We start from the raw sequence: 57,671 nt of genomic DNA, 5'->3' as shown, positions 1-57,671 counted from the left end.
CCGAAGTCACCGAATATCAAGGATTGATCGCTGCGCTTGAACGCTCCATGGCCGTGGTCGAATTCGATCTCAATGGCAAGGTGTTGCGCGCCAATGACAACTTTATGAAAACCCTGGGTTACAGCAGCGCTCAATTGGCCGGCAAGACCCACCGTGATTTTTGCCCGTCGGCGCTGACCAGCAGCCCTGCCTATGCCGAGTTCTGGCAGGAACTCAGGGCCGGCAAGTTCGTCTCGGGCACATTCAAACGCGTGGACGCCCACGGCAAGATCATCTGGCTGGAGGCCAGCTACAACCCGGTGCTGGATGAGCGTGGCCAGGTCGTGAAAGTGGTCAAGTACGCCCTCGACGTCACGCGCAAAGTGGAGCAGGAGGCGGCGACCCGCAGCAAGCTGGCTGCGCTGGACCGGGCGATGGCCGTGATCGAGTTCGACTTGAACGGGCAAGTGCTCGATGCCAACGAGAATTTCCTCGCGGTCATGGGGTATTCACTGACGGAACTCAAAGGCAAACATCACCGTATGTTTTGCGAACCGACCCAGGTCAACAGCCCTGAGTACGCCGACTTCTGGCGGCGCTTGAACAATGGTGAATTCTTCACCGGGCAATTCAAGCGTATCGGCAAGCACGGCCGCGTGGTGTGGCTGGAAGCGAGTTACAACCCGGTGTATGACGGCGACGGCAAGCTGATCAAAATCGTCAAGTTCGCCAGCGACATCAGCGAGCGCGTCGAGAAGTTCGAGGAGGACTCACGCGGTGCTTCCCGCGCTTACCATATCTCCTCGGAAACCGAGCGATTCGCCGAACATGGCACCCAGGTGATCCACGAAACCGCCAGTGAAATGCGCCGCATTGCCGAAAACATCGGCGCCTCGGCACGTCTGGTGGGGCAACTGGGCGATCGTTCCGAGCAGATCACTGCGATCGTCAATACCATTCGCGGTATTGCCGACCAGACCAACCTGCTGGCGCTCAACGCCGCCATCGAGGCCGCGCGCGCGGGCGATCAGGGTCGTGGTTTTGCGGTGGTGGCCGATGAGGTCAGGCAACTGGCGGGGCGTACCAGCCGTTCGACTGCCGAGATTGCCGAGATGATCGGCCTGATTCTGTCGGAAACCCGTGACGCGGTCGCCAGCATGAGCGCGACTCAGGAAGGCGCGCAACGTGGCGTCAGCCTGGCCGACCAGGCGGGTTCGGTGATTCTGCAGATCCGCACCAGCACCAGCGATGCGGTGCAAGCCGTGAGCATGTTTGCGTCAAAGCTGGATGAGTCGGAGGTGGTTCCGAAAACCGCTGTCGGCTGGGTCGGCTAGACGCGCACCCGGGGTCAGTCTCACTCCTCTACATCCATGAACTCTTTGGCCCAGGCCACGTAGCTCTCCGGCAGGGTGTAGGTGTGAGTAAGCTCGGTGGCACTGAGGTTCGAGGTGCTGTGGGTGAGCTGACGTTGGGCGCGCAGGCTGTCGTAGGTGGCCTTGATCGCCGCGAAGTAGGCGCCGTGGCCGGCCACCACGATGCGTACTCCCAGGCTTGCCAGGCGCTGGCTGTCATTGAGTTTCGGGTTGCCGTAGGTCACCAGCATCAAGGGCACCGTGAGTTGTTGCGCAATCTGCTCAAGGTGCTCGAAGTCGCTGACACCCACCATGCAGATCCCATCGGCACCGGCTTTTTCATAGGCCAGGGTGCGTTCGATCACGGCCTCGGTCGGCAACACCTTCGCGTTAGTGCGGGCGATGATGGACAGCTCGGGGTCGACCCGTGCTTCAAGGGCGGCCCTGACTTTGCCGATGCCTTCCTCGATGGAAATCAGATCGGTCGATTTGCGCCCGAACTGCGCCGGCAACAGCGTGTCTTCAATCGTCAGTGCCGCTACGCCTGCGCGTTCCAGCTCCGCGACGGTACGCATGACATTCAGGGCATTGCCATAGCCGTGGTCGGCATCGGCAATCACCGGCAACTGCGCAACGCGGCCGATCCGGGTGGCCTGTTCAGCGAACTCACTCAAGGTGATCAACGCAAAATCGGGTGCCGCCAGTACCTGCAGCGAAGCGACCGAGCCCCCCAGAATGCCGACCTCGAAGCCCAGGTCGGCGGCGATACGCGCCGACATCGGGTCGAACACAGAGGCCGTCTCAACGCACAGTGGCGTAGCAAGCAGTTCACGGAAATTACGACGCAGGGCTGAGTGGGACACTTTGGGCATGATCTTTCCTGGTTCTGGTCATTGTCGACTGACGATCAATGCCTATTCATAGTCGTCAGAGATTACCACGCCACAAAACCCAGGATTATGACGTTTGAGAATGGGCTATGCCCACCGCACATACGGTGGGCGCGAGGTGTGCGCCGTTCAGTCGGCAGGCTGGCTAAGCAGGTTGAAATGACAGGCGCTGCCACCGCGTCGTTTAGCCTGGTACATCGCGTCGTCGGCCCGTGCGAGCAGTTGCTCGACGCTTGCTCCGTCCCATGGATACAGGCTGATGCCGACGCTGATGTGTGTGTTCAGGCGGTGGGCATCGATCATGAACGGCTGGTTGATTGCGCCGATCAATTTATCGGCCAACACCTCGACCTGCCTGGCGTGGTCCATGCCGGTCACCAGGATCGCAAATTCATCGCCGCTCAAACGGCCGACGACATCGGACCTGCGCACCGACTGGCTGAGGCGTTCCGCCACCGCCACCAGCAATTTGTCGCCGCACGCATGCCCATGGGTGTCGTTGACCGCTTTGAAACGGTCCAGGTCGATAAACATCAACGCCAGCGGCTGTTGCTGCTGGGTGGCATGACTCATCGCTTGATTGAGCAGGCTCAGAAACAGGCTGCGGTTGGGCAAGCCGGTCAGTCCGTCATGGAACGCCAGTTGTTGCATGCGCGCACGTTCTTCGTCCATCACCTTGAAGTTGTGCAGGATCGCGATGAAGTGCGTGACCACGCCCTGCGGGTCGAGCACCGGGGTAATGACCTGATTGATCGTACAGTTGGAGCCGTCCTTGCGGCGCTCGACCATCTCACCCTGCCAGGTCAGGCCTGCCATGATGGTCATCCACAGCTCTCGATAGAACGTGGTGGTTTGCCGTCCCGACGACAAAAGGTGCGGGGTTTTGCCGACCAGCTCCAGCTTGGAATAGCCACTCAACAGGCTGAACGCTCGGTTGATCCACACAATGCAACCCGATCTCTCGGTGATCAGCACCGGGTTTGTCGCCGCGTCCAACGCCCTCACCAACACTTGCTGCTCATCTTCGATCATGGTGCCCTCCGACGGAGCCGGTGACGCTGCAAGTCTTGATGCAGGCTAGGGGCAAGGGGCCCGGCGGCTGTTGATGAAAATCAACTTTTGCGGGCACCAACTGATAAAGATCAAGTAGCCGCTGAGCCGGAACGCTCAATCTGAAGGCCTATCCACCGAATCAGATGGCCGCGTGCCGAGGTGCCCCCATGTTGCAGACTCAGCGTTTACTGTTGATTGCCCCTTCGTCCATGACCCGCACACCGGCGTTCGATCGTGCAGCTGCCTTGGCGCGCGCGATGCAGTTGCCGTTGCATATCGTGGCATTCGACTATTTGCAGGCTCTGGCGATCGCCGGGCTGTTTGCGCCCGAACAGATCAATCGGGCCCGGGAAGGGTACCTGGACACCCATCGCCACTGGCTCGCCGAGCAGGCCGAGGTGATGCGCCAGCGCGGGGTCGAGGTCACCAGCGAGGTGGTCTGGGTGCATCATCCTTATGAGGAAATCCTGCATTTCGTCAACGAGATGTCGCTGGCCCTGATCATCAAGGATGCCGAGGAAGAGCCGGCGTTGAAACGGGTGTTCTTCACCCCGCTGGATTGGCAACTGCTGCGCGACTGCCCGGTGCCGGTGCATCTGGTCACCGACTCGCGCCACCCGTTGCCACGTAAGGTGCTGGCGATTGTCGATGTGTTGCGCAGCGAGGAGCAGGACCAGATCTTCAACGACCAGATTGTCGAAGCGGCGGTCAAGCTGGCCGCGCAATGCCAGGCCCAGCTCGAGTTGCTGCATGTGTACGACTGGGCCGCGGTGTATGCCAAGGACATGGGCTTCGGCGCGGTGCCCCTGGCCGCCGGGCTCTATGAGTCGTTGAATGAAGCCCAGCATGAGGCGTTTGCCGCGTTGGCCGAGCGCCAGGGGATTCCCGTCGAGCATCGGCACTTTATCGAGGGCACGCCGCTCTTCAACATTTGCGACTTCGCCCGCGATCACCAGATCGACATCATCGTCATGGGCACCGTACAGCACTGGGGCTTGAACAAGCTGTTGGGCACTACCGCCGAAAGCCTGCTGCACCACGCGCCGTGCAGCATGTGGGCGATCAAACCGACGCGCAGCTGATGAAGGATTGAACCTGGCGCCAGGATCAACCGGTGCCCGACGAGGTGCGAAATGAGCCAATATCAACGTCTGTTGCTGATCACCGACCGTTCGTTGTATCACTCCCCGGCGCTGCTGCGCGCGGTGGCCCTGGCCAAGGCCAGCGGCGCGGCGCTCGATATCCGGGCGTTTATCGAACCTGCGCCGATCATTCATCTGTGGGAAGAACACGTCGATGAGTCGGCTTTTCAGGACTATCTGCACCGCTATCGCGATTGGCTGGTCGACGAAGTCCAGCGCCTGGGCGGTAACGGGCTGAAGGTGACGGTTGAATTGCTCTTCACCACCCACCCTGTGCTGGAGATCCTGCGCACGATCGCCGATCTGAACCCGGACCTGGTGATCAAGGACGTGAAGCTGGAGCCGGTTCTCAAGCGCATATTCATCACCCCGCTCGATTGCCACCTGCTGCGCGAGTGCCCGACCCCCCTACATCTGGTGAGCCAGGCGCGCTACGGTTTGCCCCATCGCGTGGTGGCGGCCGTCGATCCGTTCGAGCCCGGCACGCAGATCAGCGGTCTGAACGACACCATCATTCAGTGCGCCTACTCCATGGCCCTGCAATGCGATGCGCCGCTGCATCTGTTGTACGCCTATGACCTGTCCCCGGCATTCAACGGCGATGCGCCGATGGCCATGGGCGGTTGGAACGTGGACTTCGCCGAAGAGCTGCGCCAGTCGTTGCACCAGGCGTTCGTGACCTTGGCCGACCGTTATGGCGTACCGCCGGAAAGACGGCACTTTGTCATGGGCCAGCCAGTGCCGGTGATTCAGGAGTTTGTCGAGCAATTCCAGGCCGACGTGGTGGTCATGGGGACTGCTCACCGGGTCGGGCTCGACCGACTGATCGGCAGCAACACCGAACGGGCGCTGTATTCGGTGCCGGGCAGCATTTTAGCGATCCGCCAGCCGGGAAACGACGTCAAGGGCTAGCCCGGGCTCTGATCCTTTATTGACAAAGGTCAGAGGCTCGGCGGGCTCACGCCGGATACTGAAAATGTGCGTTGTTGATTTCTTACCGCGATGAATCGAGGGGAAACACCATGAACCGCTACCTGTCCGTTTCACTGTTGGCGCTGGTATTGGCAACGTCCGCCGGGTGCAGTCAACATGTCAAGGAGCTTGAGGCTCGCCTGGACTCTGCGGAAAACAATGCCGCCACGGCGCGCCTGCGCGCTGACGAAGCCTACCTCAAGGCGGAGCAGGCGATGGCGCTGGCCAACCAGGCCCAGCGCACCGCTGACGAAGCCAACGAAAGAGCGATCCATATGCTGACCAGCGCGACCCGCAAATAGCCGCTGCTGCGTGTTATGGGGTCAGCACGATCGCGCCGTTGAACTGCCCGCTGCGCAGGTGCGCGAGTGCCTGATTGGCGTCTTCCAGGGCGAAGCGGGTGATATCGCAGTGGACCGGCGTGTGCTGCACGGTTTGAAAAAACGCTGTGCCGTCCTGTCGGGTCAGGTTCGCCACTGAACGCACGCTGCGCTCGCCCCATAGCAGTCGATAGGGGAAGGCCGGAATATCGCTCATGTGAATCCCGGCGCAAATCACACAGCCGCCCTTGACGGTGGCGGCCAATGCCAGCGGTACAAGCGCTCCGACCGGGGCGAATATCAGGCTGGCATCCAGCAGGTGCGGCGGCAGTTGGTCCGAAGGCCCGGCCCACACGGCGCCCAATGAGCGTGCATAGGCCTGGCCTGCGCTGTCACCCGGGCGGGTGAACGCGTACACCTGTTGCCCGCGGCCCAGCGCCACCTGGATCGCCAGATGGGCGGCCGCACCGAAGCCGTAAAGCCCCAGGTGGGCGGCGTCGGCGGCCATTTGCAAGGCGCGAAAGCCGATCAGGCCGGCACACAACAGGGGCGCGGCTTGAACGTCCGACAGTGTGTCGGGAATCGGCAGGCAGAAGCGTTCGTCCGCCACCGTGTATTCAGCGTAGCCGCCGTCCAGATTGCAGCCGGTGAACAGCGCCTGATCGCAGAGGTTTTCCCGGCCCGATCGACAGAAGGCGCACTCGCCGCAGGTCCAGCCGAGCCACGGCACCCCGACGCGGCGGCCGATCCAGTCAGCCCCGACCGTGGCGCCCACGGCCGTCACTTCACCGACGATTTCATGGCCTGGCACCCGTGGCAGTTGCGCTTGCGGCAACTCGCCGTCGACCAGGTGCAGGTCGGTGCGGCACACGCCACAGGCCAGGACCTTGATCAACAGCTGCCCGCTTCCGGGTGTCGGGATCGGGCGCTGCTCCAGTTGCAGCGGCTGGCCGGGGGTGTGCAGAACCATCGCACGCATGACGAATCTCCAGGTGTTCGGGCGGTAATGCTAGATCGGTCGGCGGCAGCCCGCGACCAGACGCTTGAGACCTTCCAGGTCCAGGATCGTGACGTTGCGGCCGACGATCTGCGCCAACCCCTGGTCGCGCAGGTGCGCGATGCCGCGGCAGATGGTTTCCAGGCGCAAGCCCAGGTAGGAGCCGATTTCCTCACGGCGCATTTTCAGCACAAAGTGCCTGGCCGAATACCCGCGTGAGCTGAAGCGTTGCGACAGGTTCAGCAGGAACGCGGCCAGGCGTTCATCCGAACTCATGTTGCCCATCAGCATCAGCAGGGTGTGATCCTGCACGATTTCACGGCTCAGCAGCCGCGTGAGGTTGTGCTGCAGCGACGGAAGGTTGCGCGCCAGGCTCTCCAGATGGGCGAAGTGGATGGGGCAGACCTCACTGTCCTCAAGGGCGACCGCCGTGCAGGCGTGTGCATCGTCACTGATGGCGTCCAGGCCGAGCATATCGCCGGAGAGTTGAAAGCCGGTCACTTGTTCACGGCCATCGACAGACACGATGCCGGTCTTGAACGAGCCGGTGCGAACCGTATACAGCGAACGCAAGGGGTCGCCGGTACGGAATAAAGCTGCGCCTTTTTTGACCTTGAAGCGTTGCACCACCAACGCATCCAAGTGGGACACGTCCGGACTATCGAGACCGATCGGCAGGCTGCATGCCGACACGCCGCAACCGGAACATGCCGTTTTGGGGGGGATTACCGGTCTGGGGCAGGAGGTGTGCGGCAGCACCGTCGAGCGACCGACTAAACGCAGGTGATGGGCATTCATGCATGCGCTCCGTCCAGGCATGTGCCTGAGTGATAGAGAGAACGAGGAAAATGCGCTGCCAGCGCTTTTGCTCAATATCCCGAGCTCCTGTTTCAATTGAGCTTCAGCGCCGGCTTTAAGACTTGATATACATCAAGCCTCGCGCAGTTGAGGCACCCAGAATCGACGAACGACAATCCACGGGTCGAGCCTTGACGGAGGGGTGTATGAGCGATTTTTTGAGTGCAGAGGAGCTGGAAGGGCTGGACGCGTATTGGCGGGCGTCCAATTACCTGGCGGTTGGGCAGATCTACCTCAAGAGCAACCCGTTGTTACAGACACCCTTGACCCTGGCGCACATCAAACCGCGCCTGTTGGGGCATTGGGGCACCACGCCGGGGCTGAATCTGCTCTATACGCACCTCAATCGGCTGATCAACCAGTACGACTTGAACATGCTCTTTGTCGCCGGCCCCGGGCATGGCGGGCCGGCGGTGGTCGCGCAGACCTACCTGGAAGGCACCTACACCGAGTGTTATCCCTCGGTGGAGCGCAATGCCAATGGCCTGCTGCGGCTGTTTCGGCAGTTTTCCTGGCCCTATGGGATTTCCAGCCACGTTTCGGCGCAAATCCCAGGCTCGATCCATGAAGGCGGCGAGCTGGGTTACTGCCTGGCGCACGCCTACGGCGCGGTCTTCGATAACCCGGACCTGATCGTCGCCTGCGTGATCGGCGACGGCGAGGCCGAAACCGGCCCGCTGGCCGCCAGCTGGCACTCCAACAAATTCATCAACCCCGCGCGCGATGGGGCAGTGCTGCCGATCCTGCACCTCAACGGCTACAAGATCGCCAACCCGACGGTCCTGTCCAGGATCAGCGAAGATGAACTGTCGGCGCTGTTGTACGGCTATGGTTACGATGCGTACTTCGTCGAAGGCGATGACCCGGCGCAGGTGCATCAGGAGCTTGCCCGCACCCTTCACACCATGCTGCTGAAAATCCGCGAGATTCAGCACGCGGCGCGCCAGCCCCGGCGGGCCGAGACGCCGGAGCGCCAGCTGTGGCCGGTGCTGGTATTGCGCACGCCCAAGGGCTGGACCGGGCCGAAATTTGTCGATGGCTGTCGGGTCGAAGGCACCTGGCGCGCACACCAAGTGCCGTTGGCCAACTTTCAGGCGCCGGGGCATGTGCAGCAGTTGGCGGAATGGCTGAACAGCTACCGTCCCGACGAACTGTTCGATGCCGACGGCGCCTTGCTCCCGGAAATCGCCGCGCTGGCCCCCACCGGGCACCGCCGCATGAGCGCCAACCCGCACGCCAACGGCGGGCTGGTATTACGCACGCTCGACTTGCCACGCTTTACCGACTACGCGGTAGCCCTGCCGGCCCCCGGTTGCCTGCGTGCCGAGGCGACCCGGGTATTGGGCAGCTTTTTGCGCGACGTGATGAAAAACGCACAGGGCGCCGCCAACTTCCGCCTGTTCGGTCCGGATGAAACCGCCTCCAATCGCCTGGACGCCGTGTACGAGGTCAGCGCCAAGGCGTGGATGGACCCGTTGGAGGCCGACGACGTGAACCTGGCGGCGGATGGCCGGGTCATGGAGATTCTCAGCGAACACGTGTGTGAGGGCTGGCTCGAAGGCTACCTGCTCACCGGGCGTCATGGCCTGCTGTCGTGTTACGAAGCGTTCATCCATATAGTCGATTCGATGGTCAACCAGCATGCCAAGTGGCTGAAAACTGCGGCCGGCGTGCCCTGGCGCAAGCCGCTGGCGTCGCTCAACTTGCTGCTGACGTCCCATGTCTGGCGCCAGGACCACAACGGGTTTTCTCATCAAGACCCCGGCTTCATCGACCTGGTGGCGAACAAGAAGTCCGACGTGGCGCGCATCTACCTGCCGCCGGATGCCAACTGCCTGCTGTCGGTGGCGGATCACTGCCTGCGCAGCCGCAATTACATCAATGTCATCGTGGTGGGCAAGCAGCCGGAGTGGCAGTGGCTGGATATCGACGCGGCCGTGCGCCATTGCCTGGCGGGCATCGGCCGCTGGGACTGGGCCTGCCGCGATGATCAGGAACCGGACGTGGTCATGGCCTGCGCCGGCGACGTACCGACCCTGGAAACCCTGGCCGCCGTGACATTGCTGCGCGAATACGTGCCGGATCTGCGGGTCAGGGTCATCAATGTGGTGGACCTGATGGTGCTGCAGTCGTCATCGCAGCATCCCCATGGCCTGGCGGATGCCGCCTTCGATGAGTTGTTCACCACCGACAAACCGGTGATCTTTGCCTTCCACGGCTACCCGGCGCTGGTGCATCGGCTGTTGTACAAACGCACCAATCACGACAACTTCCATGTGCGCGGCTTCATCGAGGAGGGCGCCACCACCACCCCGTTCGATATGGCGGTGATCAACAACCTGGATCGCTACCGGTTGGCGTTGGACGTCATCGAGCGCGTGCCCCGGCTGCACGAGCAACGCCACACCGCGCAGGCGCGCTACTGGGCGATGATGGAGAAACACAAGCTGTACCTGATCGAACACGGCGAAGACCTGCCCGAGGTGCTGAACTGGCAATGGACCCCGGCCGGCTAGGGGCTACTTGTTCTTCCAGTACTTCTGCATTTCCAGGAACAGAAAGGACGCCGTCCACGTGATCAGCACCAGACCGGTCAGCGCTTGCAGGCCGGTCAGGAACTTGATGTGGCCCATGGGGGTGATGTCGCCGAAACCGATGGTGGTGTAGGTCGTGAAGGAAAAGTACACGCAGTCCATGAACGAGCCATCGAACTGGCCCGACAGGCTGCCCCACTCGCCGTCGCGTGTCATCAGGTAATAGACCAGGGCGAAGCACCAGACTTCGATCGCGTGGGCGAGCAGGGCACCGAATACTCCGATGACCATCCTGAAGCGGCTCCAGACCTTGAGCCGCGGCAACCAGTCGTTCAGGCGCAACAGGCATTCGTAATGAATGACCACGGCGATGATGACCACCAGCGTATTAATCAGCGTGACGGCCAGCATGGCGAGCCTCAGTGCGTGGTTTCAGGGCGACGCTCAACCTGCGGCGACCGGCACGGGTTTCATCGGCAGCAGCGCGGGGAAGTCCTCTGGGGTCAGGCTTTCCTTTTCCATCAACAGGTGCGCGCCGGCCTCCAGGTCGGCGCGATGTGCCTGGAGTAGGCTCTTGGCGCGGGCGTAGGCCTCGTCGAGCAGGCCGCGTATACACAGGTCGACTTCCCTGGCGGTCTGTTCCGAATAATCTTTCTGCCCCGTACTCTGCATCTGCTCACCCAGGTAGGTCATGTTTTGTCGCTCCAGCACCGACTGCCCCAGTTCGGCGCTCATGCCGAAGCGGGTCACCAACTGCCGGGCGATATCGGTCGCACGGGCCAGGTCATCGGCGGCCCCGGTGGACGTCTGAGCATATATCAGAAATTCGGCGGCGCGGCCGGCCATCAGCACGACGATGCGGTCCTTGAGCATCTGGCAACTGATCAGGAAGTGGTCCTCCGTCGGGCGCTGCAGCGTGTAGCCCAACGAGCCAATGGCGCGCGGCACGATGGACACCTTGTGTACTGGGTCCATGGCCGGCAGGTGGCTCGCCGCCAGTGCATGGCCCATCTCGTGGTACGCCACCACCTGGCGTTCTTCGGGGCGCAGCACGCTGCTCTTGCGTTCGATGCCCGCGATCAGGCGTTCCACGGCCGCAGTGAAGTCGTCCAGGCCGACCGTGTCGGCGCCACGGCGGGTGGCGACAATCGCCGCTTCGTTGACCAGGTTCGCCAGGTCGGCGCCGGTGAAACCGGTGGTGATGTCGGCAATGCGCTCGCTGTCGAGGGCCTTGTCCACGGTGATTTTCTGCAGGTGAACCTTGAGAATCGCCTGCCGCCCCTTGCGGTCAGGGCGATCGATCAACACCTGGCGGTCGATCCGGCCGGCGCGCAGCAGCGCCGGGTCGAGAATCTCCGGGCGATTGGTCGCAGCGAGCAGCACCACGCCCTCGCGGGGATCGAAGCCGTCCAGTTCGGCCAGGAGCTGGTTGAGGGTCTGTTCCTTTTCGTCATTGCCGCCGAACACGCCGACGCCACGCATCTTGCCCAGGGCATCCAGTTCATCGATGAAAATGATGCACGGCGCCGCTTGGCGCGCCTGTTCGAACAGATCGTGGACCCGCGCGGCGCCGACGCCGACGAACATCTCGACGAATTCCGAGCCCGAGATCGAGAAAAACGGCACCCCGGCTTCGCCGGCGATGGCTTTGGCCACCAGGGTCTTGCCGGTGCCCGGCGGACCGACCAGCAGCGTGCCTTTGGGAATATGCGCGCCCAGCCGTGCGTACTTGGCCTTGTCCTTGAGGAACGAGACGATCTCCACCAGTTCGGCCTTGGCTTCGTCGATGCCGGCGACATCCGCGAAGGTGATCCCGGTATCGCGCTGGACAAACACCTTGGCCCGGGACTTGCCGATGTTCATCAGCCCGCCCAGGCCCTGTTTTTCCGCGACGCCGCGAAACAAAAAGTGCCAGACCACCATGATCAGCATAAAAGGCAGCAGCCAACCCAGCAGGCCGCTTAAAAAGGTATTGTCAGTGACCCCGGTGAAGCTCGCGCCCGACTGCGCCAGGCTGGTGGCCAACGTCGGGTCGACCCGCACCGTCGTGAACAGGTTATGGCCGTCGATCGGCACTTGCAGCTTGCCGCTGATCTGGTCTTTCTCGACCTGCAGGTCGCTGACTTTCTGCTCGTTCAGCAACTGCAGAAACTGACTGTACGGGATGCTTTGCACCACGCGGTGTTCCGTCCATAGAAACTGCACAACGGTGAACACGACAAACGCGGTCAGAAAGTAAGACAGGTTCCACTGATGGTTCTTTTTCATGACCTTGACTCAAAAAAGGGCACGCAAGGCAGACACAAACGTTGAATGCCCCAGTCGGCGCACTGGAGCATGCATCACCTCAGGCGAGCAGCAGGTGATCTTCCACCCGCGTGACGCCCGGCACCGACCAGGCTGCCCGTTCTACGAGCTTGCGCTCGCGCCACAGGTGAACCTTGCCGTCGAGCCGGACCACATCACCGTCGACCCTGACATGAATGTCCTTGGCGTCCACTTCAGCGTTGCGTTTGAGCGCATCTTCGATGCGTTTGCGGATATCGACGATGTCTACCCGCGGGCTCAGGGTCAGCCGATTATCCACCCCAAGCACGCCGGACAGCTTGCGCACCGCCTTCTCTACGGTTTCCTTCTGGTACTGCCAGTCGACTTCGCCTTCGAGGGTGATCCAGCCGTTCTGAACGATGACCTTAACCGCATTCGCCGGTACGTCGGCGCTCCAGTTGATGATGCTCAGGGCGCGGGAGGCGATGGTGTCGTCCGCGGTACCGGCGCCTTTGTGCAGGCGCACCTGGATCTCCTCGGCGACTGCGCGCACGCCTTTGATGCCTTTTACCGCGTGCTCGGCGCAGACCTTCTGTTCATAGCTACTGACATGTCCGGTGAGCGTGACAACGCCGTTTTCCACGGCAACACCGATGCTGGCTGCATCGATCTGCGGTTGGAATTCAAGCTCTTCCATAATGGCTTTGCGCAAACTCAAGTCGCTCATGATGGTGTCCTCAATCGAATTCGTGGCTGATGACGGGCCGAGAGTGGCCAGTCACTGGTTTCTACGCTCGAACCACGGAAAATCATTGAGCTATATCAACAAGGCCTGAGTGATTCACTCATTGTGTGAAAGCCAGCCATTAGTTGACAAAGATCAGAGCGCGCGCCCTATGGCGCCAGATACTTGACCGACGGTTTTCAGTCACAACAACAGGGCACCACGCTACTCGCTAGGACGTCGGGTTGCTGTCAGGTGATTACATGCGCCCAGGCCGAGGTATCTAATGCTGCCACTCAAACGTATTTTATTGATTGCACCCTCGGAGATGACACGCACCCCGGCCTTTGACCGGGCTCAGGCACTGGCCATTGCAACCGGCGCGTTGTTGCACATTGTGGCGTTTGATTATGTCGCATCGCTGGAGGTGGCCGGCCTGTTTGACCATGACGCGATGGCCCGGGCCAGGGAAGGCTACCTGCAGGTCCATCGCCACTGGTTGGAGCAGCAAGTGCGCTTTCAACGGCGTGCGGGGCTGGCGGTCAGCTGTGAAGTGGTGTGGGCCAAACCCAACCTGGTGCACGTGCTGGCGTATGTGAACGACTTTCACGCCGACCTGGTGATCAAGGACGTCCAGCACGTCTCGGCCCTTGACCGGACCTTCCATCAACCCCTGGATTGGCTGTTGTTGCGCGATTGTCCGGCCTGCCTGCACCTGGTCACCGACGCCAGGCACCCCAAACCGTTGAAAGTACTCGCGGCCATTGACCTGTCGCACCTCGAAGAACTGACATACGGGCTGAACGAGCGCGTGCTCGAACTGGCTTCGACATTGGCGCATGTGTGTGATGCCCATCTGCACCTGCTCAATGTCAGCAACTGGTCGGTGGTGGGCGATACCCCCACGAGCGTGCCGACCCAAAGCCTGGATAGCAGTTTGGGCGAGGCGGTCAATGACGCGCAGGTGGAAGCCTTCGATGTGCTCGCCGAACGCTATGGGGTCGAGCAGGAACGCCAACATGTGCTGACCGGCATTCCGCACAAAGTGATCAGCTTGTTCGCCCGGCGCAATGCATTCGACGTGGTGGTGCTAGGCACGGTCTATCGCGACAAGCTTGACCGGCTGATCGGCAGCACCGCCGAGAGTGTGCTGAACCGCACCTCCTGCAGTTTGATGATCGTCAAGCCATCACCCTGGGTTGACTGAAACCACCGATCCCATGAGACCTCAAGGACATAGCCATGCGTATGACATTTCTCGGGGCGGCCGGTACGGTCACCGGCAGCAAGTACTTGCTGGAGCATCGCGACCTGCACGTACTGATCGATTGCGGCCTGTTCCAGGGCTATAAGCAATTGCGCCTGCACAACTGGGACACGTTCCAGCTGCCGGTTCAAGACCTGCACGCCATCGTGTTGACCCACGCCCACCTGGACCACAGCGGCTACCTGCCGGTACTGGTGCGCAACGGCTATCGCGGGCCGGTGTATGCCACGCCGGCCACCTGCGAGCTGGCGAAAATCCTCCTGCGTGACAGTGGCCGCCTGCAGGAAGAAGAGGCCGAATTCGCCAATCGGCATGGTTTCTCCAAGCACGACCCGGCGCTGCCGCTCTATACCGAACAGGACGCCGAGCGCGCGTTGAAGCTGCTGCGGCCGATCGAGCTGCACCACCGGGTCGCGATCGCGCCGGGCTTGACCATCCTGCTGCGTGACGCCGGGCATATTCTTGGCGCGGCGACGGTCGAAGTCGTCGCCGATGGCGTCACGCTGGTGTGTTCCGGCGACCTGGGACGGCCAAACGATCCCCTGATGTTCGCCCCGGAAACCATCGAGCAGACCGATTACCTGCTGGTGGAATCCACCTACGGCGATCGTCGACACCCCGCTGAGCCTCCCGAACAGCAACTGGCGGACGTGATCAACCGCACGGCGCTGCGGCGCGGCATCACCCTGGTGCCGTCGTTTGCGGTGGGGCGCGCGCAACTGCTGATGTATCACCTGTATCGGCTCAAACAACAGCACGCGATCCCGGACCTGCCGATCTACCTCAACAGCCCGATGGCCACCGAGGTCACCCGCCTGTACCAGCGTTTTCGCTCTGAGCATCGGCTGTCGCTGGAGGACTGCCAGGGTATGTGCGATGGCACGCACTTTGTGTGTTCCGTGCAACAGTCGATTGACCTGGACCAGCAGCGCACCCCCGCGATCATCATTGCCGCCAGTGGCATGGCCACCGGTGGGCGGGTGCTGCACCACCTCAAGGCGCTGGCGCCCAACCCGCTCAACACCCTGTTGGTGCCAGGCTTTCAGGCCGGCGGCACACGTGGCGCGCAGATTGTCGCGGGTGTGCCGTCGGTGCGTATCCACGGTCAGGACGTGCCGATCAACGCCGAGGTGGTGCCGATGCAAACCCTGTCCGCACACGCCGATGCCGATGAAATCATGCAGTGGCTGCGCGGCTTCAAGCGTGCGCCGAAACACACCTACGTCGTACACGGCGAGCCGAACGCCTCGGACGTGCTGCGGCGGCGCATCAGCCAGGAACTGGGCTGGTCGGTGTCGGTGCCAGAGTATCGGGACAGTGTCGAACTGCCGGCGGTCGCGCAGCCTTTGCCGGTCTAGCGCCAAAAAACGCGCCTGAATCACCGCTCCCGCGCCAAGGATGGGTACTTTCCGACCTGCTGAAAAACATCGCAACCGGATACGCTTTGGCTGATTGAGACTTTTGAAAAACTCTGGAGCTTTTTTATGAATACCGATGAAAAGCTTAGGCAACAGGTGATCGAAGAACTGAATTGGGACCTGGCACTTAAAGCCGATCAGATTTTGGTTCAAGTGTCCGATGGCATCGTCACGCTTTCCGGCAATGTCGCCAGTCACGCCGAGCGCTGGCACGCGGAACAGGCGGTCGCACATGTCGCCGGTGTCGTGGATCTGCTCAACCAGATCGATGTCGTGCTGCCTTCCAGTCATGTGCGGACCGACAGTGATCTTGTCGCGGCCGCCGTTTCCGCATTGCAATGGAATACCTCGCTGGCGGACCACCGCGTCAAAGTCAGCGTGACCGATGGCTGGTTGGTGCTCAGCGGAGAAGTGGATTCTGAGCATCAGCGCCAGACGGCCGGCTATGCGGTGCGTTATCTGCAAGGGATCAAGGGGATCAGTAACGATATCGTCGTCAAGGCCCACGCCTCTGCGCAAACCATCAAGACCGATATCGAATCAGCGTTTCGCCGCAAGGCGATCATCGACGCCCACGCTATCGACGTGCGTGTGGAGGGTGGGGAAGTCACGCTCTCGGGGGTTGTCGGATCGCTCCCGGAGCGGGATATGGCGCGGTTGACGGCATCGGGCACTGCGGGTGTGCAGAAGGTTGTCGACAATCTGATGGTATCGCCCAGCGGCCTTGAATCGCCGGGTTCGACATAACCGTCCGCGATTACCCGCCGATGAGTCCATTGCGTTTGTCATTGGCAGCCGCCGAGAGTGTTTTTTCGCCGGCTGCCAGGGCGATGCGGGCGAGTTCGGGAATCGACCTGGCTTCGGTCCTGCTCATGATCGACGCTCGGTGCTTTTCCACTGTCCGTTGACTGATCCCCAGGTTGGCAGCGATGTTTTTGCTCGGATGACCGTCCAGCACCATCGCCAGAATCTGGCGCTGCCGTGCGGTGAGGTGGTTGATATGGTCAATCGCAGCCTTGCGAAGGACCTGGGAACTCTCGGTTGCGACTTGGCTGGCCAACGCTTTCTTCACGCTGGTTAACAGCTGCTGATAACGAAACGGCTTTTCAATGAAGTCGCATACCCCAGCCTTCATCGCATCGACGACATCGGCAACGCGGCTGTTGCAACTGATCATCAGAACGGGCAACTCGTCGCCCTGTGCTTTAAGACGGGCCACCGTCTCAAGCCCGCTGATGCCCGAGCGGCGCGCATCAATGATCAGGCAGCCCGGTTGGTCAGCGGTATAACTGTCGAGAAACTGCTCGGCAGCGCCGTAGTCGCGCACCAGGTAACCTTCCGACTCCAATAGCGTGCGCAAGTCGCTGCGCAGCGCGGCGTCGTCGTCCACCACGTAAATGACGGGTTGGCGCGACGGGGGCATGGCGTGAACAGCGTGTACTTCGGCGTGTGTACTCAATGCACTGGCGAGGGTGACGCGCAGCAGGTTCAGGCTCACCGGTTTGCGAAGGAGCATGCAGTCGGCGGTCAGGGCGGACTGGGAAACCTGCTTTTTCGTCTCGGCGGTCAATATGACCGCGGGTGTGGCTCGACTGAATTGATCGCGAATCTTTTGCACCAGTTGGACGCCGTCCGAGGACCGCTCGAGCACGTGCTCGGTCAAGATCAGGTCCGGTTGAATGCCCGAGCGCGCGATCCATTCCAACGCGGCGACACTATCGCGGACCGCTGCCGTTCGATAGCCCAGTGCCCCCAAACCGCAACTGAGCATATCGCCTAGCAGGGCGTCCGGTTCCACGATCAACAGCAGGCACGTGCGAGCCATGCCCAGCGCTCGAGCGTTCTGTTGTCTGCGCGCGCCGGGCTGAGCGACTGACGGCGATAACGGCGCGCTGATGGAGATCAGCGTCGCGCGTTCGTCAGCGGTTTTGACCTGTAGCTGTAAACCCAGCATCGCGCTGAACTCCGCTATCGAGCGAAGGGCAGGCTTGCCACAGGCACCCGGCAGCGAAGCCTCATAGACAGGCATCGACACGATACGCAAGGCGTCGTCGCGGCTTTTGCAGCCCGCGAACCACAGCTCGATGCTCAGCCACTCCGCGTGGCGCCTGCAGCCCAGTGTCAGGCGTAGCGTACTGGTACTGTCCATGATGTTGGCAAGCAGACCGCTCAAGAGTTGCCTGAGGCAATCGGGAAGGCTCCTGACCCACGACGAACACGGCACGATTCGCAGGTTGCGGTGCTGGGCGGCGGCCAACGGCAAAAAGTCTTGAGCCAATGCCTTGAAGAGGGCCTGTATGGGGAAATCCACCGCTGCGTGGCGATCATAGTCTGTCGCGGGTGCGGGTTGGTCGAGCCCGAATCGACTCAACAATTTCTCCAGCGTGGCATCCAATTGTTCAAGCACCCTGCGCGCCGGTGTCGCGGGGTCGAATTCACAGGCCTCAAGCTGCCCGACGATGAGTGAAACCAATTGCGCGGTCTGGCGAAGTTTCTGATCGATGCCGCCCAACCGTTCAGCGGGGAGGGGACAGTAGGCCGATGCCGGGCCTGATGCCTGACGTGGCAACACCTCTTCCGACATGGATTGCTTGACTTGCATGATTACCCCTCCTGGCAAGACGCAAAGTCGTATTGCCTGATGCGCAATCCTATGCAGTTTGTAAGGCGGCTTAATTGATCTATGTAAGTATTTACCGAGCCCCGACGGTTCTAAACCGCTCGGTTGATCGCGAGCGAGCAGGCCGTTCACGCTGAGCGCCTTGTTCAGGCCGCCTTTCGGTTCACATCACCGCGCTTTGCGCCAACGAAGTGCGCCGAAGGCACCGTTAGAGTGCCCGCTCTTCAGGCTCTGGCCTGGGCTCAAGAGGGGAGACGTAAGTAGTTTCCGACGCTAGCCAGCTGAATGCATTCAGGCCAACGTAATGCCGGTTCGTGGGGACGGCGGCTGAAGGTAGCCGGTTGACGTTGGTTAACTCAATCTCATGGGAAGGCAACCGTTATGGCTTATACAACGATCAATCCATACAACGGCGAGTTGCTCGCACAATTCGATACGCTGACGGCTGAGCAACTGGAGCACAAACTGGCGGCTGCGGCGCAGTGCTATGCGACGTGGAAACACACAACGTATGCCCAGCGCGCCTCGATCATCGCGAAGGCCGGTGAATTGATGCATCAGCGCTTCGATGCCCTGGCCCGTAAGATCACGCTGGAAATGGGCAAGCGCATCGACGAGGCCCGAGGCGAAGTCAAATTCAGCGCCGATATTATGGCGTACTACGCCAAGAACGCGGAACGCTTCCTGGCCCCGCAAGCGCTGGAGCCGAGCCAAGGCGAGGCGCACATGGAAAGCAGTCCCATCGGCGTGATTTTCGGGGTCGAACCGTGGAACTTTCCGTTCTATCAGTTGGCTCGCGTGGCCGGTCCGCATTTGATGGCAGGCAACGTGCTGGTGATCAAGCATGCCGGTTGCGTGCCTCAATGCGCGATGGCCTTCGAGCAAATCCTGCTCGAAGCCGGCGCGCCTGCCGGGCTTTATACCAACTTGTCGATCTCCCATGAACAGTCCAGACAGGTGGTCGATGACCCGCGTGTTCGCGGGGTTGCACTGACCGGCAGTGTCGCCGCGGGCCGCAGCCTGGCGGCCTGGGCCGGGCAGAACCTGAAACCGTCTTCCATGGAGCTGGGCGGCAGCGACGCATTCATTGTGCTGGAAGACGCCGACCTGGAGCTGGCCGTCAAATGGGCGATCTGGGGGCGGATGTACAACTGCGGGCAGACCTGTTGCGCGGCAAAACGCTTCATTGTCGTGGATAAGGTCGCCGATGCCTTCCTGAAGGACTTTCAGGCCGGGCTCGCGGCGCTGAAACCCGGCGATCCCATGGACGAAGCGACGACCCTGGGCCCGCTGTCTTCGGAAGCGGCATTGGTGCAGTTGCTCGGGCAGGTTCGCACGGCGACCGATCACGGAGCGAAGGTTCTGCTCGGGGGCACACGTATCGATCGCCCCGGCGCCTTTATGACGCCGACCATTCTCACTGACATCGCCCCTGAAAACCCGGCGTTCCGGGATGAGTTCTTCGGCCCGGTGGCGCTGTTTTTCCGCGTCAAGGACGAAGACGCCGCGATCGCCCTGGCCAACGACTCCGACTTCGGCCTGGGCGGCTCGGTGTTCACACGTGACCTGGACAGGGGGCGTCGTGTGGCAAGTCGCGTCGAGACCGGGATGATGTTCATCAACAACATCAGTTGGAGCGATGCCGAGTTGCCCTTTGGCGGCATCAAGGACTCCGGCTATGGCCGCGAGTTGGGCGACATGGGTATCCAGCAGTTCGTGAATAAAAAACTGGTGCGTTACGTGTTGGCTCAGGCGCCGGTCTGAAGCCTTGTCCTGTTTACATTCCGGGTGCCCGGCCATGCGCGGGTGCCTTCAACGGAGCGCGCGATGTACGTCAATGTGGCTGTGCTGAAAGAAACCCACCCGCACGAACGACGTGTGGCCCTCGTGCCTGGCCTCTGCGCAAAGTTATGCGCGCTGGGGGCAAGGCTTCATATGCAGGCGGGGGCGGGTGAAGCGAGTTTTTTGCCGGACGCTGCTTATTCGGATGTGCTGTTCGTGTCCAGCGGCGGACAGTGGCTGCATGAGGCCGATGTGCTTCTCGCTGTGCAGGCGCCCTCGCTGGAAGTCGTAGGCAAGATGAAGCCCGGGTCGGTACTCCTGTGTTTTGTGTATGCGCAGAAGAATCCGGCCTTGGTGCAACGTTTACTGGAGCGCCAAATCACGTGTTTTGCCATGGAGCGCCTGCCGCGCATCACGCGGGCCCAGTCGATGGATGCACTGTCCAGTCAGTCGGCGTTGTCTGGGTACTATGCGGTCCAACTGGGCTCGGTGCAGATGTCTCGCATCCTGCCAAAAGTCACCACCGCGGCGGGTATCGTGGGGCCGGCGCGGGTATTGGTCCTGGGGTTGGGCGTGGCGGGGCTGGAGGCGATCGCGACTGCCCATCGCCTGGGCGCGGTGGTGGAGGGCTACGACGTGCGCCCGGAAACCGCGGAACAGGCGCGGTCCCTGGGGGCCGAGTTTGTCGATGTCGGGGTCGATGCGCGAGGCAAGGGCGGCTATGCACGGGAGCTGAGTGAGGCAGAGAAAACCCAAGTCGCTCAAGTGCTGACGGAGCATATCCAACAGGCGGACCTGGTCATTACCACGGCGGCAGTGCCGGGGCGGCCGTCTCCGCGGCTGATCAGTGCCGCACAGCTTGCCGGGATGAAACCTGGCGCGGTGATCGTCGATCTTGGCGCCGAAGGCGGCGGCAACTGCGAAGGCTGCGTGCCTGGACAGACCGTCACGATCGGTCGGGTAACCCTGATGGCGCCGTTGAATCTGCCCTCATCCTTGAGCCAGGACGCCAGCCTGCTGTATGCGAAAAATCAGTTCAACCTGTTGGCGCTGATGTTGAAGAACAACGTCATCAGCATCGATTGGGACGATCAGATTCTGGCGCAAACGGTACTCACCCACGCCGGCAAACTCATGCATTCGCTGAACCCGGCGGATGCCGCAACCCAGGAGAAGACCTCATGAACAGTGTTGGCTTCGTCGGGCTTTATATTTTCATGCTCGCCGCGTTCGCCGGCTGGGTCATCATCGGGCGGGTCCCGGCGATTCTGCACACGCCGTTGATGTCGGGCTCGAATTTTATCCATGGCATCGTGGTGATCGGAGGGCTTATCGGCCTGCTCGATGCGGCGAGCGTGGCCGAACAGGCGGCTGGTTTTGTCGCGGTGTTGCTGGGCGCGGGGAATGCCGCGGGCGGGTACGCCGTCACGGGCCGGATGCTGGCGATGTTCCAGACCAGCGCGCCGGAACCCAAGCGGCGCAAAGCTCATCACTCTGCCACCCGGAAGCCTGAAAAGGTTTGAGGTTTGATCATGCTGATTATGACGTCGCAGTGGCTGATAGGGCTGGTGTATTTCTTCGCCGCTTTTCTACTGATTTTCGGGTTGTGGCGCATGTCTTCGCCGGTCACGGCGGCCGGTGGCATCCATGTCGCCGGTTGGGGCATGGCGGCCGCCGTTATCGTGAGTTTTCTCTACGTATTTTCGGTGAGTGAGGCGGCCCGGCCACATTTGCCTGTCAACGTCAGCCTCGCGCTCGTCGCGCTGCTGCTGGGCGGTGGCGCAGCGTGGTGGAGCGGGCGCAAGGCGGCCATGACCGCCATGCCGCAGATGGTGGCGATATACAACGGCATGGGCGGGGGCGCCGCCGCTGCGATCGCCGCCATGGAGTTGTTCGGGGGCCGAGTGTTCGACCTTTCCGCATTGGCCGGCACCTTGTTCGGCGCGTTGATCGGTGCGATTTCGTTATCCGGCTCGTTGATTGCCTGGGCCAAGCTGGATGGCCGCATCAACAAGCCACTGCACATGAAAGGCCTGCAACTGATCAACGCCTTGCTGATGCTGGTGACGCTGTGCGTAGGCGCTTGGCTGATGGTGGTCATGCACGCCGAACACGGTTCGTTGAACGGCGTGCTGTGGTTGATTGGAGTGTTCTTCGGCTGCGCGCTGTTGTTCGGTGTGCTGATGACGTTGCCCATCGGCGGTGCCGACATGCCGGTGGTCATCTCCATCTACAATGCCTTCACCGGCCTGGCGGTCGGCCTGGAAGGGTTTGTGTTGCAGGTTCCGGCCATGATGATCGCCGGCATGCTGGTCGGCGCTGCGGGCGTGTTGCTCACATTGCTGATGGCCAAGGCCATGAATCGCACGGTCGCGCATGTGTTGTTTGCCCGATTTGGTGGCCAACCCGTGCGCAAAGGCGCGGCGATCGTGGGTGAGCTCAAGCCGACGGCGGCGAGTGATGCCGGCGTCGCCATGCGGTACGCCAATAAAGTCATCATCGTGCCCGGTTATGGCCTGGCCGTGGCGCAGGGCCAACAAAAGCTCTATGAGTTCGTGAAGTTGTTACAGGCCCACGGCGTGCTTGTGCGATTCGCGGTCCACCCGGTGGCGGGGCGTATGCCGGGACAAATGGACGTGCTGCTGGCAGAGGCCGGTGTGCTTTACGACCTGATCTTCCAGTTGGACGACATCAACACCGATTTCGCCGACACCGATGTGGTGTTGGTGATCGGGGCAAACGACGTGGTCAACCCCGCCGCGCGCAACGACAAAGCTTCGCCGATCTACGGCATGCCGATCCTGGATGTGGACAAGGCTCATCACGTGTACGTGGTCAAGCGCGGGGAGGGCAAGGGCTATGCTGGTATTCAGAACCAGCTGTTTTATGCGGAAAACTGCAACATGGTGTACGGCGATGCACAGGCCGTCCTGGTCAAGATGATCGAGGCGGTCAGAGGCTTGGGGTAGCCGAGCGGGGCGACGTCACCGCGCAGGCGGTGAGTGACTTCAGTAGCGATCGAGAGTGTGAAAAGCATGAACACGTTGAGTCCCGACCTCGATAACGGCGCGCGCCAGGCGGCCTTGCTGACGGTGCGCCAGATGGCGGAAGCCGACCGGCTTTCGGTGGTTGCCGGCGTGTCGTCTTTCGAGTTGATGAGCAATGCCGGCGCGGCGGTGGCACACGAAATCCAGCGGCGCTGGACACCCCGGCCGCTGCTCGTGCTCTGCGGGCCGGGCAACAATGGCGGCGATGGTTTTGTCTGCGCGTACCGGCTTGCGCAAGCAGGCTGGCCGGTGCGGGTGGCGATGTGGGGCAGTCGCGCCGCGCTGAAAGGCGAAGCCGGGCAACATGCACAGCGCTGGCCCGGCGAGGTGCAAGCCCTGAGCCCCGCGGTGCTTGAAGGGGCCGAGCTGATTGTCGACGCGGTGTTCGGCGCCGGTCTCGCCCGTGCGCTGGAGGGGCAGGTGTTGGACACCCTGGCTGCGGCTGGCCGTGGCACGGTGCCGATTGTCGCGGTCGACACGCCCAGCGGCGTGATGGGCGATAGCGGTGAGTCGTTGGGCGCGGTGGCGGCGGTGCTGACGGTGACGTTTTTTCGCAAAAAACCGGGGCATCTGCTGTTACCGGGGCGCGATCTGTGTGGCGAAGTGATTGTGGCCGATATTGGCACGCCCGAAGCGGTGCTCGACGCCATCGTCCCCCAGGCATTTGAGAATCACCCTGGGTTGTGGCTGCCCGATTTACCGCGAGCCGGTCTCGATACTGTCGCGGGGCACCCAGCGGTCGTTGCGGCGGATGCCACGCAGGTGCTGACCCTTCACGAGAGCGAATTTCGGCGGATGTTCGACTTCGTCGGCGACAAACTGACCCGCACTCGAGCCGCTGCCCAGCACGGCTCGGCTGTGGTTGTGCATCGCGGCAGTGACACGGTGATTGCCTGCCCCGATGGCCGCGCCGTGATCCATTGCAGTGTGCCCTCGGCCGCCACCGGCGAGCTGTTGGGCGGCATTATTCGGTGGCTGCGGACCCAGGGCATGCCGGCCTTTCCGGCTGCGGCAGCGGGCGTGTGGTTGCATGATGTGGCCGCTGCCGAATTCGGCCCGGGGTTACTGGCCAAAGACGTGCCGCATCTTTTACCTGGGTTATTGCGTCGACTGTACGGCTGATTGTCCGTGGACATGTCGGTGAGTGGTGTATTGCACGTCAAATGTCCGATTTGAAACGTGGATGGCCGTGCGTTTGATATTTATCAAGTACGCTTTGCCGGAAAAGCGCAGTTTACCCCCCCAGAGGCTTCAGGTCATCGTCGTGTATCCAACAGAGCAGGCCGGGCTTTTTTCGGTTTTAACCTGATAGGCGTTCTTGCCCAATCCATCGACCTGACGAACAATCAAAAAGAAAGATGAAGCCACTCTTGAAGTACCTTGCCCCTCGAAAAGGTTATATACGAAGGTATTCAACTAATGGCCTCTCACTGCGGTGTTGCAGTATCTGAGCTTCAATACAAAAAGTTTAACTTTACCGGCTATGAATTGGCCGGTGATCTGCGATTGCCGCGAGGCGCCGAAAGCCTGGTCGTTCTCGTCCATGCCAGTGGCGGCGGTCATTCGAACCCGCGTAACCATTTTATCGCGGAGTACCTGGCGCGCCACGGGATGGGCACCTTGGTGATCGACCTGCTGACAAGGACAGAGCAGCGCTGGGATAACCTGACCGGTGTGCTGCGTTTTGATATTGCATTGCTCGCCGATCGACTGGTCAAGGTCATCGACGCGATCACCCGAGACGCTGAATTACGCCGACTTGCCATGGGCTTGTTCGGTGCCAGTACGGGCGCCGCCGCCGTGCTGGTCGCCGCGGCTCACGTGGGCGGTGTGCGGGCGGTGGTCTGTCGAGGCGGGCGCACCGATCTGGCCGCCCAGGCGTTGTGCGAGGTCAAAGCGCCGACGTTGCAAGTGGTGGGCGCGGAAGACCCGATGATCCTGCGCTTGAATGTGCGGACCAGTCGGGCGTTGCACTGCACACAAAGCCTGGAGGTCGTCAAAGGCGCGACGCACCTTTTCAAAGAGCCGGGCACACTGGCGGACGTAGCCAGGCTGACCGGCGATTGGTTCGAAAAGTACCTGCACAAGGAACCTTTGCCCAGCGAGCCGCTGCCCGGAATCAATGGCAAGGTTTCATCTTCTTAGCGCGAGCCTGTACAACCCAACCCGTCATGGAGCGAACATGCATTTCTTAGCCTTGGCGGTCGACTATGACGGAACCATTGCCGAAAACGGCAATGTTCCCGCACACGTCTGTACAGCGCTTGCCAGCCTCAAGGCCAGCGGTCGCAAGTTGCTGTTGATTACCGGCAGGGAGTTGCAGGCGCTCAAGCATCATTTTACCCAGCTCGATCTGTTTGACCTGGTGGTCGTGGAGAATGGCGCGCTCCTGTACGACCCGCGCACTGACACCGAGGAACTCATCGCCGATTCGGCCTCCACCGAACTGGTCGAGCGCCTGCGCGACAAAGGGGTTTCATCCTTGTCCGTCGGCAGGTCCGTCATCGCCACCTGGCATCCGTTCGAGGACGCGGTGATCAGCTCGATTCGCGAGCTGGGCCTGGAGCTGCAGATGACGTTCAACAAGGACGCGATCATGGTCCTGCCGACGGGGGTGAACAAGGCATCGGGGCTGAGTGCCGCGTTGCTGAGGCTGGGCATCTGCGAACTGAACGTGGTCGGTGTGGGCGACGCCGAAAATGACCACGCGTTTCTCGCGATCTGCGGTTGTGCGGCGGCGGTGAACAACGCGATCGACTCAATCAAGGCCCGCGCGGACATCTGCCTGAGCCAGGATCACGGACGCGGGGTCTGCGAGCTGATAGACATGCTGCTGCAAAAGGACGCCGCGCTGGTGCCAGTCGAGCGTATCGGCGTGCAACTGGGGCGAACCGCCGATGCACGCAAGGTGTGGTTGCCGCCGGAATCGGTGCTGCTGGTGATCGGCAATTCAGGCTCCGGCAAGTCGAGCTACGTGACCTGGCTGACAGAACGCATGGTCGAGGCCCACCAGGGCTTCTGCATCATTGATCCGGAAGGCGACTATCTGTCGCTGGACGGTGCGGTCACGGTCGGTGGCCTGACCACTCCGCCGACAACCGAAGAATCGTTGCATCACCTGTTACAGGCGCGGCTTAACGTGGTGGTGAGCACCCTGGCCCTGGACCCGGCCGCCCGCGTGCAGCTGTTCGGCGAATTACTGCCGTTTATCCAGCAGCTACGCAGCAGCACCGGCCGCCCGTACTGGATGGTCGTGGACGAGGCCCACTACATGCTGCCCCATTGCGCCGCTTGGCCTCCGGGGTTTCTGGCGAATATGGGGGCGATCATCGTTGCCCTGGACTTCGATCAAGTCTGCCCGTCGCTGCTGGACGCGGTAGACGTACTGGTGACCCTGGGCAGCACCGCCCGCGAACTGGTCCAACGCTACGCCCAGCATACGCAGCGACGCTGCCCCGAATTCCCGGCGCGCTCATCCGCGCCCGACTATTTCTGTCTGTGGGACGTTCGTCATGGCGGCGACGTGGTGCTGATGGCGCAGCAGCAACCCGAGCAGAAACATCATCGCCACAGCGGCAAGTATGCGGTCGGGGATGTGGGCGCCTGGCATGCATTCTACTTTCCCAGCCTTGACCAGCGCGCCTCGAACCTTGCGGAGTTTTTGTCTTCGCTCGCGCGCCTGGACGATCCCGCGTTCCGCCAACACCGCGAGGCCGGGGACTTTTCCAACTGGTTTCGCGAGGTGATCCGCGACGACGTGCTGGCCAACGAAACCCGTCTGCTGGAAAACGATGCGTCTGTACCGCTCCGGGATGCCCAGGAACAGATCGCGCATCTGGTGCAATCGCGCTACCACTTGGAACCGCAGTGAATGGTCGGGCGGCGTGCGCGTCTACAGTTCCAGCTCGTGAACGATGCGATCAAAATCCCGGCCCAGATAGGCCGAGGTAAAACCCAATTGCTTGTACAAGCCATGAATCGGGTAATCGGTCGACAGGTCCGTCGAGCACATTTTGTGAAACCCCTCACGCTTGGCGGCATCGATCAGATGCCCCAGCAATAAACGGCCCAGGCCCTTGCGCAGCCACGGGTCGGCGACGGCGACCGCGCAATCGCACTGTTCGTCCTGATCGGTGGCACGCCGGTAGCGGCTGACACCGATTACCTGCAACTCGCCGTCATGGTGGACCAAGGCCAGGTAGCCGCGGCTGATCTGCGCCGACTCGCTCAGCAGTGTATCGATTGCGCTCGCATCGACATGGGTCACCGCGCCCAAAAACCGGAACCGCAGTGACAGCGGCGACAACCGCTGGAAAAAATGCAGCAGGCCCAGGTGATCGTGCGTCGACAACGGACGGATAAGCACATGCGTTCCGTCGTGCAGTTTTTCCAGCCAATGCTCGGCGGACGAGGCTTTATCCATCTCGGCAATCAGAGCAGCGGTGTGTTGATTAGCTAGCATGGGGGGCTCCAGCGCACAGTGGGGTCGAAGAACGGCCCTGTTCACACTGAGGGGGATGCGCGGCAGGCGTATTGATCAAGGTCAGAAAGCGTGATGGGGACTAACAGACCGTCCAGGGGCAGGTTGACCTGGATCAAACGGCCCCGCCCAGACCGCGCCAGAATCGGAATCTCTGCTGATTCGCTCAGGGGCACGGCATGCCTGTCAAACCGCCCACTGCTGGTTTCATCGATCCGGCTGTACCTGAAGAGGAACAGCATTACAGCCGTTCCGCGCTGTGGCTGACGTGGCTGCTCGGCGCCGCGATGTTTGCGACAGTGGTCGGCGTGGCGCTGCAATTCACCGACGTCGAATCCTTCACACGCTTGCTGACCCAGGCAGAGCCGCTGTGGCTGGTCGGCGCCCTGGCGTTGCAAGTCCTGACGTATATGGCGCAAGGGCAGGTCTTTCGGGTGGTGCTCAGGGCCGGGACGCAGCCGCTTTCACTCTGGGAGGCAGGCAAACTCAGCGTGATGAAGCTGTTTGTCGATCAGGCCCTGCCGTCCTCCGGCATCAGCGGCGCCTTTGCGGTCGTGGCCTCCTTCGTCCGCCTCGGGTTCGCAAAACCGCTGGTGCTGGCGAGCCTGGTGCTGGATTTGTCCGGGTATTTCCTGGCCTATGCAGTGTCGGTCGGCGTGGCGTTACCGGTGGTGATCTTCCAGGGCCATGCCACGCCTGCGGTGGTGACGGCGTGCCTGGTGTTCGTTGCCGTCAGCCTGTTGCTGGCAGTGGTCACGCCAAGGCTGGCCGGCAATCGGCGCCTGGTCGCGCATTTGCCGGGGCGACATTTTCCGATTGTCGCCAGAATTGCGTCATTGCTCACCGGGGCCGACAAGCAACTGGTACGCAGCCAAGGGTTACTCTGGCGGATTACCTTGCTGGAATTGGTGATCATTGTGCTCGACAGCGCCACATTGTGGGTGCTGGTGCGCGCGCTGGGTGTGTCCGCGCCGCCGTTGGGGCTGTTTGCCGGTTTTATGCTGGCCAGCGTGCTGCGCAGTATCGGCATTGTGCCGGGCGGGCTCGGCGCCTTTGAAGCGGCGGCGGTGGTCACGCTGCATTGGGTGGGGGTGAACATTGCGGTGGCGCTTTCCGCCACGTTGTTATTCCGCGGGCTGACGTTCTGGTTGCCGATGCTGCCCGGCCTCTGGTTGGCCCATCGTGAATGGCGATCCAACGTCAAGCCGCCCACCCGCGTGGCAACCGGCGATTATTGGAGCCCGCCAGTCAGCCAGGTGTTCAGCAGCCTGCACAGCACGCCGCAGGGCTTGAGCGAGGCCGACGCCAACGCGCGGGTGCGCAGCGCGCCGGCCACGCCCAAAGACCGACCGCGCGGCCTGGCCCGGTTGGTGCTGGAGCAAATGCGGACGCCCTTGGTGCTGATCCTGATCGTGGGTGCGCTGGTCGCCGTGGTGGTGGGGGATTGGCTGGATGCGGCGATTGTCGGCTGCATCGTGCTGATCAGCGCGGTTCTCAGCGCCTGGTATGAAAATCGCGCCAGTACGGCGGTGGAGCAACTGCGCAGCAAGATCGCGCTGCGCGCCACGGTGCGGCGCGACGGCAAGGCCGTGGACATCGCCGCCAGCGAGGTGGTGCCGGGGGATATCCTGATACTCAGCGCCGGCAGCCTGATCGCGGCCGATGGTCGGATCCTGCAGGCGCTCGATTGCTTCATCGGTGAAGGCCTGCTGACCGGTGAAACCTTCCCGGTGGAAAAATTGCCGGGCGACTGCGCCGCCGATGCCACGCTCGGGCAGCGGCATAATTGCGTGTTCATGGGCACCTCGGTGCGCAGCGGCACCGCCGAGGTGCTGGTCACGCGCTACGCCTCGGACAGTGAGATCGGGCGCATTGCCAAGACCCTGACGCTGCGCCCGCCCGAGACGGAGTTCGAGCGCGGCCTGCGTCGCTTCGGCAGCTTGCTGTTGCGGGTGATGCTGGTGATCACGATCGTGGTGTTCGGCATCAATATCCTGCTGCATCGTCCCGCGCTCGACACCCTGTTGTTTGCCATCGCGTTGTCCATCGGGCTGTCGCCGGAACTGTTGCCGGCGATCCTGAGCATCACGCTGGCCAAAGGCGCGCAACGCATGGCCGCCAAAGGGGTCATCGTGCGTCACCTCAATGCGATTGAAAACCTCGGGGCGATGGACATCCTGTGTACCGACAAGACCGGTACGCTGACCCGCGGCGTCGTCGTGCTGGACGGCGCCATGGATCTGGCGGGCAATGCCGATGCCACGATCCTGCAACTGGCGGTGTTCAACTCCAGCCTGCAGACCGGCATGCGCAACGCCATGGACGATGCGATCACCCTGGCCGGCAAAACCCTGGCGCCATGCCCCGGCGCGAGCAAGCTCGATGAAGTGCCGTATGACTTCGTGCGCAAGCGCCTGAGCGTGGTGGTCGCGAATGCGCCTGAGGCCGCCCGGCTGATGGTGACCAAGGGGGCGCTGGACAATGTGCTCGAGGTTTGCACACAGGTGCGCCGCGGCGAACAGTTGCTGGCGCTGAGCGATACCGAGCGGGCCGCCATCGCTCAGCGTTTCGCCGACTGGAGCGAGCAGGGCTTCAGGGTTTTGGGCCTGGCCACGCGGGTCTTGCCGGACCAGCCGCACTACGGCCGGGATGAAGAAAAGGCCATGACCTTCCGCGGTTTTCTGTTGTTCTTCGACCCGCCGGAGCCGGGGGTGAAAGACACCCTCGCCAACCTTGAGCGCCTGGGTGTGCAAGTCAAGATCATCAGTGGCGACAGCCATCTGGTCGCCCGCCATGTCGGCATGGCCGTGGGCCTGCCCGTAGAGCGCATCATCACCGGCGCCGAGCTGGCGGCCATGAAAGACGAAGCGTTGATGCACCTGGCGCCACTGACGACGCTCTTTGCCGAGGTCGACCCCAACCAGAAAGAACGCATCATCCGCGCCCTGCAGAAGACCGGGCACGTTGTCGGCTATATGGGCGATGGCATCAACGATGCCCCGGCGCTGCAAGTCGCCGATATCGGGATCTCGGTGGATAACGCCGCCGACGTGGCCAAACAGGCCGCCGACTTCGTGTTGCTGGAGCACAACCTCGACGTGTTGCGCGAAGGCATCGAAGAGGGCCGGCATACCTTTGCCAATACCTTGAAGTACATTTCCATCGTCTCCAGCGCCAATTTCGGCAACATGATCAGCATGGCCCTGGCTTCGTTGGTATTGCCGTTCCTGCCGATGCTGGCCAAGCAGATACTGCTCAACAACTTCCTGTCCGATATCCCCTCCATGGGGATCGCCAGCGACAACGTCGACCGCGAATGGGAAAACACCCCGCACCGCTGGAATATCAGGGAAATCCGCAACTTCATGGTGGTGTTCGGGCTGGTCAGTTCGCTGTTCGATGTGCTCACGTTCGCGGCCCTGTACCTGCTGGCGGAAAAGGGCCCGGAAGTGTTTCGCAGCGGCTGGTTCGTCGAATCGTTGCTGACCCAACTGCTGACAATCTTCATCGTGCGAACCTACCGCCCGTTCTACCAAAGCCGCCCGGCCACACTGCTGTTGCTCAGCGCCGCGGCCATCGGCCTGCTGGCCGTCGGGCTACCTTACAGCCCGATCGCGTCCTGGTTCGGCCTGGTGCCCTTGCCACTGCCGATCCTGCTGACAGTGCTGGCAATCAGCCTGGCCTACATGGGCGCGGCGGAATGGGTCAAGCGGCTCTTTTACCGTCGCCAGCGGTTGAGCCGCGCTCGCGCTGCGCCGTAGCGTGGCGTGAGGGGTTACTCGTTACGTGCCCACGTGACGTTCACGCCGTACTGACTATCACCATAGCGGTACTGCGCCTTGCCTTTGAATGCGCCTTCCAGTGCATGCGCCAGGCGATTGGCCAGATGAATGCCGGTGGTGGTCACCATCAGGTCGTCCGCCACCTCCGTCACGCGCATGATGCGCTCCAGCGCATGCTCGGCCATTTCGGTTTTTTCGGTGTTTTCGATCAGGTGGATGATTTCATCATGGTGCTTTTGCAAGAAGCCGCCCGATAGCATCAGGGTGCCGGCCGGCATGTTGTCCGCGATGCGGCGGCAGGCCGGGCAGGTGACGGTTTGCGCGTTATGCACCACCGCGTTTTCAGGTCGGTTCCAGGTCCAGTTTCCGGCCTGATACACCGCGTCGCACTGCGGGCACACCGCCGAACCTTCAACCCGCGGCAAGCAATAGGGATCATGGGGCGGCGTTTTGAACAGCTTGTTTTTCTGACTCTGCTGATACTTGTCCATGGTGTTTCTCCTGACGCATCGAGAGGGGCAAACCCACGTGTTGACGATCGGGTGGATTTCACAGGTTGATTTGGACGCTGTTTCCGCCCGAGCGGGTTGATTTTTGTCAACTCGCAGAGCGCCCGGCGACCGCCGGTGTAAGCGTTGCGGCGGGCGTCGGCAAGGGGTGTGAGTTTGTTGATAAAAGTCAACCTCGCCGCAGGCACTTCAGAGAAGCATGCAAGTTCCGTCGACGTGAGAGGAGAGCACCCTGATGGCTCACAGTAAAATCGTGTTTCGCGCGGCTGCCCGCGAGAAGATCCTCAGCGGCGCCACCCAATTGGCGGACGCGGTGCGCGTGACGCTGGGGCCGAAGTCCAAGTCGGTGTTGATGCAGAACAAGTGGGGCAACCCGACGGTCTGCAATGACGGCGTCACGATTGCCAAACGCATTGACCTGCAGGACCCCGAGGAGAACCTCGGCGCGCAAATGCTGCGCCAGGCCGCGGAACGCACGGGTGACGCGGTCGGCGACGGGACCAGCACGTCAACGGTGCTGGCCCATGCGATCCTGGCCGATGGCATCCGCAACGTGGTCGCGGGGGCCAGCGCGATCGATCTCAAGCGCGGCCTGGATCGGGGCCTGCTGCTGGTCGTCGAGTCGCTGGCGGCGCAGTCCAGACCCGTCAGCACGCCCAAGGAAAAAGCCCAGGTGGCGACGCTGTCGGCGCATAACGACGCGGTCATCGGTCAACTGGTGGCCGACGCGCTGGAGAAGGTCGGCGTTGAAGGCGTGGTCAGCGTCGAAGAGTCCAAGACCACCGAAACGGTGGTCGAGGTCATGGAGGGCATGCGCTTTGACCGGGGTTATGTCTCACCTTATTTCGTCACCGACACCGAGAAAATGCAGGTCGAACTCGACGATGCCTGCCTGCTGCTCTGTGACCACAAGATCGGCGTACTCAAAGACTTGCTGCCGTTGTTGGAACAGGTCGCCAAAAGCGGTCAGCCCCTGGTGTTGATCGCAGATGACATCGAAGGCGAAGCGTTGACCACGCTGGTGGTCAACCACATCCGCGGCGTGCTCAAGGCCGTGGCGATCAAGGCCCCGGGCTTTGGCGACCGGCGCAAGGACATGCTGCAGGACATGGCCGTATTGACCGGCGCCACGGTGGTCTCCAACGAACTGGGGATCAGCCTCGAACAGGTCGACCTGCAGCAGTTGGGGCGGGCCCATCGGGTGGTGGTGTCGAAGGACAGCACTTCGCTGATCGGCGGCGCCGGTACACGCGCAGCGATCGACGCACGCCTGCAGCAGATCCGCGGGCAAATGGCGGCTACCACCAGCGATTACGACCGTGAAAAGCTGCAGGAGCGGCTGGCCAGGCTGTCCGGCGGCGTCGCGGTGATCCGGGTCGGCGCGCCGTCCGAAGCCGAAATGAAAGCGCGCAAGGACGCCCTGGATGACGCGATCTCGGCGACCCGCGCGGCGATCACCGAAGGGATTGTCCCCGGCGGCGGCCTCGCGCTGCTTAAAGCGGTGCCGCTGATCGCCGCCGAGGAAGCCCGGCAGGAGGGCGATGTCCGCACCGGCCTGCAGATACTGCGTCGGGCATTGGAAGCACCGGCGCGGCGCATTGCGGAAAACTCGGCGGTGGACGCCGGCGTGGTCGTTGCGCGCATGCTGGCGGAGCCGGGCAACATTGGCTTTGATGCGTCCGCCAATACCTATGTCGACATGTACGAAGCCGGCATCATCGATCCGACCAAAGTCGTGCGTATTGCCCTGGAAAATGCAGTTTCCGTCGCCAGTATCCTGCTGCTGACCGAAGCGACCATTACCGATATCCCAGAAAAAGAACCGCCAGCCCAACCGTCGTTCCCTGAAGGTTGAGCGCCTGCTCGCGCCTTGCTTCGATTTGAATCGCCCTGATGGAGGCATGCACCCATGAACGTAACCAAGGCAATCGCCGGCCGGCGCTCGACACGTGACTACACGCCAGAACCGCTCGATGAAAAACTCATTTGTCGCTTGATCGATGCCGCCGCCCAGGCGCCCAGCGCGATGAACCAACAACCGTGGACGTTCACGGTGATCCGCGACCAGGCGCTGCTGGAGCGGGTTTCCCGCGAAGCCAGGGCCTGGATGCTCGCCACCACGCCCGCCGGAACGCACTCCAGCCACTTCCAAGCGTTGCTCAGCGAGGACAGTTTTCAGATTTTCTACCACGCGCCGGTCCTGGTGCTGATCTCGGGCAACGCGCCCAATCAGTGGATTGTCGAAGACTGTGCCCTGGCGGCCGAGAACCTGATGCTCGCGGCGTATGCCGAGGGGCTCGGGACGTGCTGGATCGGTTTCGCCCAGGGCTTTCTGAATACGCCGCAGGGTAAGCAGGCGCTCGGCCTGCCCGCCGAGTGGATGCCCGTGGCACCGATTATCGTGGGGCACCCGAAGTCTGTGCCCGCGCCCATCGTGCATAAGACCCCAGAGATCCATTGGATAGGCTGATGCCCCAGGCAGGGCTACCGTTGATCCAGCGGTTGACCGGTGTCTCGGTTTTCTGACGTGGATCAGATCGCCCGCCAGGCCGGCTCCTATGCTCGGATTGAACCCACGACGTTGAGATGAGCTGAAATGAACAAGCCACGCTTGCTTGGCCAGTGCTTGCTGATCGCGGCAAGTGTTCTGCTGTTACCGTCCACCGGCGCGTTTGCCAACCCCGCGATGCCAGGGTTAGGGCTAGGGCCAGGGCAGGGCGGTATGTTCCGTCACGCCTCGAATTTCGATTGGGTCAAGCATACGCAGCAGACCCTGGAAGAACTCAAGGGCAAGCTCAGTCTCAAGCCGGAGCAAATGCCCGCCTGGGAAACCTGGGCCGCAGGCGTCATCGCAGACGCCAATCAGCAAGTGGAAAACGACAACCCAGCCGCTACTGACAAGGCAAGTGCCAGACAAGCGCTGAAGGACGAAACAACACCGCAGAGAATGGCCAAAGGCATAGAGCGCCTGCGCACGCAAACCAGCTGGATGCAGGCGCAACTGGTCCGTCTGGACGCGGCTCAGGCACGCACCCAAACCTTCTACGATGCCCTCGATGCCCAGCAAAAAACCATCTTCGATCTGTTCTGGACGGTGATGCATCACCGCATCGCCGATCAGGACGGTTGGCGAATGCCCATGCACATGCCCATGCACATGGCATGGCCGCAAGGGTGCGGCGGGCTCAACCCGACCAGCCAACCGTAATGCTATTCGCGAGCCTCCTGGGTAAACATCATGAACAGTGACTCAGTAAAACAGTGCGTGCTGACAGGGTTCATCCTGCTGGCTGCCGCCGTTGCATTGCCGGCGCATGCCGGGCCGCATGGCGGTGGGCATGGGGGCGGGCCGGGCTGGTGGGGGTTTGGTCTCGGCCTGGGACTGGGTTGGGAAGCCGCGCGTATCGCCACGCCGTATTACTACCCGACGTATCCGGTTTATTACTATCCCGCCCCGACGTACTACTACCCGGCCAGCCCGCCGACGGTGGTGGTCGAGCCTCAGCCCGTCACGGCCGCGCCATCGGCCTGGTACTACTGCGATTCCGCCAAAGGCTATTACCCGAGCGTACGCCAGTGTCCTGAGGGATGGCGCATGGTTCCCGCGACGCCGCCGCCTGGCCCCATCCGTTAAGACCCCGGACGCGTGGGCTGTTTTTCATTCCTCCCTGGAGCCAGATCATGAGCCAATACCAGTGTTTGTTACTGATCATCAATCCCGCCCTGCGTGACTCCCCGGCAATCGGCCATGCTGCCGCCCTGGCCAAGGCCAGCGGCGCGAGCCTGCATATTGTCGCGCTGGCAACACCGTTGGACATCTTGTTGCTACTGGCCGAGAACGTGCGTGAAAAGGCCCGGGCCAGCTACCTCGAGGACCACCGCGACTGGCTGAACGCCCAAACCAAGAATCTCCACGCCCTGGGGCTCAACGTGACCGCCCAGGTGACCTGGGCCACCAACCTCAAGCAAGACATCCTGGATTACGTCACCGAGACGCAGCCCGATCTGTTGATCAAACAGGTTCAGCAAGAGTCCGCGTTCAAGCGCGCGTTCTTCACCCCGCTGGACTGGCAGTTGCTGCGCGAGTGTCCGATTCCGGTCTATCTGGTCGGCGGTGGTGGGCATGCCTTGCCGCGCATCGTCGTGGCAGCGGTTGACGTGTCGAATGTTCAACCGGCCAACAGCGCGTTGAACCAGCGCATCATTGAGCAGGCCACCAGCCTGGCGCTGCAATGCGATGCCGAGCTGCACCTGCTGTATGCCTGCGACATGTCGACGATCTACATGGCTGACATGGGCGGTATGGCCCTGTCCAATCTCAGTAAGGACCTGGCGAGCAAGGAGGAAAAAACCTTCCTCGAACTGGCGCGAGACTATGGCGTGCCTTCCGATCGTCATCACTTCGTTTTGGGGCAATCCGGTTGCGGTGTTGAGTCAATTCGCCAAGGAACACCAGGTGGATGTGATCGTGATGGGCCGGGTCCAGTATCACGGCATCGAGAAGCTGCTGGGCAGTACCACCGAACACATTCTCTATCAGGTGCCTTGCGGCGTACTGGCGGTCTAGCGCGGCAAAGGCGGTGTGCAATGAAACCACAGATGAGGTGACCCATGAGTTATAGCCCTTCGCTGCAAACGCTCTGGCAGGATCGGTCGGTGGCCGGCCAAAGCCTGGTGGAGCCGTTGCTCAGATACGCCCGCCGCCCCGACGTGATCATCCTGGCCTTGCCGCGTGGCGGCGTCCCGGTGGCGTATGAGGTGGCCACAGCCCTGCAGGTGCGCCTGGATCTGATGGTGGTACGCAAGCTCGGCATTCCATCCCAGCCCGAATTCGCCATGGGCGCCATCGCCAGTGGCGGTATCCAGATCCGCAATGAAGAGGTGCTGCGGGCTCATTCGATTGATCAAGACAGTTATGACGCGGTGGTCGCCCGCGAAACTCGCGAGTTATCGCGCCGGGAGCAGGTTTACCGGGGCACGCGGGCGCCGCTGCAGTTGAAGGATCAGGTGGTCATCCTGATCGATGACGGCCTGGCCACAGGGGCTTCGATGCTCGCCGCGATCCAGGCGGTGCAGGTGCAGGCCCCGGCGCGGATCGTCGTGGCGGTGCCGGTCGCGCCGCTGGATACGGTGGAGACCCTGCGCTGCATCGTCAATGAAGTGATCTGCCCGCTGATTCCTGAGCGGATGATGTCCATTGGTTACTGGTACTCGAATTTCCCCCAGACCACCGATACAGAGGTCATTGAGTTATTGCAGCGGGCCTGGCAACGCGAATCGACTGAAGCGCACCCGCTGTAGATGCGTCGCGGCAGGTGAGCCTCACACACCGAACGGAAAGGTTTCGTCTTCCGCTTCCAGCTCCTCGTTTTTGGGCAGTGCCAGGGCCTTTACCGCCTGCGTCTGCTCGAACCAGAGCATGGCGTCGAACTGTTCGGCCAGTACCGCTTCGAAGTAGTGGCTGTCGCGTTCGGTTGTGGGCCGGTAAATCACGCCAATCGCGCGTTCCAGCAGGGTGGCGGACAACACCGTGCGCAGCTCGGCGCGCTGCGGGTCGCGCCAGTCGGTCAACGACGCCGGCACGCCGGCTTCGAGGAACTGATGCTCCCAACTGTCGGGACGGGAAGGCCGCACCGCCTTGATGAGCATCTCGGCGTCCCAATCGTCGGCCGCCGCCACGTGGCCACGGTCGGTGCTCATGCCGATCAGCACGGCGTCGCGCCCATAGGCACTGCGGCACAGCTGGCCGATGTTGAACTGGCCCTTCCAGCCCATCTCCGTGGCCGCGGCATTGCCGATATGCGAGTTGTGCGCCCAGACCACCGCTTTGGCCTGCGGGCCCCGGTGTTCCAGCAGGGCGCGCAGGGTGTCGAACATGTGGCGGTCACGCAGGTTCCACGACGCGGTCGAGCCTCGATAGACGGCGCGGTAGTACTGTTCCGCCGCACGCACCACGCGGGCGTTTTGCGTGGCGTTGAAAAACCCTTCGTCATCCTGGATGAGCCCGGCCAATTGCTTGGCCAGCATCACGTTGAGTTGTTCGACCACCTGCGGTTCACAGGGCATCAGGCCATTGCGTTCGACGAAATGACCGTACAAGGCCGGGTCATCCTGCCAGGGCGTCAGGCAGCCGTAGCGCCGCCGTGCTTCCTGGGCCAGTTGCGGGTCAACGCTGTCCAGATAGTGCAGCACCTCATGGATCGAGTTGCGCATGCTGTAAACGTCGAGGCCACGGAACTCCACGCGGTCTTCACTGGCGCGTTGATGGTTGTAGCGGTGCAGCCAGTGGGCAAAGGCTTTGACCTCGGCGTTGCGCCACATCCAGGTCGGGAAGCGGCTGAAGATATGGCGTTTCCAGGCCGACGGGGCCAGCCCTCGGACGTATTTGTCGACATGCCCTGCATCGGGCCAGTCGGCCTCAACGGCGACGATGGAGAAGCCATGCCGCTCAATCAAGCGTTGCGTGATGGCGGCCCGGGCGCGATAGAAATCGCTGGTGCCGTGGCTGGCTTCGCCGATCAGCACCACCCGCGCATCCGCGTAGCGATCGAACATTTCGCCGAACGCCGCAGAATCGAACGCCGGCAGAGGCTCGGCAAATTGGCGCAGGACCGCCGCGATGGCGGCTCTATCGACCTGCCGAGACGCGCCATAGTGTTTATCCAGCATGCGTTGGGCGGGTGTGCTCACGGCCGTCGTCCGGTTCAGTGTTTATCTATTCCTACACCCTGACTCAGGTGAATCATTGAGTTTTGTCAATAAAGCCCGCACGGCCTTGAGCCAAGGTGGCTGAACCCGTTACGCGCCGGCTACCGACGCTGCTCATGGAGGCTTGTGATATGAGGTGCTCTATCAATCGATCACACCTGACGCTTGCCCTCTGTGTGGTGGCCCTTGTGGGCTGTACCGACACCCGCGACCGGGCATCGCAAAAAACCGCATCCATGCCCGCGCTGGCCTTGGTAAACGACGTGTGTTCGCTGTGCCACGGGCTGACGGGGGAGTCGGTAGCGCCGTTGTTTCCCAAATTGGCCGGCCAGCAAAAAGACTACCTGAAGCAGCAGTTGACGGATTTAAAAAACCATACACGCATGGATAAAGCCTCGACTCAATACATGTGGGGCTTTACCCATTTGACCGAATCGCAGATCACTGAACTGGCGGACTACTATTCAAAACAGCCGGCCATGCAGGCTGAAGCCGAAACGCCTGACGCGCGGGGCGAATTGATCTTTCGCCACGGCGTGCCGGAATCCGGCATCGCTCAGTGCAGCGCCTGTCATGGCGCCGAGGGCCGGGGCCATGGCCAGACCCCACGCGTGGCAGGCCAGCATGCCGCCTACATGATTCGCCAGATCCAGGTGTTTCAACAGGCCGACCTGCGTGAGCGCGGTGACCTGACGAGCCAGATTGCGCACACGCTGTCGGACGCCGATGCCGAGGCGGTCGCGCATTACATGGCCAGGCTGGGGCCATGAAGCTCACGGCCGTACCGCAGGCGCCCAGCGCGCCGACGTCGACGGTCAAGCGCTCGCGGGCGGTGAGCAATGAGGAGATTGTCGCGGTGTTTGACGATATCGCCGACCTGCTCGAAATCGATGACGCCAACCCGTTTCGCATCCGCGCTTATCGGGTTGCGGCGCGCACGCTGAGGGCGCTGACGGTCGAGTTGGCGCCGCTCATCGCACGTGGGGAAACCTTGCCGAAACTGCCGGGTATCGGCGTCGATCTGACGGCCAAGATCAGTGAAATCGCCAGCACCGGTGATTGTGCGCTACGGCAACGCCTGCGCTCGACATTGCCGCCTGGGCTGGTTGAACTGCTGTCCATCGCCGGCCTCGGCCCCAAACGCATCAAACACCTGTATCACGGCCTGGGAATCGAAACCGCGCAGCAACTGTGCGAGGCCGCCGAGCAGGGCCACATCCGCCACGTGCCCGGTTTTGGCGAAAGGCTCGAGGCGCGCTTATTGAGCGCCGCGCAGAAGGGGCTCGGAAAGGATCGCCGGTTGCCGCTGGGCGTTGTCGAGCCCGTGGCGCTGCAGTTGATCGAGTATCTGCATCAACTGCCCGGGGTTGAGGACGCGAGGTTGGCCGGCAGTCTGCGGCGCATGCGCGATACCGTGGGCGACATCGACATCCTGGTGGCGGCAGCGCCCGCAGTGGCGGTCACTGCACACCTGATCAGGCACCCGGAGGTGTCCACCGTATTGGTCAAAGGCCGCACGCGGGCCAGTGTCGTACTGGACTCCGGCCTGCAAGTCGACGTGCGGGTGGTCAAGCCCGCGGACTGGGGCGCCGCGCTGGTGTATTTCACCGGCAGCAAGGCGCACAACATTGCGATTCGCAAGCAGGCGCGGGAACAGGGTCTGAAGCTCAACGAGTATGGCGTGTTCAGGGGCGAGGAACGCCTGGCGGGTGCCACGGAGGTCTCGGTTTATCAGGCCCTGGGGTTGCCGTGGATCACGCCGGAGCTGCGCGAAGATCGCGGTGAGGTCGCGGCGGCACTCAGCGGGCGTTTGCCCAGGCTGGTGGAAGTGAGTGATCTCAAGGGTGACTTGCACGCGCACACCTGCGACGCGGATGGCGCCAATACCCTGGAACAGATGGCACTGGCCGCGCAGCAAGCCGGGTTGGAATACCTGGCGATCACCGATCATTTCCTGGACAGCGAGCGGCTGCTGAAGCAGATCGACCAGATCGATGCGCTCAACGCCCGCCTGCGCGGCATCACCTTGCTCAAGGGGGTTGAAGTCGAGATCCTGGAAGATGGCAGCCTGGGGCTGCCAGACACTGTCCTCGCTCGCCTGGACCTTGTGGTGGGCGCGGTCCACACGCATTTCGGCCTGACGCTGCGGCAACAGACGCAACGCCTGCTCAGAGCCATGGATCATCGCTATTTCACGCTACTGGCGCACCCGCTGTGTCGCCTGATCAATCAGCGCGCGCCGTTGAACATGGACCTGTCGGCCGTCATCAGGGCCGCCTCTGCACGCGGCTGCTGCCTGGAACTCAACGCGCAACCCCAGCGCATGGACCTGTTCGACCTTCAATGCCAATACGCCAAAGACCAACACGTGCAGATCAGCATCAATTCGGATGCCCTGCGCACAGCGGATTTTGCGTACTTGCGCTACGGCGTCGCGCAAGCCCGGCGTGCCTGGCTGGAAAAGGGCGATGTACTCAATACCCGTTCGCTGAGCGCGCTGAAGTCGTTGTTGGCTGCTACGGCAGGCGGGCGTTCGCAAGGCGCCGGGAACTGACGGTTCGGTCTGATTCTTGGTCGAAAGTTGACAAAAATCAGAGCCCCGCACCGACGGCGCCGGATACTTGAACCGTAGCCGGAGCGTTCCTGCTACGACCCTCAAGGAGAATACCCATGAATATGCGTTTACCCGTAGTGTTGCTCAGCGTCCTCCTCGCGTTATCGGCTGGTTGCAGTAACAAACCGGCCAAAGAACTGGATGCACGCCTGGAGGCTGCTCAAAGCACTGCGCTGTCGGCACGCGCCAGAGCCGATGAAGCCTACTCGAAAGCGGAGCAGGCGGCGATGGCGGCCAATCAGGCGCAACAGACTGCCGACCAGGCCAATGAGCGCGCCAGCCGGATGCTCGAAAAAGCCAGCCGCAAATAGTGAACGGTTGCAGCACCCGACACGTCGTCGGGTCTGCTGCAAGACAGCCGCAGGCCTGCAACCAGCCCTGCCAGGCAGCACATCTGGCACCTGCGCGTCGACTCAACAGCATTGGCTTGGTTTTCCCCGACTATCATCTCTTCGCGTAACGGACTGCCGCTGAACATGTGGCTTAGGCTGACGTTCGGCAGGCGTTACCTGTGCATTCGCACGCTCTTGAAGATCGAGCTGTTCGATATTTTCCGGGGATGAAGCGTTGAACCACTGCAGATAAAAAAAGCCCCTTGTCGGTTTCCCGCCAAGGGGCAGTGCAGCCTGGGATTCATTCGCCTTTGATCGGCACGACTTTATCCGCTTTCATGGCTTCTGGCTTTTTCGGCAACGAGATGCACAGCACGCCTTTGCTGAAACTCGCGTCGATCTTATCGGCATCAATACCTTTGGGCAGGTTGAACACCCGCTCGAAGGAACCGTAGTGACGCTCGCTAAGGTGGTAGCCTTTGCGTTTTTCTTCCTTGTCCTCCTGTTTCTCGCCTTTGATGATCAGGCTGCCGTTGGACAGTTTGACCTCAATGTCTTTCTGATCCATGCCGGGTACTTCGGCGGTGATCTCGTAGCTTTTGTCTTTCTCGGTGATGTCCACGGCAGGCATGCCATGGCCGATCAGCTCGCGACGCCAGAACGGTTCAACGTCGAACAGCCCCCGGCTGAAGGGCGACAGGCCGGAACCGAGATTGAAGTCATCAAACAGGTGGTCCACCTGTTGCCGCAGTTTTTCCAGCGGCCGCCACAGGTCTGTCGTCACGGGATGCTGGTCGGATTTGTGTTCGGTAGTGACCGGCATTTTTTTTGCGGAATTGCTCATCTTTCGGTACTCCTCTTCAGATAGAAGGCAGGCAGCAGAACGGCCTCTGCGCGGCCTGCCAGGACAGAACACGGGGGCAAGCCCATCGTTACAAGGTCAGCGTCCCCGACCACAGCATCCAGCCGGCATAGGCCGCGGCCGCCCAGATGATGATCAACAGGCCGGTCTCGGGGCCGCTGAGCGCTTGTCCCTGACGGGCGCGCAGGGTGCCCAGGTAGATCAACGAGCCCGGGGCGTAGAGGAGGGCGCTGAGCAGCATGTATTTCGGCCCGGCGGCATAGAGCAACCACATGCAATACAGTGTGGCGACGGCGGCGATGGCCATGTCGCGCAATTGCAGGGCGCGGTGGCCGGCATAGGTGTCACCCTTCCAGGTCAATTTCAGCGCATACAGGCCGCTGAACAGGTACGGCAATAGAATCATCGAGGTGGCCAGGGAGATCAGCGCGAGATAGGTAGCGCTCGAATACAAGGTCAGCAGCAGGAACAATTGAATGCAGCCGTTGGTCAGCCACAGCGCATTGGCTGGCGCGCCTTGGGTGTTTTCCACGCCCAGCGAGACAGGCATGACCTTTTCCTTGGCGGGCGTGAACACCGACTCGGCCGCCAGCAACGTCCAGGCGAGCAGGGCGCCGCCGACCGAAACGATCAGGCCGATGCTGATCAGCACTGCGCCCCATGGCCCGGCCGCGGCCTGCAGCACGCCCGCCATCGAGGGGTTCTTCAAGGCGGCGAGTTCCGGTTGTTTGAGCACCCCCAGCGACAGCAAGGACACCGAAATCAGCAGCAACAACGTGATGACAAAACCGATCACCGTGGCCCGCCCGACATTGGCCCGCTCCGCCGCACGGGCAGAAAACACGTTGGCGCCCTCGATCCCGATAAACACCCAAACGGTGACCAGCATCGTGCTTTTGACTTGATCGAGCGTACTGCCCAACGCCGGCGAGCCCCAGAAGTCGACAGTGAACGTTTCACGCTGGAACGCGGCGATCACCAGGCCGATGAACAACAGCAACGGCACGATCTTCGCGACCGTCGTCAACGCATTGGCCCGCGCAGCAGTGCGCAAGCCCCTGAGGATCATCCAGTGCAACGCCCACAACACCACGGACGCACCGGCGATCGCCGCCTTGTTATTGCCTTCGCCAAACACCGGGAAGAAGTAACTCAGCGCAGCGAACAGGATCACCAGGTAACTGACGTTGCCGATCCAGGCACTGATCCAGTAACCCCAGGCGGAGTTGAAGCTCAGGTATTCGCCACCCAGCGCACGCGCATAGGCAAACACACCGTTGTCCAGCGCGGGCTGGCGGTTGGACAGGGTCTGATAGACCAGCGCCAGCGACAGCATGCCGACGCCGGTGATCAACCAACCGATCAGAATCGCACCGGCGCCCGCACTGGCAGCCATGTTTTGCGGCAGGCTGAAAATGCCGCTGCCGATCATCGAACCGACCACCAGGGCAATCAACAAGCTCAGCGACAAGCGCTTGGGTTCTACCTTGCGCAGACTGCCTGCCACGGGTTGGACAGCCGGCGGGACGATCGGTTGAGAGCCTTGCAGATGCGTAGCCATGACGAGCCTCCACGAAAACGTGAGTATCTGCACCGTCGAATGCGAGGGTGCGACTGCTGCATCTAATTTCTGCGCGAAGGGGCTGGGTCTGGTTGATTTAGATCAGATGTAAGTGTCTGCGGATCAGTCGCAATACTTAACTGATTGAATTGTTCTTCAAAAAACATTTTTTCGCGGGTGTTTTCGTCGTTAAACGCCAAAGTGTTGTTCGTCGATGATATTGATACGCCAGGAGCGCGCCGAACCGTAACGGGAACATTTTATTGAGGAAGGTCAAGCAGCCGCGCCCCGTGGATGCCAGGATAAGGCCAACCTGGGGCAAGGTTCCCTGTAACCTCATCGAGTGTCGAGGCGGCCCATGATGCGAGCATTACGGTTACTGCTTGGCGGCTCCCGTCAGGCCGTGGATTCCCCGGCGTTGTGGAGCCGCGCATGATGGATGCCCCTTGCCCGGCGTTGTTGGTGCTGAATGCGGGCTCTTCAACCCTCAAGTTTTCCCTTTACTTCGTGACGGCACCAACGGTCCATTGCCTGGGCAGCGGCATGATTGAAGTGCGCCAGGGCAGGGCAACGCTGGTGTATCAGGCCCCAGGATCCGAGGCCGAACATCAGGAGCAATGGCGCGCCGACAGTTGCATGGACGCAGTTTCCCTGGGCAACCTGATGCGTTGGCTGGGCAGCAACCGCCAATGGCAGATTGTCGGCGCGGCGCATCGGGTGGTCCATGGCGGCGCCCGTCGGGAAGTGGCTGCGCGGGTCGATAGCGCGCTGATCGACGAGATACAACGACTGATCCCAATGGCACCGTTGCACCAGCCCTTGTGCCTGGCACCGATTCTCCATATGGCCCGCGAGCATCCCGAGCTGCCTCAGGTGGCCTGCTTCGACACCGCCTTTCACCACACGCTCGACCCGCTGGAAACCTTGTACGGCCTGCCCCGGGCACTGAGCGAGGCGGGCCTGCGGCGTTACGGCTTCCATGGTTTGTCCTACGAGTACATTGCCGGGGTCCTGGCGGATTACGACCCGCGCGCGGCGGCCGGGCGCACCCTGGTCGCACACCTGGGCAACGGTGCCAGCCTGTGCGCGATGCGTAACCGCATCAGTTGCGGCACCACCATGGGGTTTTCCGCCCTGGACGGGTTGTTGATGGGCACCCGCCCGGGCAACCTGGACCCCGGCATCGTGCTGTACCTGCTGCGCGAACGCGGCATGAGCGCGGCGGCGGTCGAACACCTGCTGTACCACGAGTCCGGATTGCTGGGCGTCTCTGGCGGTGTGGCGAGTGATATGCGGACGCTGCTGGCCAGCCACGCCGAAGGGGCCGCGCAGGCCATTGAGTTGTTTGTACGGCGTGCCGTCAAGGAAATCGGCGCGCTGGCCGCATTGCTCGGCGGGCTCGACGCGTTGGTGTTCACCGGCGGCATTGGCGAACATGCACCCACCGTGCGTGACGGGATTCTCGACGGTTGCGCCTGGTTAGGCGTAACCCGCAACCAGCACCCGCCCACCGGAGCCTGCCTGACGACGCCGGACAGCCCGGTATCGGCCTGGGTCATCGCCACTGATGAAAATGCAGTCATCGCTCGACACAGCCTGGCCTTGCTGCCGGCGCCGGTGTCGAGCGAGGCGCTTTAGCCACTATCGCCTTGAGGTGTCGACGTGTATGCATTCCTGCCACGCGAACTGCCGGAGCAGTTGCGCGCATTGACCGAGCTTGCGCTTAACCTGCGCTGGACCTGGAACCATGCGCTCGACGAACTCTGGAAAAGCATCGACCCGCAACTGTGGGAGCGTACCCACAACCCCTGGCTGATACTGCAGAACACCTCGCCGCACCGGCTTGGAGAACTCTGTCGAGATGCGACGTTCTCGCAAACCCTCGCGCACGCCATCGAAGAGCATCGGCACTACCTCAGCGAGCCGGGTTGGTATGCGCAGCAGACAAGCGCTGGCGATTCCAAGCGGATCGCCTACTTCAGCATGGAATTCGGCCTGAGCGAGGCGCTGGCGCTTTATGCCGGCGGGCTCGGTGTGCTGGCCGGGGATTACCTGAAGACGGCAAGCGACATGGGCGTACCGGTGCTCGGGGTGGGGTTGCTCTATCAGGAAGGCTATTTTCGACAATCCATCGACGCGATGGGGCGCCAGCAGGAGGCCTACCCCTATAACGACCCCACCAGCCTGCCGATCCAGCCGACGTTTGGACAGGACGGCGCGTGGTTGAAAATCCCCTTGGCGCTTCCCGGCCGGACCCTGTATTTACGCGTGTGGCAGGCCATCGTCGGGCGTACCAGCCTGTACCTGCTCGACAGTAATGACCTGCTCAACGGTGCCAGCGACCGTGGCATCACCTCGAAGTTGTACGGTGGCGGTTCGGAGATGCGCTTGCTGCAGGAAGTGGTGCTTGGCATCGGCGGCTGGGCCACACTCGAAGCGTTGGCGATCAATGTCGATGTGTGCCACCTCAACGAAGGTCATGCTGCACTGCTGGTGCTGGAGCGTGCCCGGCGCTTCATGCATCAGAAGGGCACATCGTTCCAGGAAGCCTGGTGGGCGACGCGGGCAGGCAACGTGTTTACGACCCATACGCCAGTGGCTGCGGGTTTCGATGTGTTTTCCGCGGAACTGGTGCTCAAGTATGCCCGCGGCTATCTCGACGACTGCCGCCTCACATCGCACGAGTTGCTGGCGTTGGGCAGACGCAATCCGTCGGACGCGGATGAACCCTTCAACATGGCTTTTCTGGCGCTGCGTGGGTGCGCTCAAGCCAATGGTGTGAGCCGCTTGCACGGCGAGGTCAGCCGACGGCTATTCAGCGATTTGTATCCCCGCTGGCCTGTTCAAGAGATACCGGTGGGGCATGTCACCAACGGTGTGCATGTGCCGTCCTGGGACTCAATGTGGTCCGATCATCTGTGGACCACAAGCTGCGGCAAGGAGCGTTGGCGAGGCGCAGTCGAGTTGCTGCCGGCGACGGTCGCCAACAATGACGACGAGGCCTTGTGGAACATGGCTGCCGAGCAACGGCGCGACCTGGTGAACTATGCGCGCAAGCGCCTGGCCTGGCAGCTCGAGCAGCGTGGCGAGTCGGCGCAGCAGGTGGCGGAGGGCGGGCAGGTGTTTGACCCCAACTGCCTCACGCTCGGGTTTGCGCGACGCTTCACCGACTATAAGCGCCCGAACCTGCTGCTGCATGACAGCGACCGCCTGGCGCGGCTGTTAACCAACGAGCAGCATCCGGTACAACTGCTCATCGCTGGCAAGGCTCATCCCGCCGATGAGCGCGGCAAGCAACTGATCCAGGCATGGCTCGACTTCGTGCATCGCCCGGGGCTGCGCCGGCATGTGGTGTTCCTGGAAGACTACGACCTGGAAATGGCCCAACACCTGGTGCAAGGCGTCGATGTCTGGATCAACACCCCGCGTCGGCCCTGGGAAGCCTGCGGCACCAGTGGCATGAAGGTGCTCGTCAACGGCGGGTTGAACCTCTCGGAACTCGATGGTTGGTGGGCACAAGCGTACCAGCCCGCCTATGGCTGGGCGATCGGGGATGACGCGCCGAGCGATGACGACGTCGACGCCGAGCGCTTGTACGGCCTATTGGAAAACGAGGTCGTCCCCACGTTCTATTCACGCGATGCACAGGGTATTCCACGCGACTGGGTGCAACGCATGCGCGCCAGCATGTCGCAGCTGGGGCCGTACTACAGTAGCAATCGCATGCTGCAGGAATACCTGGAGCATCTTTACCAACCGGCGATTCAGGCGTTTCGACGCCGCCGCGAGGATAACGCGGCACTGGCGCGCACGCTCCATGCCTGGCAGAAGGCGTTGACGGCGGCCTGGGACAATATTCACTTCGGCGCGGTCGAGGGGCATCGCGATGGCGACTGCCTGTGCGTTCGCGTGCCGGTCTATTTGGGTGAGATCTCGCCTCTGTGGGTCAAGGTGGAACTCTATGGCGGCCTGTGCGACGAGTACCCCGCAGAGTGCTTGCTGATGAAAGCCGTCGATGTGATTCCGGGCGCCATCCAGGGTTATATCTATTCCGTTTCGGTCGCCGCCACGCGCCCGCTGGAGCACTACACTCCGAGGGTTCGCGCCTGGCACGCGGATGCCTTTCTGCCAGCGGAAAACCCATTGATTGCGTGGCAGCGTTGAGCTGCGATACGCCTATTGTCAGCGAGCCAAACCGGGGTAAAGCCTGGCGGCCAACAGCAGAAGAACGGTGAACACCGAGAGCATCACCTATCGCAACGGGCGCTGTCCCACGCGGCAGCAAAGCGCATTTGTTGATAAAGATCAGAGGGCATCGGGAGCAACCCCAGATACTCGTGCGACTGACTTAACCGTCTTCCCGCACTCTCGACTCAACAAAAAGGAAAAGGATCATGGGCGCAGCCGCCATTTCCCCGCAGGCTGAACGTTTCAATCTGCCGGTCAGTGAATGGGTTACCTCGACTGTTGATCCGCTGGCGCTAGCGCCGGTTTCATCGGCTATTACCAGCGTGGCGGCCAGGGCCAAGGTCCTGTTCGTGACCTCCGAATTGGCCGGCCTCGTGAAAACCGGCGGGCTCGGCGATGTATCGGCGGCATTGCCCCGGGCCCTGCATCCCCTGCACGATGTGCGCGTGTTGATGCCGGGTTACCCGCAAGTGCTCAACAGTGGAAATCCGGTCCATGTGATCAGCGAGCTGGAGGGCCATGCGGCATTGCCGGCGTGCAAGATCGGGCGGATGGACATGACGGATGGCCTGGTCATTTACCTGGTGATCTGTCCTGAACTGTATGAGCGTGAAGGCACTCCTTACGGGGATAACAATGGCCGTGACTGGCCGGATAACCATATCCGGTTTGCCCGTCTCGGCCTGGCCGCAGCCGACTTCGCCGCAGGCGCGGTGAAGTGCCAGTGGCGTCCGGAGCTGGTGCACGCGCATGATTGGCCGGCCGGCCTCGCGCCGGCGTACATGCGCTGGCGTGGGCAGGCCACGCCGAGCATTTTCACCATCCATAACCTTGCCTATCAAGGCATGGTCAGCAGCGGTTCCCGGCGCGAACTGGGCATCCCCGAGCACGCGCTGGCCTCGGACGGTATGGAGTTCTACGGCAAGCTCTCATTGCTCAAGGCCGGCATGGCCTATGCCAACCACATCACCACCGTCAGCGCGACCTACGCCCGGGAAATCACCACGCCAGCATTCGGTTGCGGCCTGGACGGCTTTCTGCAGAGCAAAGCCGAACAAGGGCTGCTCAGCGGCATTGCCAATGGTATCGACGCCAGTTGGGACGCCGAAACCGATGAGCACTTGATCTGCCGGTTTGCCGCTAACGATTGGCTCGGCAAGGCGGTGAACGCCCACTATGTCCGTCAGTTGTTCAATCTCAAGCCGTCGACGGGGCCTCTGTTCGCGGTGGTATCGCGCCTGGTCTTCCAGAAAGGCCTGGATCTGACCATTGGCGTTGCCGGGCACATCGTCAGGCAGGGCGGGCAGATCGCCATCATCGGCCGTGGCGAACCGCAGGAAGAGGAGGCCGCACGGGAGCTGGCCCAGCGCTTCCCGGGCCAGGTCGGTGTGCTTATCGGCTTCAACGAAACGGATGCCCGGCGCATGTTTGCCGGCAGTGACTTCCTGCTCATGCCGTCGCGCTATGAACCGTGCGGCCTGAGCCAGATGTATGCGCAGCGTTTCGGCTCATTACCGGTAGCCCGTAATACCGGTGGGCTGGCCGACACGATCGAAGATGGCGTGAGCGGTTTTCTGTTCGAGGAACCCACCGTGGAAAGCTACGCGGCAGCACTGACGCGGGCGATCAAGGTGTTCGCCAACCCTGAACTGCTCAATGCAATGCGTTGCCGCGCCATGCGCAAGCCGTTCGATTGGCACCAAGCCATAAAGCCTTACAGCGCCCTGTATCTGCGATTGCTGAAGGCCAATCGGGTATCCCTGGCGGCCCCCTCACTCAATGGAGAGATATCGTGACCCATTCACAGCCGCACATTCGTTGGTTCAAGGACTTGGGTATCAACGACGTCGCACAGGTCGGTGGCAAGAACGCCTCGCTGGGAGAGATGTACCAGAACCTGACAGGCCAGGGCATCCGCGTACCCAACGGGTTTGCCGTTACTTCAGACGCGTACCGTTATGTCCTTGAGCACAACAAGGCGTGGGCGCCGCTGCATGCCGCGCTCGACGGCCTCGACCCCAACGACATCAAGGACCTGCAAGCCCGCGGCAAACGGGCGCGGGCGATTGTGTATGGCTGTACGCTGCCGGAAGACCTGAAGAGCGCGATACTGCACAGCTACGCCCAGCTCAAGCGCGAGTACGGCAACAGCCTTTCACTGGCCGTGCGCTCCTCGGCAACCGCCGAGGACTCGCCGCAGGCGTCATTTGCCGGGCAGAACGAGACCTATCTCAATATCGCCAATGAAGAGGCGCTGCTCGATGCCTACAAGCGTTGCCTGGCCTCCAACTTCACCGATCGGTCGATCCATTACAAATACGACAACGGCTTTGATTGCTTCAAAGTCGATCTCGCCGTCGTCATCATGAAAATGGTGCGCAGTGATCTCGGGGCCAGTGGCGTGATGTTTTCCCTGGATACGGAAACCGGCTTCAAGGATGTCGTGTTCATCAACGCCGCGTGGGGGCTTGGGGAGAATGTGGTGCAGGGCGCGCTGGCCCCGGACAGTTTCTACGTACACAAACCCAGCTTCGTCGCCGGTTATCGTGGCGTGCTCAAGCGTAGCCTGGGCAGCAAAGAAAAGAAGATGGTGTTTACCGATACCCTCAATACCGGGAACATCGCGCAGGAGTACACCGCGAATATCGAAACACCCGACGAAGAACAAACGCGCTTTTGCCTCTCGGACGGGGATGTGATGGTCCTGGCTGACTATGCCATCAAGGTTGAAAACCACTATTCGAGCAAAGCCGGTTTCTACAAACCCATGGACATGGAATGGGCGAAAGACGGGATCGATGGTCACTTGTATATGGTCCAGGCGCGCCCCGAAACGGTGGCCTCGCAGAAAAAAGGCAGCGTGCTGCAGATCTATCACCTCAAGCAACGCTCGCCAGTGCTGCTCAAGGGGAAGGCGGTCGGCACCCGCATCGGTGCCGGGAAGGCCCGTATCGTCAACGACGTGAAACAGCTCAGCGAGTTTCAACCGGGCGAAGTGCTGGTTTCCGAAGCCACGACTCCGGATTGGGAACCGGTGATGAAAACCGCCGCCGCGATTGTGACCAACCGCGGCGGACGCACCTGCCACGCGGCCATCGTGGCGCGGGAACTGGGTATTCCCGCGATCGTGGGCGCCACCAATGCGGCAGCGACAATCAAAACCGGCGCCTTGTTGACCATCAGTTGCGCCGAAGGCGAAATCGGAACGGTCTACGACGGCATCCTGGATTTTGATGTCGAGGAAACGGACCTCAGCCAACTCGGGCATCCCGACACGCACATCATGATGAACCTGGCCAACCCCGACCAGGCCTTCAGCCTGGCCTCGCTACCGGTCGACGGTATCGGTCTGGCGCGCATGGAGTTCATCATCAATGAATGCATCAAGGTCCATCCGATGGCCCTTGTCCACCCGGAAAAGCTGGATGACGCCACCCGTGAAAAAATCGCCGTGCTGAGCGCCGCGCATGCAGACCCTACGGATTTTTTCATCAAGACCTTGGCCGAAGGCGTCGCCACCATTGCCGCAGCGGTGTACCCAAAACCGTGCGTGGTACGCATGAGCGACTTCAAGAGCAATGAGTACGCGACCCTGCTGGGTGGGCAGTATTTCGAGCCGGTAGAACACAACCCGATGATCGGTTTTCGCGGCGCGTCCCGATACAGCCATCCGGCTTATGCCGAAGGGTTTGCGCTGGAGTGCGCGGCGATGAAATGGGCGCGCGAACACATTGGCCTCACCAACATCAAGTTGATGATCCCGTTTTGCCGCACCGTGGCGGAGGGTGAAAGGGTATTGGCGACCATGGCCAACCATGGCCTGCAGCGCGGAGAAAACGGGCTGGAGGTCTACATCATGTGCGAAATACCCAACAACGTGATCCAGATCGACGCGTTCGCCAAACTGTTCGACGGCTTCTCGATCGGTTCCAACGACCTGACCCAGTTGACGCTCGGCGTGGACCGCGACTCGGAAATCGTCGCCTTCGATTTCGATGAGCGCGACCCGGGCGTCAAGCAGATGATTCGCCTGGCGGTAGAAGGCGCCAAGCGTAACGGCCGACACTCGGGAATCTGCGGGCAGGCGCCGTCGGATTATCCCGAGATGGCGGAGTTTTTGGTGTCGATTGGCATCGATTCAATGAGCCTCAGCCCGGACGCGGTGCTGGCGACGATTCGGCATGTGCTGGCGGTGCAGGCGCAGCGGTTACCGAGCGATGAGGCCGACCGGGGCAACATCGGCACGTGAGGCCTTTCACGCAAGGCCTTCGTCTCGCAATGCTTTGCGCACCGCAGGACGCACCTTGACCCGGTCATACCAGGCCCGGAGGTTATGCAAGTGCTCGAAGTGGATGTCGGCCTTGTAATAGCTGGTCAGCCAAGAGGCCTGGCCCCAGCCGGTCAATGCGAACAGATAGGCATCCGCCACCGTGAAGGCATCGCCCATGAGGTATGGACGGGTACTCAATTGTTCGTCGATCCAGGCGAAGCGCTTTTCCAGCTTTGGCTTGGCAGTCTCGACGTATTGACCTGCGAGTGTGGCGTACAACAGCGGAATGTAGCCCTTGTGAATCTCAGACGACAGGAAGCTCAGCCATTCCTGAAGTCGGTATCGATCGAGGGTGCCATGAGCGGGAACCAGCCCAAGCGCCGGCTTCAGGTCGCCCAAATACTGCACGATTGCCGGGCCTTCACGCAGGAGCGTGCCATCGTCCAGCTCGATGGCGGGTACGTAGCCCAGACGGTTGACCTCGAAGTAGTTGGCGCCCGAGTCGGTAAGGTGCGTCTTGTGATCGACCTTAATCAGCGTGGCATCGAGACCCAATTCATTCAGAACGATGTGGGGCGAAAGCGAGCAAGACGCGGGGATGTAGTACAACTTCATTGGCAAACTCCAGGACAGGGGGAGCGCTGTCAATCCAATGGAGAGCGCGCTTCAGCTGATTCTAGATGCCCGGTATAAAATAGGAAGAACGCACTATTTTGTAGTATAGGTACAAAAAATATACCTACACCCGGCCAGGACTCTGACTATGAAAGACAACATCTCCGGCTGCTCGGTCGAAGAAGCGATGCGTTTGTTGGGTGGCCGCTGGCGCCTGCTTCTTGCGTCCTACCTGCTCGATGGGCCGAAGCGCTTTAATGCGCTGAGGCGCGACATTCCGGCTATTTCACAACGCATGCTGACCCTCGACTTGCGCGCCCTTGAGCAAGCCGGGCTGGTCAAACGGACGGTATTCCCCACCGTGCCCGTGACGGTTGAGTACGAACTCACCGTGGACGGGCGACGATTGGAACCGGTCGTTGCGGTAATGAAAGAGTTTGGGCTGTGGGTCAAGAGTCGCCCATGTGAGGTGATACCGGCGCCCCATCAGCCCGTTGTGTCTTTGGAAGACCCTGTTTGATATTTACTGGTAGGTCATCCAATTGCGTTCCCTCTAGGCCTGATCTAGGCTGCACCGAAAGTCAAATTGCCAGCATTGAGCAGAGGGAGACAGGATGCATACCTCTAACCGGTTAAAACAGGCCACTGGAAGGCTGAGTGCTATCGCTGGTGGCTGTGCTCTATCAGCACTTGTAGGCGGGTTATCATTGATGATGTCCGGCTGTGCGGTCCCGACTGCAACGGCTCATCTCTATCAGATCCAACCAAAACCAACCGCGGTTGCCGATCAAAAACTCCTCGACACGGCCACGCTCCTGCAAGCGCGGATCAAAGCAGGAAACGAGCTGGCAGAGTTAAAAAAACCGCCAGCGACGGACGAATCGATCAAGGCTGCAAAAAGTAAGTTCGACGCCGCCGACCTTCAATACAAACACGCCCTGGATGATTTGAAAAACGCCCGCGCCAGCCGCGTTACGGCCGATCTTTTCAGCACCGACAACACCCACGCCATTCGCAAGCCTGACAGCAACGGCAGTGGCGGTGATGTCTTCGCGGTGTATCTGACGGACGCCTACTTCAAGTACCTAAAAGACTTCGGTGGGGTCAATGAGGTGCTGATCGTTGCCGAATTCACCGAGGTGGGGAATGACGAAAAAACCGAAACCATCACTAAAGTGCTCGGCCCTTATCTCGGCGTCGCCGACGGCGCCAACCCTCCGATTTTGAACAAGCTGCTGTATGGCCCCAAGAAGCTAGACTCCGATCATTTGTCGATGAAGCTGACGGTGCTGGAATACGATCAAGGCGAGAATGAAGACACTGCCGCCTTTCTCGATTTCATCGGTTCTGCCAGCAAGACATTATCGCTGGCCAACCCGGTTACCGCAGCCGAGCAGGTGTTCGCCAAGGAAGTTGCCAAGAGTCTGCTAGCCCTGAACAAGGACGACGTGGTGATGCAAATCGACATGGACATGGTTGCCCGCCCGGCGGATGCCACGGCTGGTGAAAATGGCGCGATGCTACCCCTCAACCCCGGTAACTACGTGCTGATCAACCAGGAGCGATGCGCGCCGGCCAATTGCTATTTCTACCTAACGGGCAGGGGTAATCAAGAAAACCCACTGGCCTGGATCGGCGATTCGCTGATGCTGATTCCTACCGCCATCCGGCGCGGTTGGACTGACACGCCGGATCGGGCATCCCTCCAGGATATCGATTTAGGGGCAGACGGCATTGAGCCAGGCAACCATGGTTTACGTAAAGGCAGTGAGTTGTTCAAGGACAAAACCTGGCTGTCATTCTCCGTGGTCAAGGGCGGCGACGCTGGGCTGTGGGGCCGTCGCCGTGCATTGATCGAGGCGGAGCAGGCCGTGCAATCCATTAACAAGAAAAGCACCAGCGCGTTATTGATGAATGCGGGTTACGAACGTGCCAGGACCGCCCTGGATACCGCGCAAGCGCTGGAGCTGACCGGCCGCAACGGGATCTCCTTCGTATCGCCGTTGAACGACAAGGGCGAGTTTGCACCCAGCGCCACCACCAACACGTCGTTCTGTCTGAGTCACAACAAACCAGTCAATTCGCCGACCTATCGGGTATTCAATCTGGAAGATACCCCCCCTACAGAGGTAAAAGGCTTGACCCTTGTCAGCGTCAATGGGTCAACCAATCTGGCGTGTTTCAACTATGCCGCGAACACCCTTCACAAGGGCCGGCATCAACTGGTCGTCACCAGTTCGGGAGAGATGATGCCGGTGATCCAGAGCGTGCCATTTGTAGTGGTTCCTTGAGGCCGCGGCCATGGCGATGAACAAGCAGCAACTCAAGGAGTTAGGGCGCAAGGTCGCTGTGGCTCAGGGAAACGCGTTCATCAAGGAACTGCTGCGCGATAGCGGCGCCCGGATCGGCGCTACCAAGGAGGACTTCGCTAACAACCTTGATAGCGCCATTGAAGAGGACATCATCACCCAGGACAAGCTCGAGGCTTGGCTTGCGCAGGTTGAAGGCTGGGGCGACCAGCATCTCTACTTGTTCCAAGTGCCCGATATCGAGGCCGTGGCGCTCGCCTCGGGAATCGCTGCCAGCCCGTATGCGGGTGTATTGGGCGCGGGGGCGAGCCTGGATTTCCCCAAGGGACTTGAACTCAAACATATTGGCCTGGGGCAGGCCGGGCTCTCAATGGAGTGGCATCAGAGCAGGGAAGGCTGGAATCGCTGGACACCTAAAGACTACATCGTGGCGGAGGGACTGCAACGGTTCCGGTTCGAGGCTTATCGTCAACGCTTTGATCGTAGCGTGGTGCGCTTTGAGTGGCATTTTGCTGAGAGTTATTGCGCGATCCTGATTCATCGCAATCCGGATATAGATCATGCGGCGGTGCTGAAAGAGGTCGATGCAGTATTGTGGGCCATCGGTTGCCCGGTTGTGCCCCTTGTGCGGATCTCGCTCAGCCAGGCGGTCAAAGTGGCCGCCAGGGATGACAAGGGGGTGCATTCGACACGCTACGAACTCGACAGTGGTTATGTGGAGATGGCGTCGACCCTTGCCGAAGGCGGCATTGAATCCGTTGCCGCCGTTCGCGGCGTTCTCCACGCAGTGGACGCCAGTCAGTTCGATAGAGCCCAAGGTATGCTTCATTTTGTCCCAGAGGAACACGGTACAAGTCGTCGAATCGTCGTGCAGGTCTATGGCAGTGAAGGCCGACTGAGGATCTTGGCGCAATGCAAGCGTGAGGATGTATTTAGAGTGGTTGAGATTTTGTGGGATTACAATAGCCAATCATGACGCCTTTTGAAGCGCAAGAACGTCGCTGGGAAGCGGAAATCAACCGGCGCACGGGGCAGGGCGATGGTCTGGAGTTCACCCTCGCACACTTCGCAAAATCCGTGGGCGCCGACGCCAACGATCCTGCGCTGATATCCTTTTTTAACAATCTTGTGAGATCAACGGCGGCCAGGAGAATCGAGGCTTGTCGTTGCCCGTTATGCGCCAGCGTGCTGCCCGCGGATACAGTCGAGACGCTTGCAAGTTGCCCCTACTGCCAGGCAGATTTTCAGCAGGAGGGCGTCGAGATTATCGTCGAGTATTTCTATCGACTCGAGGGCGCCAACAGTCGCGACATCCGGTGGGTCATCGTCATCCATGGCATGAACAGCCGCGCGCCATGGCAAGAAGAGTTCAGTTGGCAAATAGCCAATCGACTACGGTATTCGGCTCCGGTGCTCATCTATAAATACGGTTGGGCAACCATCGACGTGCTGATAACGCCACTCCATCGAAGGTTGGCAAGACGGCTGGGCGACAGAATCAGAATTGCGATCAAGCAGGCGACCGGCAGCGAGCGCCCGTCGAAGCCGGACATCATTGCGCACAGCTTCGGCACTCGATTGTTTTCGTTGATTCTGGAGGATCCAGATTTCCAAGACCTCGAATTCGGGCGCGTCATCACCGCCGGTAGCATCGTGCGGCCTGATTTTGATTGGAGCAGCCATATCGAGTCAGGGCGGGTGGAGGCCGTCATGAATCATGTCGGAGGCAAAGACTCAGCCGTGCCGCTGGCTCAATACACCATCCCGGGAGCGGGCCCTGGCGGCAAAGTGGGCTACGCATCCATGAGCACACTCAACGTAAGCAACCCCCAGTTTGGCCACTCGGATTTTTTTGTTCCGCAGAATTTACGCACGCAGATAGCTGAAGGTGGATTGTGGTACGACTTCCTAACCCGCCCACTCGCGCATTTCAGACCACACGGGGCTTTTGTGCCCGCGCTTAAATGGCAGCCCGCATGCTGGCCGGTACGAGCGTTGATACGGACATTGCTTTACGTGGTTTTTTGCGTTGCGGGCCCGTTGTCGTGGCTGCGTCGTAAGATTGATCCATAGTGGCTGGGGTAGGACAGACACTTTCGCGCAATCGCCGCACCAAATCTTCGCGCGTGAGTATGTCCTCTGCCTTGAAAACCACCGACAATGTCATTTCAACATCAAGGCTTGGAGCACACGATGTATTTTCACTCGACACGCCCTC

General features: G+C 61.4%; 48 protein-coding genes and 2 pseudogenes (2 of these 50 only partly in view). 36 read left to right on the top strand and 14 right to left on the bottom strand.

Going from position 1 to position 57,671, the window contains the following annotated elements; all coding sequences use genetic code 11:
• Both ACVWZP_RS06305 and ACVWZP_RS06300 read left to right on the top strand, forming a co-directional pair.
• Positions 1-725 (top strand): annotated as a pseudogene (locus ACVWZP_RS06305) (PAS domain-containing protein); its annotated part reaches 43 nt to the left of the window's first position; the annotation flags it as partial.
• A gap of 93 nt (positions 726-818) precedes the next feature.
• A complete protein-coding gene (locus tag ACVWZP_RS06300; protein WP_372340279.1) occupies positions 819-1,313 on the top strand; it encodes a methyl-accepting chemotaxis protein in 495 nt (164 codons plus the stop codon).
• Between the two features lie 20 nt (positions 1,314-1,333).
• On the opposite strand, the gene ACVWZP_RS06295 is transcribed toward ACVWZP_RS06300, so the two are convergent.
• Both ACVWZP_RS06295 and ACVWZP_RS06290 read right to left on the bottom strand, forming a co-directional pair.
• On the bottom strand, positions 1,334-2,203 hold the full coding sequence (locus tag ACVWZP_RS06295; protein ID WP_046383376.1) for an isocitrate lyase/PEP mutase family protein: 870 nt from the start codon (positions 2,201-2,203) through the stop codon (positions 1,334-1,336).
• A gap of 147 nt (positions 2,204-2,350) precedes the next feature.
• Positions 2,351-3,253: a GGDEF domain-containing protein gene (locus ACVWZP_RS06290; RefSeq protein ID WP_017845750.1), complete on the bottom strand. Its 903-nt coding sequence runs from the start codon at positions 3,251-3,253 to the stop codon at positions 2,351-2,353.
• Positions 3,254-3,441: 188 nt separating this feature from the next.
• On the opposite strand from ACVWZP_RS06290, the gene ACVWZP_RS06285 reads away from it, so the two are divergent.
• From ACVWZP_RS06285 to ACVWZP_RS06275, 3 genes are all read left to right on the top strand, one after another.
• The gene (locus tag ACVWZP_RS06285; RefSeq protein ID WP_017845751.1) at positions 3,442-4,356 is read left to right on the top strand and encodes a universal stress protein; all 915 of its coding nucleotides are present in this window, start codon (positions 3,442-3,444) and stop codon (positions 4,354-4,356) included.
• Between the two features lie 51 nt (positions 4,357-4,407).
• A complete protein-coding gene (locus tag ACVWZP_RS06280; RefSeq protein WP_457369569.1) occupies positions 4,408-5,328 on the top strand; it encodes a universal stress protein in 921 nt (306 codons plus the stop codon).
• 110 nt (positions 5,329-5,438) lie between these two features.
• Positions 5,439-5,690 (top strand): Lpp/OprI family alanine-zipper lipoprotein, encoded by a 252-nt coding sequence (locus ACVWZP_RS06275; RefSeq protein WP_017845753.1) that lies wholly within the window; start codon positions 5,439-5,441, stop codon positions 5,688-5,690.
• Positions 5,691-5,703: 13 nt separating this feature from the next.
• Here ACVWZP_RS06275 and ACVWZP_RS06270 read toward each other — a convergent pair whose 3' ends face one another.
• Together ACVWZP_RS06270 and ACVWZP_RS06265 are read right to left on the bottom strand one after the other, a co-directional pair.
• Positions 5,704-6,687 carry a zinc-dependent alcohol dehydrogenase family protein gene (locus tag ACVWZP_RS06270; protein WP_079443758.1) on the bottom strand — a complete coding sequence of 328 codons (984 nt, stop codon included), beginning with the start codon at positions 6,685-6,687 and terminating at the stop codon, positions 5,704-5,706.
• 30 nt (positions 6,688-6,717) lie between these two features.
• Entirely contained in the window at positions 6,718-7,503 is a 786-nt protein-coding gene (locus tag ACVWZP_RS06265) for a helix-turn-helix domain-containing protein (protein WP_079443759.1), read from the bottom strand.
• Between the two features lie 206 nt (positions 7,504-7,709).
• On the opposite strand from ACVWZP_RS06265, the gene ACVWZP_RS06260 reads away from it, so the two are divergent.
• Positions 7,710-10,079 (top strand): phosphoketolase family protein, encoded by a 2,370-nt coding sequence (locus tag ACVWZP_RS06260; RefSeq protein WP_301556231.1) that lies wholly within the window; start codon positions 7,710-7,712, stop codon positions 10,077-10,079.
• Positions 10,080-10,082: 3 nt separating this feature from the next.
• On the opposite strand, the gene ACVWZP_RS06255 is transcribed toward ACVWZP_RS06260, so the two are convergent.
• The 3 genes from ACVWZP_RS06255 to ACVWZP_RS06245 form a co-directional block, all read right to left on the bottom strand.
• Positions 10,083-10,508 (bottom strand): potassium channel family protein, encoded by a 426-nt coding sequence (locus ACVWZP_RS06255; protein WP_046383380.1) that lies wholly within the window; start codon positions 10,506-10,508, stop codon positions 10,083-10,085.
• Positions 10,509-10,541: 33 nt separating this feature from the next.
• The gene (gene ftsH / locus ACVWZP_RS06250) at positions 10,542-12,365 is read right to left on the bottom strand and encodes an ATP-dependent zinc metalloprotease FtsH (protein ID WP_457369568.1); all 1,824 of its coding nucleotides are present in this window, start codon (positions 12,363-12,365) and stop codon (positions 10,542-10,544) included.
• A gap of 79 nt (positions 12,366-12,444) precedes the next feature.
• Complete coding sequence (locus ACVWZP_RS06245) at positions 12,445-13,092, bottom strand: BON domain-containing protein (RefSeq protein WP_457369567.1); 648 nt, start codon at positions 13,090-13,092, stop codon at positions 12,445-12,447.
• 283 nt (positions 13,093-13,375) lie between these two features.
• On the opposite strand from ACVWZP_RS06245, the gene ACVWZP_RS06240 reads away from it, so the two are divergent.
• The 3 genes from ACVWZP_RS06240 (at position 13,376) to ACVWZP_RS06230 (ending at position 16,521) form a co-directional block, all read left to right on the top strand.
• On the top strand, positions 13,376-14,296 hold the full coding sequence (locus ACVWZP_RS06240) for a universal stress protein (RefSeq protein WP_457369566.1): 921 nt from the start codon (positions 13,376-13,378) through the stop codon (positions 14,294-14,296).
• Positions 14,297-14,331: 35 nt separating this feature from the next.
• The gene (locus ACVWZP_RS06235) at positions 14,332-15,714 is read left to right on the top strand and encodes an MBL fold metallo-hydrolase RNA specificity domain-containing protein (protein ID WP_046383383.1); all 1,383 of its coding nucleotides are present in this window, start codon (positions 14,332-14,334) and stop codon (positions 15,712-15,714) included.
• Between the two features lie 126 nt (positions 15,715-15,840).
• Positions 15,841-16,521, top strand: a complete 681-nt coding sequence (locus ACVWZP_RS06230) for a BON domain-containing protein (protein WP_017845762.1) — start codon at positions 15,841-15,843, stop codon at positions 16,519-16,521.
• Positions 16,522-16,531: 10 nt separating this feature from the next.
• Here the strand turns inward: ACVWZP_RS06230 and ACVWZP_RS06225 are convergent, their stop codons facing one another.
• Complete coding sequence (locus ACVWZP_RS06225; protein ID WP_457369565.1) at positions 16,532-18,376, bottom strand: response regulator; 1,845 nt, start codon at positions 18,374-18,376, stop codon at positions 16,532-16,534.
• 399 nt (positions 18,377-18,775) lie between these two features.
• On the opposite strand from ACVWZP_RS06225, the gene ACVWZP_RS06220 reads away from it, so the two are divergent.
• From ACVWZP_RS06220 to ACVWZP_RS06185, 8 genes are all read left to right on the top strand, one after another.
• Positions 18,776-20,158, top strand: a complete 1,383-nt coding sequence (locus ACVWZP_RS06220; protein WP_128191458.1) for an NAD-dependent succinate-semialdehyde dehydrogenase — start codon at positions 18,776-18,778, stop codon at positions 20,156-20,158.
• Between the two features lie 63 nt (positions 20,159-20,221).
• Positions 20,222-21,361, top strand: coding sequence for an NAD(P) transhydrogenase subunit alpha (locus tag ACVWZP_RS06215; protein ID WP_017845765.1), 1,140 nt, complete (start codon positions 20,222-20,224; stop codon positions 21,359-21,361).
• Positions 21,358-21,699, top strand: a complete 342-nt coding sequence (locus ACVWZP_RS06210; RefSeq protein ID WP_017845766.1) for an NAD(P) transhydrogenase subunit alpha — start codon at positions 21,358-21,360, stop codon at positions 21,697-21,699. The genes ACVWZP_RS06215 and ACVWZP_RS06210 overlap by 4 nt, the downstream gene beginning before the upstream one ends.
• Before the next feature lie 9 nt (positions 21,700-21,708).
• A complete protein-coding gene (locus tag ACVWZP_RS06205; protein WP_457369564.1) occupies positions 21,709-23,145 on the top strand; it encodes an NAD(P)(+) transhydrogenase (Re/Si-specific) subunit beta in 1,437 nt (478 codons plus the stop codon).
• Positions 23,146-23,211: 66 nt separating this feature from the next.
• Entirely contained in the window at positions 23,212-24,345 is a 1,134-nt protein-coding gene (locus ACVWZP_RS06200; protein WP_457369563.1) for an NAD(P)H-hydrate epimerase, read from the top strand.
• Positions 24,346-24,402: 57 nt separating this feature from the next.
• Positions 24,403-24,585 (top strand): hypothetical protein, encoded by a 183-nt coding sequence (locus tag ACVWZP_RS06195; RefSeq protein ID WP_457369562.1) that lies wholly within the window; start codon positions 24,403-24,405, stop codon positions 24,583-24,585.
• Positions 24,586-24,642: 57 nt separating this feature from the next.
• Positions 24,643-25,368, top strand: a complete 726-nt coding sequence (locus ACVWZP_RS06190) for a dienelactone hydrolase family protein (protein ID WP_017845769.1) — start codon at positions 24,643-24,645, stop codon at positions 25,366-25,368.
• Between the two features lie 37 nt (positions 25,369-25,405).
• Positions 25,406-27,094, top strand: a complete 1,689-nt coding sequence (locus tag ACVWZP_RS06185) for an HAD family hydrolase (RefSeq protein WP_201022234.1) — start codon at positions 25,406-25,408, stop codon at positions 27,092-27,094.
• A gap of 21 nt (positions 27,095-27,115) precedes the next feature.
• Here the strand turns inward: ACVWZP_RS06185 and ACVWZP_RS06180 are convergent, their stop codons facing one another.
• A complete protein-coding gene (locus tag ACVWZP_RS06180; protein ID WP_457369561.1) occupies positions 27,116-27,685 on the bottom strand; it encodes a GNAT family N-acetyltransferase in 570 nt (189 codons plus the stop codon).
• Positions 27,686-27,882: 197 nt separating this feature from the next.
• On the opposite strand from ACVWZP_RS06180, the gene mgtA reads away from it, so the two are divergent.
• On the top strand, positions 27,883-31,464 hold the full coding sequence (mgtA, locus tag ACVWZP_RS06175) for a magnesium-translocating P-type ATPase (RefSeq protein WP_457369560.1): 3,582 nt from the start codon (positions 27,883-27,885) through the stop codon (positions 31,462-31,464).
• Between the two features lie 14 nt (positions 31,465-31,478).
• On the opposite strand, the gene ACVWZP_RS06170 is transcribed toward mgtA, so the two are convergent.
• Positions 31,479-31,976, bottom strand: coding sequence for a BCAM0308 family protein (locus ACVWZP_RS06170; RefSeq protein ID WP_046484231.1), 498 nt, complete (start codon positions 31,974-31,976; stop codon positions 31,479-31,481).
• A gap of 253 nt (positions 31,977-32,229) precedes the next feature.
• On the opposite strand from ACVWZP_RS06170, the gene groL reads away from it, so the two are divergent.
• The 6 genes and pseudogenes from groL (at position 32,230) to ACVWZP_RS06140 (ending at position 37,295) form a co-directional block, all read left to right on the top strand.
• The gene (groL, locus tag ACVWZP_RS06165) at positions 32,230-33,849 is read left to right on the top strand and encodes a chaperonin GroEL (RefSeq protein ID WP_177033223.1); all 1,620 of its coding nucleotides are present in this window, start codon (positions 32,230-32,232) and stop codon (positions 33,847-33,849) included.
• 54 nt (positions 33,850-33,903) lie between these two features.
• On the top strand, positions 33,904-34,464 hold the full coding sequence (locus ACVWZP_RS06160; RefSeq protein ID WP_057004094.1) for a nitroreductase family protein: 561 nt from the start codon (positions 33,904-33,906) through the stop codon (positions 34,462-34,464).
• 126 nt (positions 34,465-34,590) lie between these two features.
• Positions 34,591-35,202 carry a Spy/CpxP family protein refolding chaperone gene (locus tag ACVWZP_RS06155; protein WP_046383394.1) on the top strand — a complete coding sequence of 204 codons (612 nt, stop codon included), beginning with the start codon at positions 34,591-34,593 and terminating at the stop codon, positions 35,200-35,202.
• 30 nt (positions 35,203-35,232) lie between these two features.
• Positions 35,233-35,628: a hypothetical protein gene (locus ACVWZP_RS06150; RefSeq protein WP_026139877.1), complete on the top strand. Its 396-nt coding sequence runs from the start codon at positions 35,233-35,235 to the stop codon at positions 35,626-35,628.
• 47 nt (positions 35,629-35,675) lie between these two features.
• A pseudogene (locus ACVWZP_RS06145) lies at positions 35,676-36,561 on the top strand (universal stress protein).
• A gap of 44 nt (positions 36,562-36,605) precedes the next feature.
• Positions 36,606-37,295 carry a phosphoribosyltransferase gene (locus ACVWZP_RS06140; RefSeq protein ID WP_457369559.1) on the top strand — a complete coding sequence of 230 codons (690 nt, stop codon included), beginning with the start codon at positions 36,606-36,608 and terminating at the stop codon, positions 37,293-37,295.
• 21 nt (positions 37,296-37,316) lie between these two features.
• Here ACVWZP_RS06140 and ACVWZP_RS06135 read toward each other — a convergent pair whose 3' ends face one another.
• Positions 37,317-38,663, bottom strand: a complete 1,347-nt coding sequence (locus ACVWZP_RS06135) for an erythromycin esterase family protein (protein WP_017845780.1) — start codon at positions 38,661-38,663, stop codon at positions 37,317-37,319.
• Between the two features lie 116 nt (positions 38,664-38,779).
• Here ACVWZP_RS06135 and ACVWZP_RS06130 point away from each other — a divergent pair, with 116 nt between their 5' ends.
• From ACVWZP_RS06130 to ACVWZP_RS06120, 3 genes are all read left to right on the top strand, one after another.
• Entirely contained in the window at positions 38,780-39,472 is a 693-nt protein-coding gene (locus ACVWZP_RS06130) for a c-type cytochrome (protein ID WP_457369558.1), read from the top strand.
• Positions 39,469-41,256 (top strand): DNA polymerase/3'-5' exonuclease PolX, encoded by a 1,788-nt coding sequence (gene polX, locus ACVWZP_RS06125; protein ID WP_457369557.1) that lies wholly within the window; start codon positions 39,469-39,471, stop codon positions 41,254-41,256. Before ACVWZP_RS06130 ends, polX begins: the two co-directional genes overlap by 4 nt.
• 116 nt (positions 41,257-41,372) lie before the next feature.
• Positions 41,373-41,627, top strand: coding sequence for an Lpp/OprI family alanine-zipper lipoprotein (locus tag ACVWZP_RS06120; RefSeq protein ID WP_017845783.1), 255 nt, complete (start codon positions 41,373-41,375; stop codon positions 41,625-41,627).
• Positions 41,628-41,949: 322 nt separating this feature from the next.
• Here ACVWZP_RS06120 and ACVWZP_RS06115 read toward each other — a convergent pair whose 3' ends face one another.
• Positions 41,950-42,492: an Hsp20/alpha crystallin family protein gene (locus tag ACVWZP_RS06115; RefSeq protein ID WP_046383400.1), complete on the bottom strand. Its 543-nt coding sequence runs from the start codon at positions 42,490-42,492 to the stop codon at positions 41,950-41,952.
• 88 nt (positions 42,493-42,580) lie between these two features.
• On the bottom strand, positions 42,581-44,071 hold the full coding sequence (arcD, locus tag ACVWZP_RS06110) for an arginine-ornithine antiporter (protein ID WP_052735791.1): 1,491 nt from the start codon (positions 44,069-44,071) through the stop codon (positions 42,581-42,583).
• A 432-nt stretch (positions 44,072-44,503) separates the two neighbouring features.
• On the opposite strand from arcD, the gene ACVWZP_RS06105 reads away from it, so the two are divergent.
• The 4 genes from ACVWZP_RS06105 to ppsA all read left to right on the top strand — a co-directional run bounded on the left by ACVWZP_RS06105 (position 44,504) and on the right by ppsA (position 52,508).
• Entirely contained in the window at positions 44,504-45,709 is a 1,206-nt protein-coding gene (locus tag ACVWZP_RS06105) for an acetate/propionate family kinase (RefSeq protein WP_457369556.1), read from the top strand.
• Between the two features lie 24 nt (positions 45,710-45,733).
• Positions 45,734-48,235, top strand: a complete 2,502-nt coding sequence (glgP, locus tag ACVWZP_RS06100; protein ID WP_457369555.1) for an alpha-glucan family phosphorylase — start codon at positions 45,734-45,736, stop codon at positions 48,233-48,235.
• A gap of 230 nt (positions 48,236-48,465) precedes the next feature.
• Positions 48,466-50,055 carry a glycogen synthase GlgA gene (glgA, locus tag ACVWZP_RS06095; protein WP_186352092.1) on the top strand — a complete coding sequence of 530 codons (1,590 nt, stop codon included), beginning with the start codon at positions 48,466-48,468 and terminating at the stop codon, positions 50,053-50,055.
• Positions 50,052-52,508, top strand: coding sequence for a phosphoenolpyruvate synthase (ppsA, locus tag ACVWZP_RS06090; RefSeq protein ID WP_457369554.1), 2,457 nt, complete (start codon positions 50,052-50,054; stop codon positions 52,506-52,508). Before glgA ends, ppsA begins: the two co-directional genes overlap by 4 nt.
• Positions 52,509-52,514: 6 nt before the next feature.
• Here the strand turns inward: ppsA and gstA are convergent, their stop codons facing one another.
• Positions 52,515-53,144 carry a glutathione transferase GstA gene (gene gstA / locus ACVWZP_RS06085; protein ID WP_046383405.1) on the bottom strand — a complete coding sequence of 210 codons (630 nt, stop codon included), beginning with the start codon at positions 53,142-53,144 and terminating at the stop codon, positions 52,515-52,517.
• A 148-nt stretch (positions 53,145-53,292) separates the two neighbouring features.
• Here gstA and ACVWZP_RS06080 point away from each other — a divergent pair, with 148 nt between their 5' ends.
• The 5 genes from ACVWZP_RS06080 to ACVWZP_RS06060 form a co-directional block, all read left to right on the top strand.
• Positions 53,293-53,664, top strand: a complete 372-nt coding sequence (locus tag ACVWZP_RS06080) for a winged helix-turn-helix transcriptional regulator (RefSeq protein WP_177030144.1) — start codon at positions 53,293-53,295, stop codon at positions 53,662-53,664.
• Between the two features lie 94 nt (positions 53,665-53,758).
• On the top strand, positions 53,759-55,435 hold the full coding sequence (locus ACVWZP_RS06075) for a hypothetical protein (RefSeq protein WP_256822246.1): 1,677 nt from the start codon (positions 53,759-53,761) through the stop codon (positions 55,433-55,435).
• A gap of 10 nt (positions 55,436-55,445) precedes the next feature.
• Complete coding sequence (locus ACVWZP_RS06070; protein WP_457369553.1) at positions 55,446-56,429, top strand: hypothetical protein; 984 nt, start codon at positions 55,446-55,448, stop codon at positions 56,427-56,429.
• Positions 56,426-57,526 carry a hypothetical protein gene (locus tag ACVWZP_RS06065; RefSeq protein ID WP_457369552.1) on the top strand — a complete coding sequence of 367 codons (1,101 nt, stop codon included), beginning with the start codon at positions 56,426-56,428 and terminating at the stop codon, positions 57,524-57,526. The genes ACVWZP_RS06070 and ACVWZP_RS06065 overlap by 4 nt, the downstream gene beginning before the upstream one ends.
• A 120-nt stretch (positions 57,527-57,646) precedes the next feature.
• A protein-coding gene (locus ACVWZP_RS06060; RefSeq protein ID WP_457369551.1) for a hypothetical protein crosses the window boundary here: on the top strand, positions 57,647-57,671 show its 5' end (the start). It continues 1,418 nt past the right edge of the window; only the first 25 of its 1,443 coding nucleotides appear in the window; its start codon is at positions 57,647-57,649; its stop codon lies beyond the right edge, outside the window.

This window comes from Pseudomonas sp. TE36184, from assembly GCF_054060055.1.
This window is presented reverse-complemented; position numbering and strand designations above follow the sequence as displayed.

Bases quoted from the DNA above. Each gene is read 5' to 3' on its own strand.
- ACVWZP_RS06295 (WP_046383376.1), bottom strand. From the start codon at position 2,203: ATGCCCAAAGTGTCCCACTCAGCCCTGCGTCGTAATTTCCGTGAACTG.
- ACVWZP_RS06290 (WP_017845750.1), bottom strand. From the start codon at position 3,253: ATGATCGAAGATGAGCAGCAAGTGTTGGTGAGGGCGTTGGACGCGGCG.
- ACVWZP_RS06285 (WP_017845751.1), top strand. From the start codon at position 3,442: ATGTTGCAGACTCAGCGTTTACTGTTGATTGCCCCTTCGTCCATGACC.
- ACVWZP_RS06280 (WP_457369569.1), top strand. From the start codon at position 4,408: ATGAGCCAATATCAACGTCTGTTGCTGATCACCGACCGTTCGTTGTAT.
- ACVWZP_RS06275 (WP_017845753.1), top strand. From the start codon at position 5,439: ATGAACCGCTACCTGTCCGTTTCACTGTTGGCGCTGGTATTGGCAACG.
- ACVWZP_RS06270 (WP_079443758.1), bottom strand. From the start codon at position 6,687: ATGCGTGCGATGGTTCTGCACACCCCCGGCCAGCCGCTGCAACTGGAG.
- ACVWZP_RS06265 (WP_079443759.1), bottom strand. From the start codon at position 7,503: ATGAATGCCCATCACCTGCGTTTAGTCGGTCGCTCGACGGTGCTGCCG.
- ACVWZP_RS06260 (WP_301556231.1), top strand. From the start codon at position 7,710: ATGAGCGATTTTTTGAGTGCAGAGGAGCTGGAAGGGCTGGACGCGTAT.
- ACVWZP_RS06255 (WP_046383380.1), bottom strand. From the start codon at position 10,508: ATGCTGGCCGTCACGCTGATTAATACGCTGGTGGTCATCATCGCCGTG.
- ftsH (WP_457369568.1), bottom strand. From the start codon at position 12,365: ATGAAAAAGAACCATCAGTGGAACCTGTCTTACTTTCTGACCGCGTTT.
- ACVWZP_RS06245 (WP_457369567.1), bottom strand. From the start codon at position 13,092: ATGAGCGACTTGAGTTTGCGCAAAGCCATTATGGAAGAGCTTGAATTC.
- ACVWZP_RS06240 (WP_457369566.1), top strand. From the start codon at position 13,376: ATGCTGCCACTCAAACGTATTTTATTGATTGCACCCTCGGAGATGACA.
- ACVWZP_RS06235 (WP_046383383.1), top strand. From the start codon at position 14,332: ATGCGTATGACATTTCTCGGGGCGGCCGGTACGGTCACCGGCAGCAAG.
- ACVWZP_RS06230 (WP_017845762.1), top strand. From the start codon at position 15,841: ATGAATACCGATGAAAAGCTTAGGCAACAGGTGATCGAAGAACTGAAT.
- ACVWZP_RS06225 (WP_457369565.1), bottom strand. From the start codon at position 18,376: ATGCAAGTCAAGCAATCCATGTCGGAAGAGGTGTTGCCACGTCAGGCA.
- ACVWZP_RS06220 (WP_128191458.1), top strand. From the start codon at position 18,776: ATGGCTTATACAACGATCAATCCATACAACGGCGAGTTGCTCGCACAA.
- ACVWZP_RS06215 (WP_017845765.1), top strand. From the start codon at position 20,222: ATGTACGTCAATGTGGCTGTGCTGAAAGAAACCCACCCGCACGAACGA.
- ACVWZP_RS06210 (WP_017845766.1), top strand. From the start codon at position 21,358: ATGAACAGTGTTGGCTTCGTCGGGCTTTATATTTTCATGCTCGCCGCG.
- ACVWZP_RS06205 (WP_457369564.1), top strand. From the start codon at position 21,709: ATGCTGATTATGACGTCGCAGTGGCTGATAGGGCTGGTGTATTTCTTC.
- ACVWZP_RS06200 (WP_457369563.1), top strand. From the start codon at position 23,212: ATGAACACGTTGAGTCCCGACCTCGATAACGGCGCGCGCCAGGCGGCC.
- ACVWZP_RS06190 (WP_017845769.1), top strand. From the start codon at position 24,643: ATGGCCTCTCACTGCGGTGTTGCAGTATCTGAGCTTCAATACAAAAAG.
- ACVWZP_RS06185 (WP_201022234.1), top strand. From the start codon at position 25,406: ATGCATTTCTTAGCCTTGGCGGTCGACTATGACGGAACCATTGCCGAA.
- ACVWZP_RS06180 (WP_457369561.1), bottom strand. From the start codon at position 27,685: ATGCTAGCTAATCAACACACCGCTGCTCTGATTGCCGAGATGGATAAA.
- mgtA (WP_457369560.1), top strand. From the start codon at position 27,883: ATGCCTGTCAAACCGCCCACTGCTGGTTTCATCGATCCGGCTGTACCT.
- ACVWZP_RS06170 (WP_046484231.1), bottom strand. From the start codon at position 31,976: ATGGACAAGTATCAGCAGAGTCAGAAAAACAAGCTGTTCAAAACGCCG.
- groL (WP_177033223.1), top strand. From the start codon at position 32,230: ATGGCTCACAGTAAAATCGTGTTTCGCGCGGCTGCCCGCGAGAAGATC.
- ACVWZP_RS06160 (WP_057004094.1), top strand. From the start codon at position 33,904: ATGAACGTAACCAAGGCAATCGCCGGCCGGCGCTCGACACGTGACTAC.
- ACVWZP_RS06155 (WP_046383394.1), top strand. From the start codon at position 34,591: ATGAACAAGCCACGCTTGCTTGGCCAGTGCTTGCTGATCGCGGCAAGT.
- ACVWZP_RS06150 (WP_026139877.1), top strand. From the start codon at position 35,233: ATGAACAGTGACTCAGTAAAACAGTGCGTGCTGACAGGGTTCATCCTG.
- ACVWZP_RS06140 (WP_457369559.1), top strand. From the start codon at position 36,606: ATGAGTTATAGCCCTTCGCTGCAAACGCTCTGGCAGGATCGGTCGGTG.
- ACVWZP_RS06135 (WP_017845780.1), bottom strand. From the start codon at position 38,663: ATGCTGGATAAACACTATGGCGCGTCTCGGCAGGTCGATAGAGCCGCC.
- polX (WP_457369557.1), top strand. From the start codon at position 39,469: ATGAAGCTCACGGCCGTACCGCAGGCGCCCAGCGCGCCGACGTCGACG.
- ACVWZP_RS06120 (WP_017845783.1), top strand. From the start codon at position 41,373: ATGAATATGCGTTTACCCGTAGTGTTGCTCAGCGTCCTCCTCGCGTTA.
- ACVWZP_RS06115 (WP_046383400.1), bottom strand. From the start codon at position 42,492: ATGAGCAATTCCGCAAAAAAAATGCCGGTCACTACCGAACACAAATCC.
- arcD (WP_052735791.1), bottom strand. From the start codon at position 44,071: ATGGCTACGCATCTGCAAGGCTCTCAACCGATCGTCCCGCCGGCTGTC.
- ACVWZP_RS06105 (WP_457369556.1), top strand. From the start codon at position 44,504: ATGATGGATGCCCCTTGCCCGGCGTTGTTGGTGCTGAATGCGGGCTCT.
- glgA (WP_186352092.1), top strand. From the start codon at position 48,466: ATGGGCGCAGCCGCCATTTCCCCGCAGGCTGAACGTTTCAATCTGCCG.
- gstA (WP_046383405.1), bottom strand. From the start codon at position 53,144: ATGAAGTTGTACTACATCCCCGCGTCTTGCTCGCTTTCGCCCCACATC.
- ACVWZP_RS06080 (WP_177030144.1), top strand. From the start codon at position 53,293: ATGAAAGACAACATCTCCGGCTGCTCGGTCGAAGAAGCGATGCGTTTG.
- ACVWZP_RS06075 (WP_256822246.1), top strand. From the start codon at position 53,759: ATGCATACCTCTAACCGGTTAAAACAGGCCACTGGAAGGCTGAGTGCT.
- ACVWZP_RS06070 (WP_457369553.1), top strand. From the start codon at position 55,446: ATGGCGATGAACAAGCAGCAACTCAAGGAGTTAGGGCGCAAGGTCGCT.
- ACVWZP_RS06065 (WP_457369552.1), top strand. From the start codon at position 56,426: ATGACGCCTTTTGAAGCGCAAGAACGTCGCTGGGAAGCGGAAATCAAC.